This window comes from Brucella sp. MAB-22 (assembly GCF_025908475.1).
In the GTDB taxonomy this organism is placed as follows: domain Bacteria; phylum Pseudomonadota; class Alphaproteobacteria; order Rhizobiales; family Rhizobiaceae; genus Brucella; species Brucella anthropi.
In genome coordinates this window covers 2,112,320-2,162,500 of sequence record NZ_CP109782.1, presented here as the reverse complement: position 1 = coordinate 2,162,500, position 50,181 = coordinate 2,112,320, and the positions used below count along the sequence as shown (strand labels likewise).

Here is a 50,181-nt window from a genome sequence, read left to right as displayed (position 1 = left end):
ACATTCTTATTGGATTGAATGTGCAGCGAAGCGGTTCCAGGAAATAGCTCCTGCATATAGACCGTACCCTAAACCGACACTGGTGGACTGGTAGAGAATACCAAGGCGCTTGAGAGAACTGCGTTGAAGGAACTCGGCAAAATGCACGCGTAACTTCGGAAGAAGCGTGACCTCCATTTAGGCAACTAGGTGGGGGTGGCACAGACCAGGGGGTAGCGACTGTTTACCAAAAACACAGGGCTCTGCGAAGTCGCAAGACGACGTATAGGGTCTGACGCCTGCCCGGTGCTGGAAGGTTAAGAGGAGATGTGCAAGCATTGAATTGAAGCCCCAGTAAACGGCGGCCGTAACTATAACGGTCCTAAGGTAGCGAAATTCCTTGTCGGGTAAGTTCCGACCTGCACGAATGGCGTAACGACTTCCCCGCTGTCTCCAACGCAGACTCAGTGAAATTGAATTCCCCGTGAAGATGCGGGGTTCCTGCGGTTAGACGGAAAGACCCCGTGCACCTTTACTATAGCTTTACACTGGCATTCGTGTCGGCATGTGTAGGATAGGTGGTAGACTTTGAAGCAGTGGCGCCAGCCATTGTGGAGTCATCCTTGAAATACCACCCTTGCCTATATGGATGTCTAACTGCGGCCCGTTATCCGGGTCCAGGACCGTGTATGGTGGGTAGTTTGACTGGGGCGGTCGCCTCCTAAAGAGTAACGGAGGCGCGCGATGGTAGGCTCAGAACGGTCGGAAATCGTTCGTCGAGTGCAATGGCATAAGCCTGCCTGACTGCAAGACTGACAAGTCGAGCAGAGACGAAAGTCGGTCATAGTGATCCGGTGGTGGTCCCGCGTGGAAGGGCCATCGCTCAACGGATAAAAGGTACGCCGGGGATAACAGGCTGATGACCCCCAAGAGTCCATATCGACGGGGTTGTTTGGCACCTCGATGTCGACTCATCGCATCCTGGGGCTGGAGCAGGTCCCAAGGGTATGGCTGTTCGCCATTTAAAGCGGTACGTGAGTTGGGTTCAGAACGTCGTGAGACAGTTCGGTCCCTATCTGCCGTGGGTGTAGGAATATTGATAGGATCTGTCCCTAGTACGAGAGGACCGGGATGGACGTATCTCTGGTGGACCTGTTGTCGTGCCAACGGCATAGCAGGGTAGCTATATACGGACGGGATAACCGCTGAAGGCATCTAAGCGGGAAACCCACCTAAAAACGAGTATTCCCTATCAGAGCCGTGGAAGACTACCACGTTGATAGGCCGGGTGTGGAAGTGCGGCAACGCATGTAGCTTACCGGTACTAATAGCTCGATCGACTTGATCACTCCCATTTACTATCCATATCCATCAAGCGTAGCTTGATGAAAACTTTGCCCCTCACGCCTTATTCACTTCGTGAATGGCGTCCTAAGAGGGCGGCGCAAAGGCGCCGGCACACAGTCGTGTGCTTATTGTTTATCAGCGTTTATCGCTGATTTATCTGCACGAAAGACAACCAGCTTCTCATATTTGTGTTCTTCGCCGACCTGGTGGTTATGGCGGAGCGGCTGCACCCGATCCCATTCCGAACTCGGCCGTGAAACGCTCCAGCGCCAATGGTACTTTGTCTTAAGACACGGGAGAGTAGGTCGCTGCCAGGTCTGCCAAGCACACAAATAACATTCCATCTTCTCAAAACATACAAAACAGCTTTCGTAAGCGCGATGCGCAAAAACTACCCAACCGGTTCAAAATAAACACCCATAGCGCGGGGTGGAGCAGCCCGGTAGCTCGTCAGGCTCATAACCTGAAGGCCGCAGGTTCAAATCCTGCCCCCGCAACCAAATTAAAACCCCGTAGCTATGCTGCGGGGTTTTGGCGTTTAAGCAGCCGCACGATATTCCAAGCCACCAGAATAGCGACAAACCAACCCGTGTAAGCTATCAAACAGCCGCGTTATCAAAGGAAGACAATCGTGAACCTCGATCGCTCCGTGCTGGCTGATCTCAACATATTCGTGACTATCGTACGCCGCAAAAGCATGAAACTGGCCGCGATCGAGCTCGGCGTAACAACCTCAGCTATCAGTCATCGTATGAAAAAACTGGAGGCGGACTTGGGCGTGCGATTGCTCAACCGTACCAGCCGCTCCCTCACGCCGACTGAAGCCGGTGCGGCACTCGCGACACAACTTGAAAGCGGACTGCGGACGATAGGGGAGGCCTTGGAAGCTCTGACCAGTCAGCGGGACTTTCCATCGGGGCGCATAAGGCTTAACGCGCTGCGTGATGCCGCACGGCTGATCATCGCACCCATCTTACCGCGCTATACGCAAACCTATCCCGACATGCATCTCGACCTCACTATAGATGACCAGATGGTTGATATAGTCGCTGAGGGTTTCGATGCGGGGATCCGTTATGGCGACCGGGTGCCGCAGGATATGATTGGCGTTGCGCTAACCGGACCTTTGCAATGGATCGTGGTTGGTTCTCCGGTTTTGATATCGAGGGCAGGGCGCCCCGAAACGCCGGACGATCTGCTCCGCTTGCCGTGTATAGAGACGAGGCTCGGGGACAATTCCCGATATGCATGGGAATTGGGGAACGGTGCTTCCTTGCGCCGGGTCGATGTGAAAGGACCGATTTGCGCCAATGAAACCGAACAGGCTGTGGAAGCCGCTTTGGGCGGGATCGGCTTTGCCTATTGTCTGGAGCCATTGGTCAAGAACTACCTGGACGCAGGTGCGCTTGAAGCCGTGCTACCGGACTGGGCTTCGGAAGGTCCGCCCCTGACCATGTATTATCCGAGCAGACGACAGGTTCCATCTGGTTTGCGACGGCTCATCGATCTCATCCGCGAAGATCAGGGTCTCGCGAAATTGGTGGTCGCTGAGGAAGTCGGATCACGTTAAGAGCCGTTGTTGATTATTTGTCATTCTTTCGTTGAGTAACACTCAGCAGATTAGCATTGCCTCGGCTCCCCTTCGGGATCAAATATGCGTCACACCTGTTATGCATGGGATCGGCGCTGTCTTCCATGCGTGGTCAAACCATTTCACTCATGGAGATGCGTTATGCATTATTCTGCAGCGGCTGATCGCTATCAGTCAGATATGATCTATCGCCGCACCGGTCGGAGCGGCATCGACCTGCCAGCGATATCGCTTGGCCTCTGGCACAATTTCGGTGGCCGGGATGTCTACGAAAATGGTCGCGCGATTCTCCGTCGCGCCTTCGATCTGGGCGTGACCCATTTCGATCTAGCGAACAATTATGGCCCGCCTCCCGGATCTGCCGAAGAAAACCTCGGTCGCATCATGGCCAGCGATTTTCGACCTTATCGCGATGAGATGATTATCTCATCGAAAGCCGGTTGGGACATGTGGCCGGGGCCCTACGGTGGCATTGGCGGCAGCCGCAAATATCTGATTGCCAGTCTCGACCAGTCGCTGCAGCGGATGGGGCTCGACTATGTCGACATCTTCTATTCGCACCGTGTCGATGCCACGACGCCTCTGGAAGAGACGATGGGAGCGCTCGCGCATCTGCATCGCCAGGGCAAGGCGCTTTATGTCGGTATTTCGAGCTATTCGCCGGAACTGACGCTGAAGGCGGCGGCGATCCTGAAGGAAGAGCGCGTGCCGCTTTTCATTCACCAGCCGAATTATAACATGTTCAACCGCTGGATCGAGAATGGGCTTCTCGATACGCTGGATGAGCTGGGCGCCGGTTGCATCGTGTTTTCGCCGCTGGCTCAGGGTTTGCTGACATCGCGCTATCTGAACGGCGTTCCGGAAGGTGCGCGGGCGAATCAGGGCGGCTCCCTGAAAGCCAGCGCAGAGAACGAAGAACTGCTGGGGCGCATTCGGGCATTGAACGCTATTGCGGAACGTCGTGGACAGACTTTGGCCCAGATGGCGATTGCCTGGACGCTTCGCGATCCGCGCGTCACCTCTTCGCTCATCGGGGCAAGCTCGGTCGCGCAGCTTGAAAACTCTTTGGGTGCTTTGAAGGGACTGGAATTCAGTGCCGAGGAACTGGCTGAAATTGACCAGTATGCGCATGATGGCGGAACCGACTGGTGGAAGAGCTCGACTTCGCTTTGAAGCGTCAAGTTTAACGAACAAAATGATAAAAGGCCGTACGCTTTGCGTGCGGCCTTTTTGCTGGAGCGCATCCCGAAAAGTGTGAAACGGTTTTCGGGATGCGCTTCAAAACAAATATTGAGAGCGCCGATCTGATTCAATCAGATCGAAATGCGCTCTAGGAATAAGATGCGGCGAAAGCAATTCACGTGGCGAGATGAAATTGCTATAGGCGAGTGGGGTTCACGGCTGGCGCACGATCCCGCGCCAAGTCTGGCCTTCGGGGGAAGTATATTCGAGAAGATGTCGCTGCGGTCTATTAAGGGCAGTTTGAAATATCCGCTGATCCGTGCGGGGCTGGAGGCTATTGCCTTTTCCGGCGCGTCGGCGCTTTTCCCTTCTGCCGGTGGGCGCGGTGTCGTCTTCACGATGCATCACGTCAAACCGGAAGATGCGACAGATCGGTCAGACCCCAACGCCATTCTTTCGATTACGCCGCAAACGCTTGAAATGGCGATAGAAGCGGCATTGGAAGCGGGCCTTGTGCCGGTGCATTTGCATGACTTGCCGAGGCTGCTTTCCGAACAAGGCAGCACCCGGAAATATGTCGCCTTCACGCTGGACGATGGTTATCGGAACAATGCAGACTTCGCGGCCCCTGTGTTTGCCAGATACAGCATTCCCTACACGATTTTCATCACGACGGGTTTCGTGGAACGCAAGCGATCCATGTGGTGGCGGACCATTGCGGCTCTGGTGACGGAAGCCGACAGTTTCCATTTCGACTTTGGCGGCGGTGTTCTCGATGTGCGCGCAGCAACTCCGGCACAGAAATCAGCGGCCTTTGCCCAGCTTGTGCAGTTCATGCAGTGTTTCGATGAAGACGAGGCAGTAGCCCGCATAGACGCAGCTGCACAAACGGTCGGGATCGACGCAATTTCGCTTGTCGATGAATCGGTGATGAACCCATCGGAATTGCGCGCTCTTGCGCTGGACCCGCTTGTGCATCTTGGCGCCCACACAGTCACTCATGTCAATTTACGTCGTGTCGATGACGAAAGACTGGCCAAGGAAATCGCTGACTCAACCGAATCGGTGCAACACTACGCCGGTTACCGGCCGCGATCCTTCGCCTATCCATATGGATGGAAGGCGGCCGTTGGCGAACGCGAGATCAGGGCGGTTTCAGAAGGCGGGTTCGATGTGGGCGTGACCACCCAGCCCGGTGTGCTGCAGCAAACAGGTGTTATGCCAGCCGCAGCGATGCCGCGTATTTCACTCAACGGCTATTTTCAGAAGAAACGCTATATAAAGGTGCTTGTTTCAGGCCTGCCGTTCAAGCTGCTCTAGCAATAGTCTATTTCCAGAAATACTGCCCTGAAACACGAAAGGCCGCCTGTCGGCAGCCTTCGTAAAACCTGAACTAAAGAAAAACTGGAGCGGGCGAAGGGATTCGAACCCTCGACCCCAACCTTGGCAAGATTGACGAGACCCTACGCTACACTATCCGAATTCTCTCTATCATACTAAAATAATTATGTAATTTCATTTTTGCATCGCCGTCTGTATCCGTCAAATACGCTTCCATTTCTCTTTTTCCGCTGACAACTTGCTGACAAAGGCCAAGCAGTTATGCTATTGTCAGCAAAATCGTCAACCGCAGTCAGAGAGGAAGCAACATGGCCAAACTCACCAAGCGGGCACTCGAAGCCATGACCCCGCCCGAGAAGGGCAAGCAGGCATTCTTGTGGGACGGCGAACTCCGGGGTTTCGGAGTCCGCATGCTCCCCTCCGGTCTCCAGACGTTCGTGCTGAATTATCGAAACGCGGCCAACAAGGAACGGCGCATTAATCTCGGCCGTTTCGGAGTGATGACCGTTGAGCAGGCTCGCGAAAAGGCCAAGGTCAAGCTCGGCATGATCGCGGACGGAGACGATCCTGCCGATGCCGACAAGGACCCGCATCACCAGCAGACAGTCTCTGCCTTGTGTGACTGGTATCTCGCCGAGGCCGAGGCTGGCCGCATCCTCGGCCGCCGCAATCGGCCGATCAAGAAATCGACGCTCGCCATGGACAAGAGCCGCATCGAAACGCACATCAAGCCGCTCCTCGGCAGTCGCCTCGCGCATACGCTGAAGGTGGCCGATATCGAGGGGATGCAGTCGGATATCGTGGCCGGCAAGACGGCGAAGCCGCGAGGCGGAGGTCGAGGCGGCGTCACGACCGGCGGCCCCGGCGTTGCCTCCCGCGCCGTCGGAACGCTCCAGAGTATCCTTGGTCACGCCGCCCGCCTCGACAAAATCGAAAGCCATCCGAGCCGCGGCGCGCGAAAGCTCGCGGGCAAGAAGAAACAGCGGCGGTTGAGCGTGGCCGAGATCAAGAAACTCGGCGCCGCGATGCGGCACGCGGAACGCAACGGCGAAAGCCCTGTGGCCCTCGCCATCGTCCGCTTCCTGGCGCTCACAGGCTTCCGCATCTCAGAGGGACAAGGCGTGCAACGCCATTGGCTCAACGCCGGGGTCGGCTACGTGGCTTTCCCCGACACCAAGAGCGATGCGCAGATCCGTGCGATCGGCCCTTCCGCCGCGAAGATCGCTGCCAGCCAGCCGGCTCGCGGCAATAATCCGTATGTCTTCCCGTCCGATATTACCGACGGCCATTTCACGTCGGCCAAGGCCTGCCTCTTCAGGCTCTGCGCCAGCGTCGGTATTGAGGGTGTCACGCCGCACACGCTGCGCCACACCTTCGGCAGCGTCGCCGGCGATCTCGGCTTCTCCGAGCTGACGATCAGGGCACTGCTTGGCCATGCTGCTCAAAGCGTGACACAGGGCTATGTCCATATCGATGAGGCCCTGAAGCTCGCCGTCACCCGCACCTGCGAGGAAATCGCCTCCCTCCTGGATGAAGAGGACAAAGCCGTGTTTCCCGAACAGGTAGAAAGGCAGGCGGCGTGATGGCGCAGAGCACGGACCCGCACCTTGCCGGCGACGGCTCCCGTCGCCGGTCCCGCAAGGTGTGTTCGATTTCAGTTATTGCAGTTGATGACGTATATCCCTATATTGGCAGGCAAGGAGAACATGCCATGGCCAGCCAAGTCGTCCAGTTTGCCGGCCTTTCGGACCGGGATCGCAAGAATGTAACGCACCTGCCGAAACTCGGCGAGGGCGATCATGTCGAACTGCATGTCCGCCGCCGGGACGGTGCGGAGCAGACGGTTTCACTGCCGCCGGCCGCCGCCAATGCCATAGAAACCCTGCTTTCGCGGCTGCTCAGCGGCGAACGGGTGGCGGTCATTGCCGAGAATCAGGAACTGAGCCCGACCGAAGCCTCGACCATTCTCGGCATCTCTCGTCCGCTTGTCGTCCATCGCATGGACATCGGCGACCTGCCGTTCCGCTACGTCGGAAAGCATCGCCGCGCCTCGCTCAAGGACGTGCTGGCGCTGAAGGCGCAGCTCGACGTCCAGCGCAAGGCCATGCAGGATCTGGCGGCTGACGCCGAGGACCTCCATCTGCGCTATGGCATTTAGTCTCTCCGTCGCAGTCTGCGATGCCTGCATCCTCTATCCGTTCCATTTGAGAAATATCATCGTCCAGGCCAGCGTCGATCGCCTGTTCCATGCGCGCTGGACCGACACGATCCATGACGAATGGATGCGCAACCTCGTGGCCAAAACGCCGGGCCTCTCGATCGACCGGCTGGAAGCCACCAAGCGCCTCATGGACGTCGCCCTGCCGAGCGCGATGGTCGCCGGATACGAAAGGCATGTTCAGGCCGTCAGTCTCCCCGACCCGGATGATCGTCATGTCGCAGCGGCCGCCATCGAGGCCGGTGCATCGACAATCATCACCTGGAACCTGCGCGATTTTCCGGTCGGCGAGCTGCGCAAGCATGGCCTCATGCGTCAGTCGCCGGATGTTTTCCTTGCCGCTCTCTACGAGCACGTTCCGGAGCAGCTTGTCAGCTCGCTGGCGAATGCGCGGAGCAATCTCAGCCGGTCGCGTGTTTCGGCCACAGACTTCATCGGCATCCTGCGCGACCAGAAGCTCATCAGGCTGGCGGCGCAGATCGAGAAACACGTCGGCGATCTCTAGGGCGGTTTTCTCCGTTCCCTGAAACCCTGATCCACGGTTTTACGTGTTTCCGGCTTTACGCCGAAGACGTCATTCCCCGGCTCGTTGCAATATCCCGGTGCACAGCCAGTCCGATTTCAGAGTGATGGTTCCGCACATATGGCCAAGAAGCCGGTCGAACGACTTGATCCGACACAATCCACGATAAAGAAACTCTTCGCCTATAGCGGAAACCAATGCGCGATCCCCGATTGCCAGGAGCGGCTTGTCGATGCAAGCGGCGCCATGCTGGGCAAGATCGCCATATCTACGCCGCCGAAAAAGGCGGCCCGCGCTTCGATTCCAAGATGAGCAACGAAGACCGCCGCAGCTTCGACAGAGGTGTTCGACGTTACCGACTCGATGAAGAGGTCGAAGGGCTGGCTACCTTCATCGACCGACTGAAGGAGCTTCCCCTTGAAGAGCGCGCCTTCGCCATCAAGCTGACGGAGCGCATGAGGCACGAGACGTCGACAATCTGCCGGCTTAAGATGTGGCGGGCGCATTCAGCCTGGGTAAGACCAAGCTACGTCAGCGTATGAACCTGCTTGAGCATCATTTGCTTGGCGATATCACCGCGGGCCATGGTTACCAGCAATATATCGTGCGTCTGTGGGACCGCGATCCCGGCAGCAATCCCTGGATTGAAATGCTGGAATTCTGCGACAGGACCGGCATCGCCATCGACAGTCTCGTCTCCGATCTTAACTTCGCGCAATATGACGCATGACGGCATCGCCTCGATGCTATCGGCGGCATGGGCTTTGATTCGGAATTGCTGGTCGAGGTTCCAAGGCTGAATTCCGGACTGTCGTTTCCACGAGTTTCCGTATCTTGGGTGGGGGAAAGCTTTCCCCCTGGCCGGCACTGCGTTGCCGGCGCACCCTCTTCAGCGGGGAGACCCCGCAACGCCCCCTTAGAGTGAGAGTGCGGGCCGGGTTTTCCGCGACGGGTTGAGGGCTGGGAGAGAGGCTTCCGGCGCCCGTCGCGGAGAACCGCGATGTCCAGATATGACCGTACCGGATCGGATCGGGCAAACCTTTACGACGAAATCACCAACAAGATCATCGCCGAGCTGGAGGCCGGACGTATTCCCTGGGTGCAGCCCTGGGGCACGTCGGCAGCGAAAGCACCGCTCGGACTGCCGAGAAACGCCAGCACCGGCCGCAGCTACAGCGGCATCAATGTTCTCATCCTCTGGGGTGCCGTCATCGAGCACGGCTTTCCCGCTCAGGCCTGGCTCACTTTCCGCCAGGCCCTTTCCCTTGGCGGAAATGTCCGCAAGGGCGAACGCGGCACGACTGTCGTCTATGCCGACCGCTTCGTCCCCGACGACGAGAAAAAGCGTGCGCGCGACGCCGGCGAGGAAGCCCACGCTATCCCCTTCCTGAAACGCTTCACCGTGTTCAACACGGCGCAATGCGAAGGATTGCCCGAGGAGATCGAGACCATCGCGCCACCTCCGCCGCCCGGCATGATCGAGCCGCGCGTTGAGGCGCTCATCAAGGCGACAGGCATCGACTTCCACATCGGCGGCAATAAGGCTTTCTACATTCCGTCGCTCGATGTGGTGCACGTACCTCCGCCCGCCGCCTATTTCGAGCCGATCAACTGGCACAGAACTGCGCTCCACGAAGTCGGTCACGCGAGCGGCCATCACAGCCGGCTCAATCGGGATTTGTCCGGTTCCTTTGGCTCAAAGCCTTATTTTTTCGAGGAATGTGTGGCCGAAATTTCGAGCGCCTTTTGCTGCGCGGCGATGGGGATCGTCCCGACCGTGAGGCATAGCGACTACATTGGCGCGTGGATCGATACGATGCGCGCAGACAATCGCGTCATCGTCCGCGCAGCCTCGCAAGCCAGCAAGGCGGCCGACTGGATCTTGTCCTTCCTGCCGGAGGACGAGCGGCCCGTCGCCGAACCGGAAACCGCCATCGACAGGAGGGCCGCGTGATGCGCTTCCGTCGCTGGCACAGACCCGAACCCTATGGAGACACGTCGCGCAAACGCGCGGCGTTCCTGCGCAAGCAGCGCCTCGAACGCGAGGCCCTGCCGCTTTTCGCCGACGACATCGCTGCCGGTCAGCACAGCGTAGACGAGGAAATGGCCCGCCGCGCCGTCTGGTGGGACGAGGCCGAACGCGAGCGCCGCAGCCAGCGGGCGGCCTGGTGGCGCAAAGGCCGTGCCCGGCTGTTCGCGTTCCCCGATCCGTTGCGCCACCGCGTCCGCGAGATCTGGCGGACTTGCCCTTATCCGGCGGACCCGGCGAGCTTTACCGATTTTCTCCATCAGATCGCGGTCGGCAAGCTCGATCCCTACAGGCCACCGTGGGTCTTCCATCAGCAGCTCGCAGTGCGGATCACCCGCAACCCGGCAACCTTCGCCGACGCCTTCCGGCAGATCGGCAGGCGCAAGGCCGCTCTTGGGCAGAACGCGACCGAAGCCGACCAACTGCTGTTCTGCGGCAATCTCGGCTCCGGCATCCTTTTTCTCGCCTCACAAGCCCGTCCGATCGATCCGGACGAAAGCCTCCACATCCTCGACGGTCACAGCCTTGGCGGTTCCAATCTCGGCCGGGCCAGTCATTGGGTCGATATCGAGGTGCGCGGCAAATGCTCCGATGCGGATTTCGCGCTGATCGAGCGGCTCGCCCAGGCCAGCGACACGCGGCCCGTCGTCGTCCGGCGCATGGTTCGCGTCACGCCCGAGGGCAGGACGGGAGGCGCGGTATGACCGAACGCTCCCTTCCGTCCGGCCATAATGGCGGGCCTCCGCTCGATGGGCCTGATGCCCGGCAGGATGGCCGATGCAAAAACTGCATCCACTGGCACGCCCCGCCCGAACGCGAGCAGCGGGACTACGAAAATTTTCGGCTCGGCCTTTCGCGCCGGCGCGTCAAACGGCCTTCCGGAACGTGCGACCGCGTGTTGCTCGTCGGCCGGACTTCGACCGTCTTCTCCGCGACGACGGCGGATTTCTGTTGCCGGAATTTCGAGGCGAAGCCGCCGATGCCACGGCCTTCAGGTGGCGGTTTCGTCACGATCTGGAAGAACGGCCGGATCGTCTGGCAGGGACCGGAGGAGAAAATCCCGCCGCGCTTCCAGCAGCAGGATCTCGATCTTGACGATCCCGATGAAACTTCGGGGCAAGGCGGCGGCCATGATCGACCGTGAGCAGTTGCGCGCGGCCCTGGCGCGCATGGAAACCAGTCTTGCGGAAACCCGCCGCAACCTCGCCCTTGCCGAGCGTGCGCTCAGCGACCGGGCCGAAGCCGAGACGATCGGCCGGCGTCCGAAGGCGCGATACTATCATCGCCGGATGAGCCGGTGGACCGGCGCCGACGAGGTAGAATACCGGCGCGTTCTCGACGGCTTTCTGCTGGTGTCAGGTCCAGATATGGACCGGCTACGGCTCAGGATCGAGCGGCAGGAGGCGGCGATCGAGGCGCTACGCCGGAAATACGGTGTCAACGCGCAGCGGCCTGGGTGCTTCGACTGGTGACGCCGAGCCTGCCTCCCGCGCTGTAGAGGGAGAGAGAGGCTGGGGATTTCATGACGGGTTGGTAGGTCGAGAGAGAGTCTCTCGGCTGCCCGTCATGGAGTAACCCACCATGGCAAGAGCTGCCAAGAAAAAGTCCGCACCTGCAATCATTGTCTTCTCGCGGTCGCGCGACATTCCGTTCAATCGCATCCACCTCTCGGCCGACAACGTGCGGGAAGTCGACGTCGAAGCCGGCCTTGACGAACTCACCCAGGACATCGACCGCCGCGAGGACCTCGTGCAGGGTCTCAATGTCCGCGCCATCCTTGATGCTGACGGCAACGAAACCGGCGATTTCGAGACCCCGGCCGGCGGTCGCCGCTACAGGTCCGTCGCGCGGTTGGTCGAGACCGGGCGCTTCCCGGCCGATGGCCTCGTTCCCTGCATCGTCAAGAAGGCCGATGCGAAGACCAGCGCTGTCGACGACTCGCTCGCCGAGAACACCTTCCGGCGCGCGCTCCATCCGCTCGACCAGTTCAAGGCGTTCAAGCGCATGGTCGATGGCGGCATGACCAAGGCAGAAGTCGCCAGCGCCTACTTCACCACCGAGCGCTATGTCGACCAGCGCATGGCGCTCGCCAAGGTCTCGCCGGTGCTGCACGAAGCCTATGCCCAGAACAGCATGACGCTGGCGCAACTGGAGGCGTTCACCGCGAATCCGCATCACGAGCGCCAGGAGCAGGTCTGGGAGGCCCTCCAGCAGTCCCACTACCGCGAGCCCTGGCGCATCCGCAACATACTGACCGAAACCAGCGTTCCGGTTTCCGACAGGCGTGCGGCCTTCGTCGGCATCGACGCCTATATGGCAGCGGGTGGCCCGGTGCTGCCGCGCTACCTCTTCGACGATGAGGAAAACGGCTGGCTCGACGACGTGCCGCTTCTCGACCGGCTGGTTGCCGAGAAGCTGAAGACCATCGCTGACGAGATCTCGGCCGAGGGCTGGAAGTGGATCACGGTCGATATCAATCTTCCCTACGGCCACGATCACGGCCTGCGCTCGCTCGGCTTCACCTTCGCCGATCTCACCGAGGAGGAGCGGGCTGCCCGCCAGGCGCTTCGCGACGAATATGAACGGATCGAGGCCGAGCATGAAGGCGCTGACGAACTGCCCGCCGACATCGACCAGCGCCTCGGCGAGATCGAAAAGCAGCTCGAAGCTTTCGAGCGTCGTCCGGCGATCTACGATCCCGCCGACATCGCCATCGCCGGCGTTTTCGTCAGCATCGACGAGGATGGAACGCTTGCGGTCGATCGCGGCTGGGTCCGTCCGGAGGACGAGCCGGTCGAGAGCGCCGAAGGCGGAACGCCGGAGGCTGAAGCTGGCAGCGATACGGATGGTGCGGCGGCGCCTGATGTTCAGCGCGCCACCATCACCATCGATGGGCAGTCGGCCGAGCCCGAGGAAGAAGAGGACACGATCAAGCCTCTTCCCGAAAAGCTGGTGATCGAGTTGACGGCGCATCGCACCGTGGCACTGAGCGACGCCGTGGCCGCCAATCCGCATGTCGCCATGACGGCGCTGCTGCATCGGCTGGTGCGCGACCGCTTCAAGCAGTCTACCACCGGATCGACCGTGCGAGTCTCGGTCCAGGAAGTGTACTTCCGCGAGCAGGGCATCGACCTCAAGGACAGCCCCTATGCGAAGTCGGTCGCCGAGCGGCACGCGGGATGGAAGGCGGATCTTCCGACCGACGCCGATGCGCTGTGGGATTGGCTCCATGCGCTCGATGATACCAGCCGCATGGCGCTGCTGGCGCATTGCGTCTCGTTCGGCATCAACGCGCTCTATGAGCGGCCGAACCCCTTCAGCGGGACCGGCATAACGGAACAGGGTCTTCAGACCCGCATGGCGGAAGCCGACCGCCTTGCCCGCGTCACCGGCCTAGACATGGCGGAGGCAGGTTTCCGGCCGACGGCCGTCAACTATCTCGGCCGCGTCCCCAAAATCCGCATTCTCGAAGCGGTGCGCGAAGGTGCCGGTGATCGGATGGCCGACCTGATTGCCGACATGAAAAAGGCCAAAATGGTCGAGGAGGCCGAGCGCCTGCTGGCGGATACCGGCTGGCTGCCGGAGCCGCTGCGTCTTGCCGGTTCCGATGCCGATCAGGCCGTGGAACCATCGGCAGACGGCGATGGCGGCGACGAAGCGGCGCTGCCCGATTTCCTCGCAGGCGATGACGACGAGGATGCCGCGGACGACGGCGCCAGCAGTGAGGAACCCGAACATCTGGTGGCTGCCGAATAGGTCGCATCGGCGGGGTGACTCAGGTCGCCCCGCTGTCTTCCCTCCCTTGTTTCACAGCCCGGTCCCATGCCGGGCTTTTTTGTTTTGGAGAATAACGATGAAAATTCATGCCACTCTCGAATTCGACCTGGAGGACGAAAGCGGCGTCCTGATTGACGAGCGAAAGGAATATGTCTGGGCCGCAGAGGCCACCGACGATGCCATTCGTTCGCGGCTGATGGGCGCCGGATTCCTGTCCGACGACACGATGATCGGCAGCTATACGCTCGATGTCGTCGTCATCGACGGCTTCGTCGATGACGGCACGGAGGCCGGTCAGGAGGCGGTCCCGGATAGTGCCGCTCTCGCCTCCGAGGAATTCGACGGCCTGATCGACGATGCCACCCACGCGGTCAACAATCTCATCCCCGACCATGCGCTCTCCCGTCTGTCGGACGGCGAGCGCACGGCACTTCTGCACGCGATCAACGACGCGCTGACGCCGGTTCTCGGTCAGTACATTCCGATAAATCCATAAACCGCGCGGCGCTTTGAGCACATACCTTCCCGATCAACCCGGCCCGGCCATCGCGCCGGGCTTTTTCGTTTCTGGAGAAACCTCATGGCCATCCCCGACCATGCCCGCACGAACTTCAACACCCTGCTTCGCGCCGCCGGCGACGGCAATCTCGCACTCATGGAGTGCCTGGATGCCGTCACCCGCGAGCGTCGCTATGTCGTCTGCGCCGTAGGCCGCGCGGATGACGGCGATATCGTCATGACGCCGTTCGGCCATCTCGCCGACGGCAATCCTTACGATCTCTATCTGCCGCCCGATCCCGACGATCCGGCCGGTTTCATCGAGAACCCCGAAGACGGAGGTGCATCATGACGACGATCGACGAGATCTTCGCCGACGATCGCAGCAATCCTCCCGCGGAGCGTTCGCTTCCGTGGGAGGAGACGCATGGCACCGTCACCGTTGTCGTCGAGCCGAAGCCGCACTGGGCATCCGACATGAGGGCCTTCCGGCGCACGGAACAGACCTACTGCTATTATGCCGACTGGACCGAGAATGGTCGACGCGCGCGGTTCTATGGGCATATCGACACGTCCGGTGACGGACGTGATGATGAAGGCACGGACCATGCTCACGCGCGAGATCGCGGACGGACTTTGGGACTGAGAGGAAGAGTGCTGCGGGGCCGGGATGGGTTCGGACGGGCAAAGAGAGAGCGCCGTCCGGTCCTGTCCTTTTCCGCTCTCCGGAGAACCAGTTCCATGTCTACGCAAGTCGCTACTTCTCATTTTGCAACCCTCGTTCCGGATCATCGCCGCGGGAAGTTCCTGCCGACGCTGTTCGGGCATCGGCTCTTCATCGTCGCCGAGGCCGCGGTCTATACGATCATGGAGCGGCTCAGCCCCGACGACTATCGCGGCGGCTTCTGGAATTTCTACGAGCATCATGATCAGCCGCTGTTCCTCGCACCGACGTCTAGGCCACGTTACCGGATCGAAAGCGGCCTCACGGAGTTTCGTGGCGAGGTCTCGGCGGAGGCCGCCGGCATCATCGCCACGATGTTCACGCTTTCGCATCTCACCTTCCAATACGAATCCGACCTACTGGTGGAAAGCTTCCACCGCCTTCGCGACAATCTGGACGGCCATCCCGAGGCGTCCGAGATATTCCAGGCCATCGATTGAATCTCAAAAAGCGTCCTGCCGATCGGTGGGGCGCTTTTTTCATGCCGGCCACGGCCGCAATGCGAGAGCGATGAGAGGGAGAGTAGGGCCGGTTTGGCCGTGGCGGGATGAGGGTCGGGAGAGAGGCTTCCGCCGCCCGTCGCGGAGATATCGTGATGAACAGTTTCACCTTTGCGAATGCCGGCGTTCCAGTTTCGCGCGCCGTTGCCGCTCTGTTGGCCTCCCGGAAATTTCCCCTGCGCGTCACCTGCCTCGGAGAAATTGAGTATCCGGAAGACGATCCAATCTACGGTTCCTATTCCACGGTTACCACGATCGAACTGGCGCAATGCGGCTCGCTCGATGAGGCGATCGCCTTCGTCGAAGGGATTGCCCGACAGAGCCGTATCGTCACCGGCGACGACGATGCCATCGGTTTCCAGCCCCGGCTGTTTGTTGTCGTTGACGGTGAGCACCGGCAAGTGCTTGCCGGCGAGCCGTGGCAGCGCGGCATCCGATGGTGCGATCCCGTCGCCTCCGACGGCGAGGCCCGCCTTGTCGTGGCAAAGGCGAGCAAGCTGCGCGGCGAAGCCTCCCTGGAGGCCGGATGGGACAATCACAGCACCGCCCGCGTGCTTCGTTTCCGCGCCAGCGTCCTCGAAGGCCGCCTGGTTCATCCTGATTGGCGGCAGACCGTCCGGGCAGCGCTGTTCCAGGCTGCCTGACCCCGACGCCCCACCACATTCCCCGATCCAGCCCGGCCCCCGCGCCGGGCGCTTTCATTTGAGGAGTCCCCCATGCCGAAATTTGTTGTCACCGCACGCCATGATGCCCTGGTCTATTACGAAACCGTCGTCGAGGCTGCGACGCCGGAGCAGGCGCGAAGCCTCGCCAACAGCTTCATGTATGAAGGCGAATGGTTCGCTACCGGCTCTGTGTCGGAATATGACGACTTCGAAATCGACGCGGACGACGGCGTTCGCCTGCTCGAAGATGACGAGACCATCGAAGCGTTCCTGACCGTCGCGGTCACGGCCCAGGAGCGCGATGCCGTACTGGCCGGTCTCCGGCTTCTTCAGATCGCCCTTGCGCGGGGCGACATCGATCCGCCGCTCGGGAGCATCCTCACCAATGACGGCGCTCACGCCGGCCTTGATCTGACCCGGATCGACGCCCTGTGCGAACGCATCAACTGTAGGGGGCTCAAATGTACGCCACCTATCTGAGGCTCGACATCATGGTCTGGGACAGCAACCGGGCCGTCATCCGCGCCGCGCGCCGCGATCCGGCGAAGCGGGAAGCCCGCAAGCGCTTCTATCGCGAAATGCTCCGGCATCACGCCGACGCGCAGCGGCTCGTGGCCCACTTCCGCCTCTGACATAGCCGCAAGCATCCCCTCAACCTCGCCCGGCCATCGCGCCGGGCATTTGCGTTTCAGGAGCCTGACATGGCCAACTACTTCACTCATTTCTCCTGCCTGCTCGACGTCGGCACGCCCGACAATGCCGCCCGCGCGCTCGACCTTTACAACAAGCTCTCCGAGGAAGGCGCCTCGGAGGAACCGCCTTCCGAGGGCTTCCTTCTCTCGATCCAGCCCGAACATGGTGGCACTCAGCTCTGGATGCACGATGACGTCACCGGCGATCCCGAGCGTCTGATCCAGTTCGTGAAGATCTGCGCGGCCGAGTTCGGCCTGACAGGTCGTTGGGGTTTCCAGTACGCCAACACCTGCTCACGCCCGCGGATCGATGGTTTCGGCGGCGGGGCGCACGTCCTTGATCTCGCCACCGGCGAGACCGTCGCATGGACCTATACCGATGGTTGGCCCGCCCAGGTTCTCGATGAAGGTGATCCTGATGCCTGAGATCATCGAAACCCACGTCTATCGGCTGAGCGTCCCACCCAACGGTCGGGTGCTCTTGTCATGGCAGCCACGGCTATTTCCACCTCGTAGTCGGGCGTCTTTCCTCGGGACGGAGAGGGAGAGAGGGTTGCCGGGACGGGTTTGAGCCTGTGCGGTCGAGAGAGAGCGCTGCGCGGCTCAATCCTGTTCTGCTCTCCCGAGGTCGTTCCCATGAACATGATTTCCGCATCTGCGGCGGCTCCTGCTTCCGCGTCACTCCCGCTTGCTTCCGACACCGACACGGCCGCTTCCGTCTTCGCGGCCGCCGATCTTCTTCTTCCCCATCTCGAGCGCGGCCAGCGTGTCGATGCCGCTACGCTGCGCGCCGCAATGGAAACCGCTTTCGGAGCTTCCGATGCGGCCGGCGCCTGGGACTGGAAAACCGGCTATGACGCCTGCGAGGCCGCAACCGTCCTCTTCCTGCGCAAATACGGAAAGGCGCTTTTCCGTAAAGCCGGTTCTCCGGCTGCACGACTTTCCGCCCTGTCGAAAATCGCCAGCCTCCTGCCGACCCACACACGGCGATCCGAAGAGGCACAGACCTTCCAGCAATTCTCGACGCCGGTTCCGCTCGGCCTGGTGGCCGCGACGGCAGCGGCGATCACGCCCGCCGATCGTGTGCTGGAACCTTCGGCCGGCACCGGGCTGCTCGCCATTCTCGCCGAGATCGCCGGAGGCGCGCTTGTGCTCAACGAGCTGGCCGAGCTGCGCGCCGGCCTGCTTTCTTCCCTGTTTCCGGCCGTTTCCGTCACCCGCTTCGATGCTGCCCAGATCGACGATCATCTCGATCCCGGTCTGGTTCCTTCCATCGTGCTGATGAACCCACCATTTTCTGCCATGGCCAATGTTGAGGGTCGCATGGCCGACGCCGCCTATCGCCACGTCGCCTCGGCGCTGGCGCGTCTTGCACCCGGCGGACGACTGGTGACGATCACCGGCGCGAACTTCGCGCCTGACAATGTTGCCTGGACTCCTGCCTTTACCCGGCTGCAGGAGCGGGGTCGCGTCGTCTTCTCCGCCGCGATCGACGGCTCGGTCTATGCCAAGCACGGCACGACGATCCCGACACGGATCACCGTCATCGACAAGCTGCCCGCCGATGATCCGGCTCTCTTTCCGGCCGCTCCCGGTGTCGCGCCGGATGTTGCTACGCTGATGGGCTGGCTCGACACGCATCTGCCTGTGCGCCTGCCTGTCGATCCGTCCGTCGCGGTCCCTGTGGTCACCGCGCCCGCGCCCCGCACCGTGCGCGGCTATCTGAACCGTGCCGCTGCCGCAAGGCCGGCTCCTTCCGCGCCGCTGGCCGAGCCCGAAGCCGTGGCGCTCGAATACGAGACCGTCGACTGGCAGGCGGCCGAGGATGGCCGTATCTCCGACGCCATCTACGAGGAATACGGACTTCAGGTTATCCGTATTCCCGGCTCTACGGCGCATCCGACCAAGCTCGTGCAATCGGTGGCGATGGCGAGTGTTGCGCCGCCGAAGCCAAGCTACCGGCCACACTTACCGACCAACATTCACGGCCTGCTCTCCGACGCACAACTCGAAACCCTGATCTATGCCGGCGAGGCCCATTCCGACTATCTCGCCGGTTCGTGGACGGTGGACGAGACCTTCGATCTCGTCAGCGCGGCACCCGAAGACGCGAAGAATGCCGTGCGTTTCCGGCGTGGCTTCATGATCGGTGATGGCACTGGCGTCGGCAAGGGCCGTGAATCCGCGAGCATCATCCTCGACAACTGGATGCAGGGCCGCCGCAAGGCGGTGTGGATCTCCAAATCCGACAAGTTGATCGAAGACGCGCAAAGGGACTGGAGCGCGCTCGGTATGGAGCGCCTGCTGGTGACGCCGCTATCGCGCTTCCCGCAGGGCAAGCCGATCACGCTGCCGGAAGGCGTCCTATTTACGACCTATGCCACGCTACGCTCCGACGACCGTGGGACAAGGGTTTCGCGCGTCAAACAGATCGTCGAATGGTTGGGAAAGGACTTTGACGGAGCCATTATTTTCGACGAGGCGCACGAGATGCAAAACGCCGGTGGCGGCAAAGGAGAGCGCGGCGACGTTGCCGCATCGCAGCAGGGCCGCGCCGGCCTGCGTCTCCAGCATGCGCTTCCGAACGCCCGCGTCACCTACGTTTCCGCGACCGGCGCCACCACGGTCCACAATCTCGCCTACGCCCAGCGGCTCGGCCTCTGGGGCGGCGAGGATTTTCCCTTCGCCAACCGTGCCGAATTCGTCACCGCGATCGAAGACGGCGGTGTTGCGGCGATGGAGGTTCTCGCCCGCGACCTTCGTGCGCTCGGCCTCTACACCGCCCGCTCGCTCTCCTTCGACGGTGTGGAATACGAACTGGTCGAGCATGAACTGACGCAGGAGCAGCGGCGCATCTACGACGCCTATGCCGGCGCGTTCCAAATCATTCACAATAATCTGGACGCCGCGATGCAGGTCGCCAATATCACCGGCGACACGGGCACGTTGAACAAGCAGGCGAAATCCGCCGCCCGCAGCGCTTTCGAGTCGGCCAAGCAGAGGTTTTTCGGGCATTTGCTGACGTCGATGAAATCGCCGACGCTGATCCGTTCGATCACCAGCGATCTGGAGCAGGGCCATTCGGCCGTTGTCCAGATCGTCTCGACCGGTGAGGCGCTCATGGAGCGCAGGCTGGCAGACCTGCCGACCGAAGAATGGAACGACGTCCGCGTGGACATTACGCCGCGCGAGTATGTCCTTGATTACCTTTCACATTCCTTCCCGGTGCAGCTCTATGAGCCGTTCACCGACTCGGAAGGCAACCTGTCGTCACGGCCGGTCTATCGGGACGGCCAGCCGGTCGAGAGCCGCGAGGCGGTCGCCCGCCGCGATGCCCTGATCGAGAAGCTCGCCAGCCTGCCGCCGGTTCCCGGCGCCCTCGACCAGCTTGTCCAGCATTTCGGGACCGACATGGTGGCCGAGGTGACGGGCCGCTCCCGCCGCATCGTCAGGAAACGCAGTTCCGGTGGTATCGATCGTCTCGTGGTCGAAAGCCGAGCGGCTTCCGCGAACCTGTCGGAAACACAGGCGTTCATGGATGACGAGAAGCGCGCGCTCGTCTTCTCGGACGCCGGCGGCACGGGCCGATCGTATCACGCGGAGCTGTCGGCGAAGAACACGCGGCTGCGCGTCCACTACCTGCTCGAACCCGGCTGGAAGGCAGACAAGGCGATTCAGGGGCTCGGCCGCACCCATCGCACCAACCAGGCACAGCCGCCGCTCTTCCGGCCGATCGCCACCAACGTTAAGGCCGAGAAGCGGTTCCTCTCGACCATTGCTCGCCGTCTCGACACGCTGGGCGCGATCACGCGCGGCCAGCGCCAGACCGGCGGCCAGGGCCTGTTCCGCCCCGAGGACAATCTGGAGAGCGTTTATGCTCGCGACGCGCTGCGCCAGCTCTATCTCCTGCTGGTCCGCGGCAAGGTCGAGGGATGCAGCCTCGATCGTTTCGAAAGCGCCACCGGCCTGAAGCTGATGGATTCGACAGGCATCAAGGACGATCTGCCGCCGATCACGACCTTTCTCAATCGCCTGCTGGCGCTGACGATCGAGCTTCAGGGCATCCTCTTCACCGCGTTCGAGCAGCTTCTCGCGGCCAAGATCGAAGGGGCGGTCGCCAGCGGCACCTATGATGTCGGGCTGGAAACGCTGACGGCCGAGAGCTTCGTCGTCACCGACCGGAAGACCATCTATGTCCATCCGGGCACCGGTGCCGAAACCCGCCTTCTGACCATCACCGAGCGCAAGCGCAACCGGCCGGTCACGCTGACCGAAGCCCTTGGCCATCTGGACGATCCGCGCGCCATGCTGCTGATCAACGAGCGGTCGGGCCGCGCCGCGGTGCAGATCCCAACCACGAGCGTCATGCTCGACGATGGCGAGATCGAACGGCGTGTCCGCCTGATCCGGCCGATGGAAGGGCATAACATCCCGGTGAAGCTGATGGCCGAGACCTATTGGCTCGAAGCCGACCATGATGCCTTTGCCGCGGCCTGGGACGCCGAGCTGGCCGAGGTGCCGGAGTTCACCGACGGCACCATCCATGTCGTCGCCGGCCTGTTGCTACCGATCTGGAAGCGGCTGCCACAGGAATCCACCCGCGTCTATCGTCTTCAGACCGACGAAGGTGAGCGCATCATCGGTCGCCGTGTCTCGCCGGCCTGGGCCGCAACAGCGACCACGACCGGCACGACGTCGCTAACGCCCGACGAAGCCTTCACGGCGCTGATGGACGGACGCACCATCCTCGATCTCGCCGAGGGTCTCCAGCTTCGCCGTGTCCGTGTCATGGGCGCCAACCGCATCGAGCTTTCCTGCTTCGACGACACCATGCGCGAGCGCCTGACGGCCTACGGCTTGTTCCACGAGATTATCTCGTGGAAGCTCAGGATGTTCGTGCCTGTCGATGCCAACGGGCCGGTCGTTCTCGCCAAGCTCCTCGACCGCTGGCCGGTCGAGCGCATCGGCGAGCGGGAGGCTGCGTGATGGCCCGTCACGGTGCTTCCGATCTGGCAATCCGTCTCGGCAGGCAGGCCGAGGCGGTCTGCCGCGAATATCTGTCCTCCGGCCGTCGCTCCGGCAATTACTGGCTGGTCGGGGACGTCCAGAACAGCCCCGGCCGCTCCCTCTATGTCCGTCTGAAGGACACAGCCAAAGGCCCGGCCGGCAAATGGACCGACGGCGCGACGGGCGAGCATGGCGATCTCCTCGACGTCATCCGCGAGGCGCTCGGCCTCATCGACTTCAAGGACGTAGCCGAGGAAGCGCGCCGGTTCCTCTCGCTGCCCCATCCCGAACCTTCGAGGCCGAGAACGCCGACCGGAATGACTTCAAACATTGTCATCGGTTCGCCTGAAGCGTCCCGGCGGCTCTTCGCCATGTCGCAGCCGATCGGCGGCACCCTTGCGGAAATCTACCTCAGAAGCAGGGCGATCACGTCGCTCGTCGGTGGCTCCGCGCTGCGCTACCATCCGCGGTGCTATTACAGGCCCGATGAGCATTCGCCCACGGAGATCTGGCCGGCGATTGTCGCGTCCGTGACCGATCTCGACGGCAAGCAGACCGGCGCTCACCGCACCTGGCTTTCCCCGGACGGTTCGGGCAAGGCGCCTGTCGAGACACCGAGGCGGGCGATGGGTGACCTTCTCGGGCACGGCGCCCGCTTCGGCGTTGCCGGTGAGGTGCTCGCGGCCGGCGAGGGCATCGAAACCGTGCTGTCGCCCCGTCAGGTCTTGCCCCACATGCCGATGCTGGCGGCGCTTTCGGCGGCACATCTCGCTGCCATCCTGTTCCCGGCGACACTGCGCAGGCTCTATGTCCTCAGAGATCGCGATCCGGCAGGCGATAGCGCGAGAGACAGCCTGATCGACAGAGCAGCGAGCGTCGGCATCCAGGCGATCCCGGTGTCGCCGGTCGGCGAGGACTTCAACGACGATCTGCGCTGGCGCGGCGTCGACGCCCTTCGGGCGGCTCTGAAGGACCAGCTTCACCCCGAAGACGTTAGCCGATTCATGGAGGGATGAGGACATCGGCGGGGGATGAGGTGCGGAAGGGCATCTCCACCTGCCGCCTCCATTCATCATCGGAAGCATCCTTCTCGTGTCGGAGAGAGCGGCGCCCACGGCCTTCTGAGAGGACGATCGGCTCACAAGCTGGCCGGCCAGGCAATGGCCGTGTCCCGGCTATTTTCCGCCGGCGGCGATGCCGCCTTTGCAGCGCGAAACAAAATAGCCGGAACCCGGCCATCAAGGCCCTCGCGGGAGTGCGAGGGCTGCCAGTCCGTCCCGCCCGTGAGCTTCGACGCCTGCGAAGGCCGCGATGGGCGCGGTCTCCAGACAAAGGACGCTCCCGATGACGAACGAAGACGATGATGCAGGTTTCGAGCCGGTCCACGCCTCATCTCCCACCGATCATGTCCTCACGGAACTCCAGCTCTACGGCTGGCGTCCGTTTCAGGACGAACCCGATCCTCGACCGCTGCCGGAGGGCAATACCGTCGCCGCCGCGGTCGCAGACATCTTCGACGCCCTCATCGCCACACTCGGCGACACTCGCCTCGAACCCGATCTCGAAGAGCTGCTCTGGGGAACCGTCAATCTCTTCCATCGCGCCGCCAGCCGGGTCGAACGCGAGCTTGACGACAACGAGCAGGCACAGCGCCGCCTTCAGAGAGAACAGGATGGCAGCGAGGTGAAGTCGGTCGAACTCGAACGCCTGACGGCGGAGGGGCAGACCATGATCGAGCGGCGCAACAGCATGGAACTCTTCCGTGAAGTCGCCACAGAAGCCTTCGAGCACCACACCGGCAGCGCTTGGCGGCCGCGCACCGGCTCGAAAATCAGCCACCGCAACTTGACCGCCGCGATGATCGACAGCCGCGACTTCCTTGCTGCGAAGCGCCAAGCGGAGAAAGAGGTGCTGCTGCCCGCCGGACCGAAGGTTGCCGTCTCCGGCGGCACGAACTTCAACGACCATCACCTGATCTGGGCGAAGCTCGATCAGGTCCATGCAAAGCATGCTGATATGGTGCTCATCCACGGCGGCGCCAAGACAGGCGCCGAAAAGATCGCTTCCGACTGGGCAGGCATCCGCAAGGTGACGCAGATCGCCTTCGAACCGGACTTCAAGAAGTATTCGTCGAAACAGGCGCCCTTCAAGCGCAACGATACCATGCTCGAAGTCATTCCGGTCGGCGTTCTCATCTTCGGCGGTGGCGGCATCCAGGGCAATCTCGAGGACAAGGCCCGCAATCTCGGCATTCCCGTCATGAAGTTCGACGGCGGCGCGTAAAGCGCCGCCGCTCGGCGGCTGTTTCAGCCGCCAATACTTGACGAAATCCCATTGATCTGGCTCAAATGGAGCATCCTTGCAGCAACGGTGAACTGGCATAGTCGCAGGCGGAGCGTATCTCCTGGCAGCCTGACGTGATCCTCAACCGTTCATCTGGAGGCTGTCATGACCCTGATCCTGCTCGCCATCTCCCTGACGATCGCCATGTGCGTGATCGCCTATAACTTCGCCATCTATGCCTTGCCCTTCATGGTTGGGCTTTCCGCCTTCCAATATGTTCATGGAATGGAGGCCGGTTTCCTGATGTCGGGGCTTGCTGCCATTGGCGCGGCGCTGCTTTCCGTGGCGCTGGTCATCGCCGTTGTGGGCTTTGCGAAGAACCCGGCCTTGCGGCTGATCGCGCTTGCTGTCTTCGCGATCCCCGCGACCATCGCCGGCTACGCGCTCGTCCACGGGGTCACGAAGAACTTCATCGATTCCACGGTTGCGCTGAACCTGCTCGGCGGAGCCGGTGGCCTGTTCATTGGCGTTGCGGCGCTGCTCAATCTCAACGCCCTCGGTACGGCGATCCTCTCGCGCTGAAGCGGGCGCGACCTGCTGCTTCCATGGAAAAAACCGGCGGCTTGCGCCGCCGTTTCTTTGTCACCCGCCCAGATGAGAGATGGCAGATCAGCGCGGTGTTCGTCATCCTCATTCGCGGCCTGCTTCGCCCGGCAGGGGAAGGCGGTCACCGAACGACAATCCCGCGCGATGTTACGGTCAGCACCTTCCGCATCGGTCCGGTATCCGTATAGCGGGGGGCAACCGCGAACACCTTCATGTTTCCGTCTCTCAATACTACTGGATCGTTCCTTCAGCCGGCGAGCCGGGAACGGCGCCATGTGCCTGAAACCCGATAGCCGTTACGGCTACGTCCGGACTGCCGGCCTTCCGGCTGGCGGCATGAGGTCACGGGTGAAGAGGCTCTTGCAGGCGCACCGATCTGATAAGGGTTTCAGCACGGAGCCTGGCACCACGCTGTTACCGGCAAGGACGATGGTTTGCGCCGCATATCTCCGTTTGTGCTCTCAAAGGCACCAATCCCTCCGACTGACTGATCCCCTAAGACCGTTCGGTTTCTGACCGCAACCCGCGCGGCTCCGGACCGAGTTGGCGCAAGCGCCTGCCCGCCCCACTCCGGGCCTTACGGGTCAAGCTGCCGCTTGAAAGCGCCAGTGCAAGCATCTCCCGACGGCCTTGGCCGGGTCTCGTCGGAGGGATGGTCCCTCCGAGGCGCAACGGAGATACGAAAATGACAAACATCGCCATTCTTGCCGGCAACATCGGCCAGGACCCCGAAACCCGCACTACCCAGGGCGGCACCAGCATCACCCACTTCACGCTCGCAACCTCGCGCCCACGCTATTCGGAAGGCCGGGTTGTCCGAGACGAGAACGGCTACCGGGTCCAGGATACCGAATGGCATCGCGTCATCGCCTTCAACGGCGTTGGCAAGACGGTCCAGGAGCATTGCAGTAAGGGCATGAAGGTACTGGTGGAGGGCCGCATCCATTACACGAAATGGACCGACCAGCAGGGCAATGACCGCTACGGCACCGAGATCATCGCCGAGTCGGTCACGTTCCTGACGCGAGCGAAGCAGACCGAGAACGGTGAAGGACAGCGCGATTTCGACGATGACATCCCGTTCTGAGCGGGGTGCCAAAGGCCCGGCGGCGCAAGCCGCCGGGTTTTCCCATGTTCGCATCATATCGTGATCGCTGCTTGCTTGCCTTGGTGTTGCCGAGCCGAGGCCCCATCCGGCTCAGGCCAATGGGAACAGCTTGATCCGGCCCAGTCATATTCGGCGGCGGGCATCACGCAACTGTCGCCAATGGTGCAAGGATAATCGAGATCATCAGGGTGGCGCCATCGGCAAGCTCGGATATCCGGCAATGCAGGGATTTCCAGCTCATGTCAGCGCGCACCACCCCGCTCTTTGAGGCGCAACCTTGGTTTCAATCCCGGCCTTCCACGATCAACCCATGAAGGGTCGGACTATGCGAAGCATGCCGCCGCGCGAGGCTTCGCCTCGGCGGTGATCGCGGCCGGGACCAAAACACATCGGGCGCCTGTCGAGCGGGGAATGGTCCCCGCCTCCAAACAGGAGCCGGAAAATGTCCCTTGCAGATGCCCACGCCTTCGCCTTCAGCCTCGCCGCCACCCTGATGGTCACTATCGTCGTCTTCCGCGCCGGCGACGGCACACTCAGCGTGATGCCCGCCGCCGAATACGACGGAGAAGACGATACCGTCATCAAGGAGATAGACCCGTTCGCTTGAGCCGGACGGCGTCGGCCACCGCCTGCGGGCGGTGGCCCCGCATGCGCCACTAGGCCGGCGTTTACCGAAACCGAATCAGTTCGCGGCCGTTCGCCGGATTCGCTGAATCAAATAGGGTTTTTTCTGGATTTTCACGCCAAGAACGACTAAAATAGTCGTAGTTTTGGAATGTGCGTAGGTCCATGTGGGAGGTGATCATGCATGATCACCGCCCGACAATCTCGGGCCGCGCGCGCGTTGCTTGGTTGGACGCAGGAGACGCTCGCCGACAAGGCCCGTGTATCATTGACCGCCCTCAAACGCCTCGAATCCGAAAGCGGCTTCGAGGTATACGAGACCACACGCGATCAGGTTCGTCGGTCTTTCGAAGACAACGGCATCGTCTTCCTCAATTCCGATCGTGGTGTGGGAGTTATGCTTGTTCGCGAAATTCTCTAATCCTGTCCCGACTGTAGGGAGGCGTCGTATTCGCGGCTTCCACCTCTGTTTTGCCATCACAAATCCGTTAACAAGCACCAATACATTGGATAGGGTTCAGTAGTGGGGATCGTGTGATCAAAAACTTGCTCATGGACCATCCGCCGGCTGACGCGGAGCTCACCGCCTACGACCGGGCGCATCTAAAGCTGTATCTGCGTCTTCTCGATGCGGAGGCCGATGGCGCGGATTGGCAGGAGGTTGCCGAGTTGGTCTTGCGCCTTGATCCCAGGAAAGACGCAGAACGCGCCCATCGAATCTACGCCTCGCATCTGGCTCGGGCGAAGTGGATGGCCGAGCAGGGCTATTCCAGCCTGATGCGCGCCGCCCTTCACTGACCTTCGATCCAGGTGGTGCAGAACCCGCATCACGTTACGCCACCTTCGTTGTTCCCAAAACCAAAGCAACTTGAGATCGTAGCCCTTGCATTGCCCACAGTCGTAAAGCGTATGTGGAGGTCAGGGGATGCCTGAACAACATGACTGGCGGTCCGACGCCGACTATGACTTTATTGATCGATTGACGACGTCCGAGCTTGCTTGGGAATTCCTTCGGCGAAACGAGGATTACCGGAAAGCCTACGAGAGCCTCGCTGCGCGCGGGCAACTTGATAGCGATCAGGCTCGTGCCGTCGCCGAACAATGGGGGCTGTGCTTTCGCCGCCGATCCCCGGCACACAGCAATCGATCATCCTATCTTCTGGACCCCGAATGCCGACCCTGGGGCAATTCTACTCCACAGGATGTCCCTCGCTTCAGGCGATTCCGCCGCTGCTGAGGATTTCATCCGCGCGCACTCCTTTGACCGCATCGATGCTCTCCATCTGCGGATCGACGTTGCCGGTGAACGCCTCGAAGTCACCCGTATCGATGCCCCATCCGACGGCATCCTTGTCGCTGTTCTGATCCTCGATGCCGCCGCGTTGGATCGGCTTCATGCGCTGAGCCGCTTTTGCGCGATGCTGTTTCGCCGTCGTGTCCCCACAGACATGCGGCTGACGTCGCAGCGCCGGCGGCGTATCCGCCAGATGCTGCGCGCATTCGACGCGCGCCTGGACGGGGCGACTTACCGCGAAATCGCGATCGCCATCTATGGTGATGCGCGTATCGCCGCCGAACCATGGAAAACATCTTCTCTGCGCGATGCCGTCATAGGGCTCGTCGAAGGTAGTTTCGCCATGACCAGCGGCGGTTATCTCCAATTGCTGCGTCACCGCCATCGATCCTAACTGTTTTTGGCGAGCCGGGGGTGGGGATTTTCGTCCCCCTTAGTTCCCCATCCCCCCTGAAGGCTTCCCTCCGCCACCGTGGTCGCCGTCCGCCGCTAATCCGCAGCGGCCGCCTGCAACCCCACGGAGGCCCGCCCCATGCGACCCGATCCCGTCATTTTGCCGCCGCGCTTCCTTCGCACCAAGGAGGCCGCTGAATTCCTCAGCCTCTCCGCTCGAACCCTCGAAAAGCACCGGACCTACGGGACTGGTCCTTCGTATCGCAAGCTGGGTGGGCGTGTCGTCTACGCCGTGGACGATCTTGAAGCCTGGGCCGCACTCGGCGCTGTCACCTCGACCTCCGATCCGCGTGGCCAGGTGCTGCCGGCGAAGCGCCATGCGCTGCCCGCCGTTCCGCAGCCCAGCCGCTACGCACGCTGATCGCGGCCGGTTTTTCGAATGGCGGCGCGGCATCGGTCCCTCTCGGAGCGTGGGCAGCTCGATCTGTTCCGGGCGCTCCCCGGCGACTTCGCGCCACGAGACGCGCAGGATCTCATGGCCTATCCCTTCTTCTCCCTTTCCAAGACCCATCGCGTCGCGCCGATCGATTTCGTCGCCGGCAATGTGACGATCCGGGTCGAGGCCGTCCCCGATCACGGCATGGCGACCATTTGGGACGCCGATATCCTGATCTGGGCGGCAAGCCAGATCGTCGAAGCCCGCGATGCCGGGCTTCGCACTTCCCGGCTGATGGCTGCCACGCCATACGAAATCCTTTCCTATGTCGGGCGTGGCACCAGCGTGCGCGACTATCAGCGCCTGAAGGCAGCACTCGACCGGCTGCAATCGACCACGGTGTCCACCTCGATCCGCCAGCCGGCCGAGGGCCGTCGCCATCGTTTCTCGTGGATCAACGAATGGCAGGAGCGCACCGACCGCAACGGCCGTCCCGAGGGCATCGAGATGATCGTCCCGGACTGGTTCTACCAGGCCGTTATCGACGATGCCCTCGTGCTGACCATCGACCGCGCCTATTTCGATCTGACGGGCGGCCTCGACCGCTGGCTCTACCGCCTGGTGCGCAAGCACGGCGGCCGCCAGCGCGACGGCTGGCGTTTCGACTTCCGCCATCTCCATCAGAAATCCGGCAGCCTGTCGCCGTTCAAGCGCTTCGCCTTCGAACTGCGCGACATCATCCGGCGCCAGCCACTGCCGGGCTACAGGCTCTCCCTTGAGACCGAGATCGGCGGGCGCACGCTGCTCGCTTTCGAGCCCACTCCGACCTGTGGAAAACCTGTGGATAGCCTCGTGCTATCGGGAACCCGGACTATCGTGCTATCGGGAACCGGAGGCTCGTGCTATCAGGAACCCAAACAGGGGGTAACGCGCGGAAATCAAACACGAAATCGCGCCCTTAACTTAGAGTCTAACATACTGACTCTAACTTGTTGTTGTGGATCAACAAGCTGTGGAGACAACGCCTCTCCACTTCAGTCTGCCATCGGCGAACTGATCCGTAAAGCCGCTTTTACTGAAGACGACGGCGACGGGCGCTCGAAAGAGCGCGCGAACCCCATCGTCTGCCGTCGCTGCGGCCGTTCCCTTCCATCATCGTCACGCTGAGGTGCGGCTCATGTCTCTCCGAAGAGCACTCGCTAACATCCGTGGTCGGCATGGTGTCCGCCACATTCCGGGATCTGGAGACCAGGCGGTCAGGCTAACTAGCGCCGTGCGGTTGGTCCCGAAGGCCGCCGGCAATCAAAGTTTCGATCTCGCCCAAATCCCCGTCTCCCCGGGAGACGCCGCTCCGCCGTGGCGGAACCTGGTAACGCCGATGGTGGGGGCGGCCGGGTCGCTCAGGCCTCCATCAGGCGCGAGCGGTCCGGCCGCCCTTCAGGCCGACGCCGTAACGGAAGGTCGAACCGTCGACCCAGATCTTGTGCAGGAGCACGGCCAACGCCCGCGCCACGGCGGTCGCGGCCTTCTTCAGCCCCTTCTTCTTCACCAGCCGCAGCCCCCAGAGCCGCAGCTTGAAGTTCTTGGGGATGCGCGTGAGGATGGCGATCGCCGCCTCGTAGAGCATGGCGCGGGTCATCTCGTCGCCGCATTTGGAGATGCGTCCCGACCGGTTGGTCTCGCCGGACTGGTATCGTCGTGGCGTCAGACCGAAGTGGGCGCCGACGGTCGTCGATTTCCTGAACCGGCTGGGATCGTCGACGGTGGCGCGGAAGGTCAGCGCCACGATCGCACCGACGCCGGGCACCGTCATCAGCCGCCGCACCGCCTTGTCGTTGCGGGCGGCCGCCAGCGCCATGCGGTGCATCCGGGCGAACTGCAAACGCATCGCCGCGCGGGCGGCGAGCAGCGGCTCGACGATCTGTTCGAGTTCGGGGATGCCGGCGACCAGCTCGCGCACGCGTGCATCGAACCTGCCGGTCGACACCTGTCCGACCTTCAGCCCGAACGGCCGGATCAGGCCGCGGATCATGTTCTCCATGTCGATGACTTTTCCCAGCAGCGCCTTGCGGCCGGCCAGAAGCACGCGCAGCGCCTGCGCGGCCTGGGATTTCACATGCACGGGCCGGAACCAGCCGGTGCGCATCAGCTGCGCGATGCCGCGCGCGTCGTTGCGGTCGGTCTTGTTCAGCATGGCGTTCAGCGCCGCCTTGGTGTGGCGCGTCTCGATGCACACGACCGGCAGGCCCTTGTCGTCGAGGGCCGTATGCAGCCAGGCGCTGAACGAAAAAGCTTCCAGCCCGACACGTTTCAGGTGGATGCCCCATTCGGAAAGAAACAGCTCGATCGCATCCGGGTCGGACGGCAGCTTTGCCTCCCGGACGACCTTGCCCTCGCCATTCACCACGCACACGCTTGTCGCCTCCAGCGATACGTCCAGTCCCGCGTAATAGTCCATTTCCAGCCTCCGTCGCCGATCCCGACGGAGCACCGCGCGCCGCCTTCCATGATCGTTTCACGAAGGCATCATCGCCACAGCCGCAGCGCTGGCCAGCGGGCACAACACAGTACCCCGGCTAACCAAGAATCTAACCTTAAAGAGCGCGCGCGCGATGTGGAAAACCTCATCCGCGACGCCGCCAGAAGCCTCAGCACAGCCGCGAAGACGAGCATTCCGGTCACGCCATCCGCGCGCCCAGCGGCTCCCGATCACGCTGACACGGCTGCATCCGTCGATCCCGAAACACCTGGACTTCCTCTCGATCCGCCGGGAGGAAGCCGATGATCGTCGCGCTCCTCAATCAGAAGGGCGGCGTCGGCAAGACAACGCTGGCGCTGAACCTCGCCGGGGAATGGGCGGCACGCGGCAAGCGCGTCACCCTGATCGACGCCGATCCGCAGGGTTCGGCGCTCGACTGGTCGCAGCAGCGCAGCCGTGAGGGCCTTCCGCGCCTGTTCGGCGTCGTCGGCCTGGCGCGCGATACGCTGCATCGCGAGGCGCCTGAACTTGCCCGCGACGTCGATCATATCGTCATCGACGGGCCACCGAGGGTCGCCGGCCTCATGCGCTCGGCGCTGCTCGCCGCCGACCTCGTGCTGATCCCCGTACAGCCGTCGCCGCTCGACGGCTGGGCCTCGGCCGAGATGCTGGCGCTGCTCTCCGAGGCGCTCATCTACCGGCCGGAACTGGCCGCACGTTTCGTGCTGAACCGCTGCGGCGCCCGCACCGTGCTCGCACGCGAGACAGCCGAGACACTCGCCGATCACGATCCGCCGGTGCTGACCACCACTATCGGCCAGCGCATCGCTTTTGCCGTTGCCGCGCAATCCGGTCGCCTCGCATCCGAACTTGACGACGACACGCCGGCCACGCGCGAGATCGCGGCGCTGGCCGCCGAGATCGAGCATCTCGAAATCGGGAGGGCCGCATCATGACAGTCCTCACCGAAACCGTGCTAACCGCCGATTGCCGCGATCTCATGCCGGCACGCGGCCCGTTCGACTTGATCCTGGCCGATCCCCCTTACGGCGACACATCGCTTGCCTGGGATCGTCGCGTCGCCGACTGGATCACGCTCGCTCGCGTGGCGCTCACACCCACCGGCTCGCTCTGGGTATTCGGCTCGCTGCGCCATTTCATGGCGACCGCCGACCAGTTCGCCGATGCCGGTTTGCAGATCGCCCAGGAGATCGTCTGGGAGAAGCAGAACGGATCGTCGTTCCACGCGGACCGCTTCAAGCGCGTGCATGAACTGGCCGTCCAGTTCTACCCGGCCGAGACCGCCTGGCGCGACATCTACAACGACGTCCAGACCACGCCGGATGCGACGGCGCGCACCGTGCGGCGCAAGATGCGCCCGCCGCACACCGGCCATATCGATGCCGGTCACTATGTCAGCCATGACGGCGGGCCGCGCCTCATGCGCTCGGTTATCTACCTGCGAAACTGCCACGGCCGTGCCATCCATCCGACCGAGAAACCCTCGGCGCTCATGGAAATCCTGATCCGAACAAGCTGCCCGGAGGGCGGGCTTGTCGGCGACTGGTTCGCCGGATCGGGCGCGGCCGGTGAAGCCTGCCGGCTTACCGGCCGACGCTATCTCGGCTGCAAGATCAGACCCGACATGGCGGAGAAGGCGCGCGCCCGGATCGCATCGGTGCTGCCGTTCGACGGGAGGGCCGCGCCATGAGCGAGCGTCCCGCCCGCAAAGGCTTCGCCTCCCGGCCTGCCGATCCCGACCAGTGGATCAGGGCTGCCGACGCGCCGCCCCGCAATGGTGACGCCGGCGGTTTCACCGCCCGGCTGACCATCGACGTGACGCCCGAGCTGCGCGGCAGGATCAAGATCGCTGCCTTCCGGCGCGGCGTCACCGTCGCCGACATGCTGCGCGATCTCTTCGCTCGTGAATTCCCGCCAACCCAAGGAGACCCCTCATGACCGGCAATGCGGCTCCCCGCTTGCGCGGCGGCCCTTTGCCGTCCGCAGGCTCTACCGACGATATGACCCATGTCGAGCTGACATGGATCGAGAAGAAGGTCGAATACTGGATCAGGTTCGGCCGGGAATCCGGCGAACTGATCCTCGATCGCCGCCGTCGCGTCATTTCTTTCCGCCCAAACAGCATCTTCGCCTTCGCCCGCTGGGCCGGCAACGATTTCGGCACGATCATATCACGCATCGACATCGTGCGCGCCGTCGAGCCGGGCGAAACCTATCAGACGCTGCCCTTCGTGCGTCCCGGTGGCGAGATTCTGCTCAAGATCGAGGGCTGGCCCAAGGTCGAGGACGTGCTGCGCCACATCGATGCGATCGAGCGTGTCGGCATCGACGCCTGCGACGTCGCCCCCGATCACTGGCGCCACATCGCTCACCGAATGCAGTCCGGCGAGACTCCACGCTCCTACACGATGGAGCGTCATCAGGCGTGGCTCAAGCGGCGGGAGATCGGCCGATGACCCGCTTCGGCTACGTCATGGTGACGTATTTCGCGGCGATGGGCGTCGCCATCGCTGCGTTCATCCCGACATCCACCAAGCTGATCTGGAACGCCACCGAAAGCGCGCCGATCGGCTTCTACACCATCGCGCCAGCCGATCGGCTGGAGGTGCCCGAACTGGTCGCCGTCATGCCGCCCGAACCGCTCGCCGACTTCATGGTGGAGCGCGGCTATGTCGGCCGCGGCGTGCCGCTGCTGAAGCGCGTCCTTGGCTTGCCCGGTCAGCGCGTGTGCCGCAGCCGCGACCTGATCACGGTCGATGGGATCGAGATGGGCGAAGCGCTCGACCGCGATCGCCTCGGCCGCGCGCTGCCCATCTGGCAGGGCTGCCGCGTCGTCGCGGATGACGAGCTTTTCCTGATGAACTGGGAAGTCCGCGACAGTCTCGACGGCCGCTATTTCGGGCCGCTTCCGGCCTCCGCCGTGATCGGCCGGGCAATCCCCCTCTACACCGACGACGACGGCGAAGGCCGCTTCGTCTGGCGCGCGCCGACGCGGTGACGGCGCAAGTTTCGCAACCTTGCCGCACAACACAGGAGACCATGAGCATGGCTCAGATTGGACATTTCACCCGCACGCAATCCGGCTTCGAAGGGCGTTTCAGGGCGCTCGGCATCGACGAGGAAATCACCTTCGTTCCGGCCGAGCCTTCGGAAGCAAAGAATGCCCCTGCTTACCGCGTTCTGCTCGGCGACGAGGAAGGTCTCGATATCGGCGCTGGCTGGTCGCATGTCGGCGACCGCGCCGGCGAATTCGTCTCCATCGAGATCTACAGCCCGCTGTTCGGCGGCACGCTTCGCGCAAACCTCTTCCGTGCCGGTGACGACGGCTCCGCCTGGGGCCTGCACACCAACCCGCCGTCGAAGAAGCGGAAGGAGGACTGAACGGTGGCAATCCGGCAACGTGCCTGCGTCGGACGTTCTGCTACCGTCCGACGCTCGGCACTCTCCCTTCTTCTTTCCGGCCTGACCTTTGCCGCCTCCGCGGCGTGTCCGGCTGTTGCGCAATCGCTGCCGCCGACCCGCGCCGCGATCGCCGATCCCCATGCCGCGCACATCGCCGAGGCGTCGCAGCGCTTCGCTATCCCGCAGGCATGGATCGTCGCGGTGAAGCACACCGAAAGCCGTGACGACGTGCGTGCGGTATCGCCCGCCGGTGCGCTTGGCCTCATGCAGATCATGCCCGATACGTGGGCCGAACTGCGCGCCCGTTACCGGCTCGGTCGTGATCCGTTCGATCCTCGCGACAACATCATCGCCGGCACCGCCTATCTGCGCGAGATGCTTGATCGCTACGGCACGGTCCCGGCGATGCTTGCTGCCTATAATGCTGGCCCGGCGCGCTACGACCAGCATCTCGCCACCGGCCGCGCTCTGCCGGCAGAGACGCGCGCCTATGTCGCTTTGCTCGCGCCCGCGCTTGGTGCCGCCGCGCCGTCGGACGGAACGCGCATCGTGCTCCAGCCGCCGGCCGATTGGCGCGAAGCACCGCTCTTCGTGGCGCGTGGAGGCGACCGCCCGCGTGACGATGATCGCGCTGCCGACCGTCCGCCGAGTGGGCTTCATCCTTCCGTTCCGGTGCAGGACGATAGCGCCGCCGGACCACAGGAAGACTCCATTTTCCTCGTTCGGCGCGAGGGGGACGGTCCGCGATGACCCTCGATCGGCTTTTGGGCATCTTGTCGTGCTCTGGCGCATCATGGTGGGTGCCGGGGGTGGAGGCAGAAGCAGCAACCGAGGGATGGCAGGATAAAAGGGCGCACATTGCGCGCCGATCGGGCGGTTGTTTTTGTTTGGATTTCTTCGCTGTGCAGCACATTGCCCGTCTTTGCCGCAATGTTCGTCAACGATCCAACCCTCTGTCTCTACGCGATTTTTTGAACATTGCAGGGCTGCGCCATGGCCGATGAACGCGAGTTCCGAATTCGTCCGGGGCGTATCCGGTCCAGTCGGGCACAATCGGCGCGGCCCTTCATTTCGCAGGCGCTCGCCGCTGCCAAAAAGGCGGGCGGCGGCGTGTCTCGCTCCGGCCGCGTCGTCTCCGGCAACCGCTCGCGCTTCGGTCACGGCCAGCGCGCCAGCATTCAGGCCAATCGCCTGATCTCGTCCCGTTCGCGCGGCGCCGTCGTAAAGGCGCGTACCGTGCGCCATTCCGTCCGGACCGCGCCGCTCGGCACCCATCTCAATTATCTGCGTCGCGAGGGTGTGACCCGCGACGGGGAAAAGGCTCGCCTGTTCGGGCCGGGCACCGAGAATGCCGATGCAGGCGCCTTCGCCGAACGCTGCGAGGATGACCGGCATCATTTCCGGTTCATCGTATCGCCGGACGACGCCGTGGAAATGGCCGACCTCAAATCCTTCACCCGCGATCTCGTCGGGCAGATGGAGAAGGATCTCGGTACTCGGCTCGACTGGGTGGCGGTGGATCACTGGAACACCGAGCATCCCCACGTCCACCTGATCGTGCGCGGCGTCCGCGACGACGGCCGGGATCTTGTGATCTCGCGTGACTACATCAAGGAAGGGATGCGTGACCGGGCGCGCGATCTCATCACCCAGGAATTGGGGCCGCGCACCGACCTCGACATCCGCCGCACTTTGGAGCGCCAGATTGAATCGGAGCGCTGGACCCAGCTCGACCGCCAGCTTGTCCGGGATGCACGAGAAACCGGCATCGTCGATCTCGCGCCGCGAGCCGATCGGCAGCCCGACGAGTTTCATGCCCTGAAGGTCGGACGGCTGCGCAAGCTGGAAGTCCTTGGGCTGGCCGGACAGGTCGGCCATTCTCAATGGTTCATCAAGCCCGAGGCCGAGGCGGTGCTGCGCGAACTCGGCGAACGCGGCGACATCATCAAACGGATGCACAAGGCGCTGACGGACCGCGGCATCGAGCGCGGCTCCGCCAACTATGTGTTGGCAGGCGAAAGCCTCGATGAGCCGATCATCGGTCGCTTGGTCGATCGCGGTCTCGACGACGAGCTGAGAGGCTCGGCCTATGCCGTCGTCGACAGCGTGGATGGACGCACCCATCACATCAAGCTGCCCGACCTCGATGCTGCCGGCGACAGCGTTCCCGGCTCGATCGTCGAGCTGCGCAAATTCGATGATGCGCGCGGTGAGCGCCGCGTCGCACTCGCCGTTCGCTCCGATCTCGACATCGAGCGACAGATCTCGGCGTCGGGCGCGACCTGGCTCGACCGACAGGCAGTCGCGAAGGAGCCGCTCTCCTTATCCGATGGTGGCTTCGGCGCCGAGGTGCAGCAGGCCATGGAGCGGCGTGCTGACCATCTTGTCGAAGAGGGGTTGGCCGAGCGGCAGGGACTCAGCGTGGTGTTCGCCCGCAGGCTGGTCGACACCTTGCGCCGCCGCGAGCTCGATGCGCTTGGCGAGAAGCTCGCCACCGAGACGGGCCAGCCATTCAACCGCGCTGGCAGTGGCGAATATGTCGCTGGCACCTATCGTCAACGCTTCGCGCTTGCCTCCGGCCGCTACGCGATGATCGACGACGGCCTCGGCTTCCAGCTCGTTCCCTGGAGCCCGTCCCTCGAAAAGCAGCTTGGCCGGCACGTCTCCGGCATCGCCCGTAACGACGGCGGCATCGACTGGAGCTTTGGCCGCAAGAGAGGGCTCGGCCTTTAACCTTCAACATCGGAGAAAGGACCAACGCCATGTCCGCGACGAAAATCCTCTGGGGCCAGATCCTCACCGTTCTTCTGATCGTGCTAATGACGACCTGGGGAGCGACACAGTGGACGGCCTGGCAACTCGGCTTCCAGCCCCAGCTCGGCCATCCCTGGTTCGTGATTGCCGGTTGGCCGGTCTATTACCCGCCAGCCTTCTTCTGGTGGTGGTATTTCTACGACGCCTATGCGCCACCGATCTTCGTCGAAGGTGCTTATATCGCCGCATCTGGCGGTTTCATCGCCATAGCGGTTGCCATCGGCATGTCGGTCTGGCGGGCACGCGAAGCCAAGAATGTCGCGACCTACGGATCGGCGCGCTGGGCCGAGCCTGAGGAAGTGAAGGCCGCCGGTCTGCTCGACCAGGACGGCGTTGTTATCGGCAGGCTCGATCGGGCCTATCTGCGGCATGACGGTCCGGAGCATGTCCTGTGTTTCGCGCCGACCAGATCGGGCAAGGGCGTCGGCCTGGTCGTGCCTTCGTTGCTCACTTGGCCCGGTTCGGCCATCGTCCACGACATCAAGGGCGAAAACTGGACACTCACCGCCGGCTTCCGATCCCAGCACGGTCGCGTGCTGCTATTCGATCCGACCAATGCAAAGTCCGCCGCCTACAATCCGCTGCTCGAGGTGCGGCGGGGTGAATGGGAGGTCCGCGACGTCCAGAACATCGCCGACATCCTGGTCGATCCCGAAGGCTCGCTCGACAAGCGGAACCATTGGGAGAAGACGTCGCATGCGCTTCTCGTCGGCGCCATCCTGCACGTTCTTTATGCTGAGAAAGACAAGACGCTGGCCGGCGTCGCGGCATTCCTGTCCGATCCGAAGCGGCCGATCGAGTCGACTCTCGCCGCGATGATGAAGACGGCGCATCTGGGTGAAGCCGGTCCGCATCCGGTCATTGCCAGTGCTGCACGCGAACTGCTGAACAAGAGCGACAACGAGAGATCCGGCGTGTTGTCGACCGCCATGTCGTTTCTGGGCTTGTACCGCGATCCTGTCGTTGCAGAGGTGACGCGCCGTTGCGACTGGCGCATTACCGACATCGTCGGCCGCAAGAGGCCGACGACGCTCTACCTCGTCGTACCGCCGTCAGACATCAATCGGACGAAGCCGCTCATTCGCCTGATCCTCAACCAGATTGGCCGGCGCCTGACCGAGGATCTGCAGGCGAAGGCGGGACGACAAAGATTGCTGCTCATGCTGGATGAGTTTCCGGCTCTGGGAAGGTTGGATTTCTTCGAGTCGGCTTTGGCCTTCATGGCGGGCTACGGTCTCAAATCATTCCTGATCGCGCAGTCGCTGAACCAGATCGAAAAAGCTTACGGCGCCAACAATTCGATCCTCGACAACTGCCATGTGAGGGTGTCCTTCGCCACGAATGACGAGAGAACCGCGAAGAGGGTGAGCGACGCGCTCGGCACGGCCACCGAGATGAAGGCGATGAAGAACTATGCCGGGCATCGGCTGTCGCCCTGGCTCGGGCATTTGATGGTCTCGCGCTCGGAAACCGCGCGGCCGCTGCTCACCCCTGGCGAGATCATGCAGCTTCCTCCGGCCGACGAGATCGTCATGGTCGCTGGAACGCCGCCGATCCGGGCGAAGAAGGCGCGGTATTTCGAGGATGCGCGGTTTCAGGAGCGGATATTACCGCCGCCGAAACTGGTCCGTGCCGGCGAACCGCATCCGGATGACTGGAGCCGCCTGCCGATCCCGACCCGCCCTCCGTTCGATGACGTCGTGGCGGGCGCCACCGAAGAGGATGAGGACCCGACCGAATCCGAACGCCGGCGTCAGCCGGAGCTGAGCCGGGTGAAACCCGTCGAGAAAAAGGAGCCGATCGAGAACGAGTTCGAGATCGATCCCCCCGATGAGATGGAGGAGGAAGCCACCCGGAACCGTCGTATGACCCGGCTCATGCAGGGTGTGGCGCGGCAGGTGTCGCTTGATCCGAATGACGGGATGGAGCTGTGAACGCATGACCGGCAGGAAAAAGAAGACGCAGATCTCCGTTTATCTCGAACCCGACGTCATGACGATGCTCTCGGACTATTCGGCGCGCCGGGAGCAGCCGATGTCCTTGATCGTGGAGGCGGCCGTCGCCTCCTTCCTGTCGCCGGACGACGCCGAACGGCGCGAGGCGTTGATCACCAAGCGTCTCGACCAGATCGATCGCCGCATGACGCGGCTGGAACGTGATGTCGGCATTTCGGTCGAGACGCTTGCCGTGTTCGTTCGCTTCTGGCTCACCACCACGCCAGCACTGCCCGAACCGGCCGTACAGGCGGCGCGAGCCAAGGCCGGCGAGCGCTATGAGGCATTCGTCGCGGCACTCGGCCGCCGGCTCGCTCAGGGGCCAAAACTGCGGCAGGAAATCTCCGAGGATGTCGCCGACTCATCTGACAGTCAGGGCTCCCCGCGCATGGGCGCACATGGCGAGTAGTGACGGCTTTCGCGAGATCAAGCAGATCGCGGCACCGCCGTTTCCCTGTATTTGCACGCTACGCTACTACGACGCCAATTCCTTGTTGAATCAGCATAATTTCTGGCTCCTTTAATCATCCCCATCCGGGGACCGTCTGATTTTCCTCGGCGAGAAACGGGGATCGGATGGCAGTCTCGCATCGAAATTCAGAAGGCTTTGCGCGTGGCGCCCGGATGCTGCGCACTGCGCTAGGTGCATCCATCGCCCGCTTTCTGGAAGATCCCGGTGTCGTCGAGGTAATGCTCAATCCGGATGGGCGATTGTGGATCGACCGGCTCTCCGAAGGCATGTCCGACACCGGCGAGCGCATCTTGCCCGCGGATGGCGAACGCATCATCCGCCTGGTTGCTCACCACGTCGGCGCAGAAGTTCATGCCGGCGCTCCACGTGTTTCGGCCGAACTGCCCGACAGCGGCGAACGCTTCGAAGGTCTCCTGCCTCCGATCGTCACCGGTCCGGCCTTCGCCATCCGCAAGCCGGCGATCTCGGTGTTCACACTCGACGACTATGTTGCGGCAGGAACGATGACCGCCAATCAGGCGGCATTGCTGCGCGAGGCCGTCGCATCGCACGCCAATGTCCTCGTCGCCGGCGGCACGGGCACCGGCAAGACGACACTCACCAATGCTCTGCTGGCCGAAGTGGCGAAGGGGCAGGATCGGCTTCTCATCATCGAGGATACCCGCGAGCTTCAAAGCCAGTCCGAGAACAAGGTGCCGATGCGCACCAAGGATTTCATCGCCAATCTGACCGATCTCGCACGCTCGGCCATGCGTTTCCGGCCGGATCGCATCATCGTCGGCGAGGTGCGCGGTCCCGAAGCCCTCGATCTCCTGAAACTTTGGGGTACGGGGCACCCCGGCGGCATCGGCACGATCCATGCCGGCACCGGCCTCGGCGCGCTTCGCCGTCTCGAGCAGCTCATCCAGGAAGCTGTCGTCACCGTCCCCAAGGCACTCATTGCCGAGACCATCGACATCGTGGCGGTTCTCTCTGGCCGCGGTTCCGCGCGCCGTCTCTCCGAACTCGCCCGCGTCGAAGGGCTCGACCCCGACGGCGATTACCGGGTCGCTTCCGCTCACCTTTCCCCTGATCGCCAACCGCTCTTGAAAGGAGAACAGTCATGACCTCCCATGTTCCGCCCATCCTGCCCACGGCGCCGGATCAGGCGTGCGCACCGTCCGTTCTGCGCGGCATCCGTCGGCACCTCATGGGACCGACCACGCTCGCCGTCGTTATGATGATGGCATCCGTGCCGGCTCATGCTTCCGGATCCTCCATGCCGTGGGAGGCGCCGCTTCAGTCGATCCTCGAATCCATCGAGGGGCCGGTGGCCAAGATCGTCGCCGTCATCATCATTATCGCCACCGGCCTGGCGCTGGCCTTCGGCGACACAAGCGGCGGTTTTCGCAGGCTGATCCAGATCGTTTTCGGCCTGTCGATTGCATTCGCCGCCAGCTCCTTCTTCCTGAGCTTCTTCTCCTTCGGCGGCGGGGTACTGGTCTGATGGCCGGGGCGCTCTTACGGATCGACGATGTGCCGGGGCTCAATGTCCCGGTTCACCGGGCGCTGACCGAGCACATCCTGCTCGGCGGCGCTCCGCGCGCCATCGCCATCATGAACGGGACATTGGCCGGAGCGGTCGGCCTCGGCCTGCGCCTCTGGTTGGTCGGTCTCGCCATATGGGCAATCGGGCATTTCGCCGCCGTCTGGGCGGCGAAACGCGATCCACTGTTCGTGGAAGTCGGTCGCCGTCATCTGCGTATCCCCGGTCATCTTGCGGTCTGAGGAGCACGACCATGCTGAACCTTGCCGAATATCGCCGCACCGCCAGCCGCCTCGCCGACTTCCTGCCCTGGGCGGCACTCGTCGGGGAGGGCGTCGTTCTGAACAAGGACGGCTCGCTGCAACGGACCGCCCGATTTCGCGGTCCCGACCTCGAATCCGCCGTCGCTGCCGAACTGGTCGCCGTCGCCGCCCGGTTGAACAATGCCTTCCGGCGTCTTGGCTCCGGCTGGGCGATTTTCGTGGAAGCACAGCGCCAGGAGGCTGCGACCTATCCCGACGACCGCTTTCCAGATCCGGCCTCGGCGCTGCTCGATGCCGAGCGCAAGGCCGATTTCGAGGAACAGGGCAGCCATTTCATTTCCGGCTACTTCCTCACCTTCACCTATCTCACACATGCCGAGGATGCAGCCCGCGCCGAGACCTGGCTCTATGAGGGCCGCGAACGCTCCGGCGTCGATCCGAACGAGATCTTGCGCGGCTTCATCGATCGCACCGATCGCGTGCTGGCGCTGCTCGACGGCTTCATGCCGGAATGCGACTGGCTCGACGACAGCGAGACGCTGACCTACCTGCATTCCACTGTCTCGACCAACCGGCATCGCGTCCGGGTTCCCGAGACGCCGATGTATCTGGACGCGTTGCTGGCCGATCAGCCCCTGACCGGCGGGCTGGAACCGCGCCTTGGCAACACCCATCTGCGCATCCTCACCATCGTCGGCTTTCCGACCGCGACCACGCCCGGCATCCTCGACGAGCTGAACAGGCTCGCCTTTCCCTATCGCTGGTCGACACGCGCGATCCTGCTCGACAAGACCGACGCCATCCGGCTCCTCACCCGCATCCGCCGCCAATGGTTTGCGAAGCGCAAGTCGATCGCCGCGATCCTGAAAGAAGTCATGAGCAACGAGGCGTCGGTTCTCGTGGACACCGACGCTGCTAACAAGGCGGCCGATGCGGACATCGCGCTTCAGGAACTCGGCGCCGACTATGCCGGCATGGCCTATGTCACGGCGACCATCGCTGTATGGGACACCGATCCTCGCCTGGCCGACGAAAAGCTCCGTCTTGTCGAGAAGGTCGCGCTGGGCCGCGATTTCACCGCGATGCCCGAAACCATCAATGCCGTCGATGCCTGGCTCGGCTCGCTGCCGGGGCATGTCTATGCCAACGTCCGCCAGCCGCCTATCTCGACGCTCAATCTCGCCCATATGATCCCCCTCTCCGCCGTATGGGCGGGACCGGAACGGGATGACTATCTCGGTAGCGCCCCCTTGCTCTTCGGCAAGACCGAGGGAAGCACCCCGTTTCGGCTTTCCATTCATGTTGGCGACGTCGGGCACACGCTGGTCGTCGGGCCGACCGGCTCCGGCAAGAGCGTGCTGCTCGCCTGCATGGCGCTCCAGTTCCGGCGCTATGCCCACTCCCAGGTGTTCGCGTTCGATTTCGGCGGCTCGATCCGGGCTGCGGCCCTTGCCATGGACGGGGACTGGCATGATCTCGGCGGCGATCTCACCGAAGGCGATGCATTTTCCGTCTCGCTCCAGCCACTCGCCCGCATTCACGACGTGCCGGAACGCGCCTGGGCGGCCGACTGGATCGTCGCCATCCTGACGCGCGAGAGCGTTGCGATTACGCCGGATGTCAAGGAGCACATCTGGGCGGCGCTGACCTCTCTCGCCTCGGCGCCGGTCGAGGAACGCACCATCACCGGCCTGACGGTGCTGCTGCAGTCGAACGATCTGAAGCAGGCGCTCAGGCCCTATTGCATTGGCGGTCCCTACGGTCGGCTGCTCGATGCCGAAACCGAGCACCTCGGCAGCGCGTCGGTGCAGGCCTTCGAGATCGAGGGGCTGGTCGGCACAGGTGCTGCCCCGGCGGTGCTGTCCTATCTGTTCCACCGCATCGGCGACCGACTCGATGGCTCGCCCACCATGCTCATCATCGATGAAGGCTGGCTGGCGCTCGATGACGAAGCCTTTTCCGGACAGTTGCGGGAATGGCTGAAGACCCTCAGAAAAAAAAACGCTTCGGTCATCTTCGCCACGCAGTCGCTCTCCGACATCGACAATTCGGCGATCGCACCGGCGATCATCGAAAGTTGCCCGACGCGTCTTCTTCTCCCGAACGAGCGCGCCGCCGAACCGCAGATCGCCGCCATCTATCAACGATTTGGCTTGAACGCGCGCCAGATCGAGATCCTCGCACGGGCCACGCCGAAGAAAGACTACTACTGCCAGAGCCGCAGGGGGAACCGCCTGTTCGACCTGGGCCTGTCCGAAGTGGGTCTGGCGCTGACGGCCGCCTCCTCGAAATCCGATCAGTCCGCCATCGCTCGCATCTTCGCCGAGCACGGCCGGGACGGCTTCCTTGCCGCCTGGCTGCGTCTGCGCGGCGTCGACTGGGCCGCGGACCTCATTCCCGACCTTGCAAATCTCATCCTCCAGCCGGACAAGGAGTCTTCCTCATGAACACCCGTTATTCCCGCACGGCGCTGCTTGCCGCATCCTTTCTTGCCGTCTCAGGCCCGGCTTCGCTGGTTCTGGCGCCGCCAGCTTCCGCCGCCTGGATCGTCTATGACCCGACGAACTACTCGCAGAACCTGCTGTCCGCCGCCCGCGCCCTGGAGCAGATCAACAATCAGATCACCAGCCTGCAAAACGAAGCGCAGATGCTGATCAACCAGGCCCGCAATCTGGCGAGCCTGCCGTATTCGTCGCTCCAGCAGATCCAGCAGTCGGTGAGCCGCACGCAGCAGCTTCTGTCCCAGGCGCAGAACATCGCCTTCGACGTCGGCCAGATCGACCAGGCGTTCCAGTCGAAATACGCCAATGTCTCGCTCTCGGCCACCGATGCGCAGCTCGTCTCCGATGCCAAAGAGCGCTGGCGCAACAGCGTCGGCGGCCTTCAGGACGCCATGCGCGTGCAGGCCACCGTGGTCGGCAATATCGATACCAACCGCACCGAGATGTCACAACTGGTTGGCCGGAGCCAGAGCGCGACCGGCGCGCTTCAGGCTGCACAGGCAGGCAATCAGCTTCTCGCCCTCCAGTCGCAGCAGCTCTCCGACCTCACGGCATTGCTTGCCGCCAATGGCCGGTCCACCGCGCTCACCGAGGCAGAACGCGCCGCCGCGGCCGAACAGGGTCGCGTGCAGCGCGAGCGCTTCCTGACGCCGGGCTCCGGCTATCAGGCCGGCAGCGCCAAGATGTTCAACTGAGGGCGTGGGCCATGGACGGCAAGATGCTGGCCCGCTTGGGCGCCGTCGTCTTTGTCGCCGTCGCGATCACCGCGACGGCGACCGAAATGCTCAGAAGGAGAGAGGCGCCCGCACCATGGACACGCCCCACGGCCGCCGTCGGATCGCCGGCAGATCCACTTCGCGTTGGACAGCGCCGGTGCCAGCAGCTCGGGCAGGCCGCAACGAACGACGCCGAATGCCTGCGCATCTGGTCGCAAACGCGAGACCGCTTCCTCGGCAGGACGTCCGTACCGGCCGCCCCACAGACCATCGAAGGACAGTGATCCATGGGCGGCAGCGGCGTCATCGACAATTTCCTCGGGGTCTTCACCTCTTATATCGACAGCGGGTTCGGTCTTCTCGGCGGCGAGGTCGCCTTCATCGCCACCACGCTGATCGTCATCGACGTGACGCTCGCCGCCCTGTTCTGGAGCTGGGGCGCCGACGACGACATCATCGCTCGACTGGTGAAGAAGACCCTGTTCGTCGGGGCTTTCGCCTACATCATCGACAATTGGAACAATCTGGCGAGGATCATCTTCGAGAGCTTCGCCGGCCTCGGCCTCAAAGGCTCCGGCACCGGCTTTTCGACGGCGGACCTCCTTCGTCCCGGCCGGGTGGCGCAAGTCGGTCTCGACGCGGCCCGGCCGCTCCTGGAATCCATTTCCGACCTCATGGGATGGGTCGCCTTCTTTGAGAATTTCATCCAGATCGCATGCCTGCTGTTCGCCTGGGCGCTCGTCCTCTTGGCTTTCTTTATTTTGGCGATCCAGTTGTTCGTCACGCTGATCGAATTCAAGCTGACCGTTCTCGCCGGATTTGTCCTCATCCCGTTCGGATTGTTCGGGAAGACGGCCTTCATGGCCGAAAGGGTCCTCGGCAGTGTCGTCTCTTCCGGCATCAAGGTGCTGGTGCTCGCTGTCATCATCGGCATCGGCTCGACGCTGTTCAGCGAGTTCACCTCCGGCTTCGGCGGGGTCACGCCGACGATCGACGACGCGATGGCGATCGTGCTCGCAGCACTTTCCCTGCTCGGCCTCGGCATCTTCGGACCGGGCATTGCCAACGGTCTGGTTTCCGGAGGCCCGCAACTTGGTGCTGGTGCTGCCGTTGGCACCGGCCTCGCCGTCGGAGGTGCTGCACTTGCCGCAGGCGGTGCGGCTGGCCTGGCCTTGCGCGGTGGGGCTGCGGCACTGTCCGGCGGCGCTGCTGCCGTTCGTGGTGGCGCAGCGGCGGCAGGTGCCGCCTCGACCGCCTACAATCTCGGATCGATGGGGCAGACCGGCGCTGCCGGTGTGGCGTCCGGTCTCGGCGGTGTCGCGCGAGGAGCAGGCTCCGCCACCGTCTCGCCTCTGAAGCGCGCGATCGGTCGTGCGTCCGAAAGCGTTAAATCGGATTTCTCCGGAGGCGTGAAAGGCGGCTTCAGCGCCACCGGCGGCTTTTCCACCCTCGGCACGGTCGGCGGTGCCGAAGCCGCCAATGATGATTCCTTTGCCGCCACCCCCGCAGCTTCGGGCAATGGCGCCCCCGATTGGGCCAGGCGCATGAAACGCAGCCAGCACTTCAGCCACGGCGTTTCCGCGGCCGCCCATGCCGTTCGTTCCGGCGACAGTCATGGCGGCGGCTCTTCTGTTAATCTCTCCGAAAGTGACCGCTCATGAGCTTGTTCAAACGACCGGCAACCCACTACGGCAAGACGCCGCAACCCGAGACACCCTATCAGAAGGCCGCACAGGTCTGGGATGAGCGCATCGGCTCGGCCCGCGTGCAGGCGAAGAACTGGAGGTTCATGGCCTTTGGAAGCCTGATCCTGTCGGCAGGCTTTGCCGCAGCACTCGTCTGGCAGTCCACGCGAGGGACCGTCGTGCCCTGGGTCGTGCAGGTCGACAAGCTCGGTCAGGCACAGACCGTCGCCGCCGCCACGGCCGACTATCGTCCAACAGATCCGCAGGTCGCGTGGCATCTGGCGCGTTTCATCGAACAGGTCAGGAGCATTCCCGCCGATCCCATCATCGTGCGCCAGAACTGGCTCCGCGCCTATGACTGGACGACGGATCGGGGCGCGACGGCGCTGAACGACTATGCGCGCAGCAATGACCCGTTCACCAAGGTCGGCAAGCAGCAGGTTGCCGTCGAGGTTTCCAGCGTCATTCGCGCATCTCCCGACAGCTTCCGCGTCGCCTGGATCGAGCGCCGATACGAGAACGGACAGCTTTCCACCACCGAGCGCTGGACCGCGATCCTGACCATAGTGATCCAGACGCCCCGCGATGCTGATCGACTCAAGGCCAATCCCCTCGGCATCTATGTCAATGCAATATCGTGGTCGCGGGAGATGGGCGAATGAAGAAGTCGCCGATCCGTACAACCGGAACCCCTTCTTTCCGCAAACCCGCCATTGTCGCCGTGCTCCTTTCCACCGCTGCGCTGGCCGGATGCGCCACGCCGCAGAAGCCGCCGCAGATCCGCTACGATTCCGATGTGCCGGCATTGCCGGTCGTTCCCACCGTGCTGAGGGATGAGCGCCCGAAGCCGCTGCACATTCCGCCGGGCTGGACGCCGGCGCGTGGGGGTGCCACCGCAACCACGCCGACCGGCCGGGTTCAGAATGCCAATGCGGCGGCCCGCGTCGAGCCACGCCGGGATGGTTACTACAATGCAATCCAGATCTATCCCTGGAGCGAAGGCGCCCTCTATCAGGTCTATGCCGCACCCGGCCAGATCACCGACATCACGCTTGAACCCGGCGAAAGCCTGACCGGAGCCGGGCCGATCGCTGCCGGCGACACCACACGCTGGATTATCGGCGACACCGAGAGCGGCAGCGGCACCACCCGGCGCGTCCATGTCCTTCTGAAACCCTCGCGCCCCGACATCACCACCAATCTGGTGATTTCCACCGATCGACGCACCTACATGCTCGAACTGCGATCCGGCGAAACGCCCTACATGCCGTCGATCGCCTGGTCTTACCCGCAGGTGCCGGGCTCGCAGCAGTCCATTCCGGACACGCCGGCTATTCCGGCTGTCGTGGCACGAAACTACCGCTACGGTCTCACCGGAGACACGCCGCCGTGGCGGCCCGTCTCCGTCTATGACGATGGCCGCAAGGTCTATGTCGAATTCCCGCGCGGCATAGTGCAAGGGGAGTTTCCGCCCCTGTTCGTCATCGGCCCAGAGGGTGAAGCGCAAATCGCCAATACCCGTATCTATCGGAACATCCTGATCGTGGACCGTCTCTTCGGTGCGGCCGAGCTGCGCCTTGGCAGCGGCAAGCATCTGCAGACCGTGAGGATCGTCCGGACAAACGGCGTAGTACAGGCGCCGGTTGTCCGAGACAAAGAAGGAGGACGGTCGTCATGAGCGAGGCCGGCAACAGTCAAGAAGCAACTCCGGCGCTCAATCCTGTCACACCCATGCGCTTGCGGGCAGAACCACCACGCGTCACCAGGCTGTCGCGCAGGGTGCTCCTCGGCCTTGGCCTGGTCGCATCGCTCGGCATCGGTGGCGCGTTGATCTATGCTCTTCAGACCCGAGATCGTGGCAATGGTGGCGAAGAACTCTATTCCACCGAGAACCGGACCACGGCCGACGGTCTGGCAGGCCTGCCGCGGGACTATACCGGCCCGATCCTGGGGCCGGCTTTGCCCGGCGATCTCGGCCGTCCGATCCTCAGTGCGCAGGATCGTGGCCAGCCTGTTGTTGTGCCGACAGCGCCGGGTGTCGATCCGGCCGAACAACGCCGCCTCGCCGAAGCGGAATCCGCCCGAACCAGCCGCGTGTTCTTCCAGACGGAAACACGCACGACGGCAAGCGCAATAGCGCCTGACGCGAATACGACCACAAATCTTGCCGGTCTCGATCAGGCTGGCACTCCTACTGCGCAGGACCGACAGGTCGCCTTCCTCAACGCCGCCGTCGACCGACGCACTGTGGCGGCGGATCGCGTGATGCCGCCGGTGTCGCCCTATGTGCTGCAGGCCGGTTCGGTAATCTCCGGAGCGCTGATCACCGGCATTCGCTCCGATCTCCCCGGCCAGATTACCGCCCAGGTCACCGAGAACATCTACGACAGCCCGACCGGCCGCATCCTGCTCGTACCGCAAGGAACCCGCATCATCGGCCAATACGACAACAATGTCGGTTTCGGGCAGAGGCGTGTCCTGCTGGTCTGGAACCGGCTGATATTCCCGAATGGCCGATCCATCGTCCTCGAACGACAGCCCGGCGCCGACACGCAGGGCTATGCCGGTCTCGAGGACGGCGTCGACTACCACTGGTGGGATCTGGCGAAAGCTGCTGGCCTCTCGACGTTGCTCGCGGTCGGCGCAGAGCTTGCCATGGATGACGAAGACCGGCTGGTTCAGGCTATCCGCAATGGTGCGCAAGATACCATCAACGATGCTGGTCAGCAGATCATCCGCCGCCAGTTGCAGATCGCGCCCACGCTCACCATCAGGCCAGGTTTCCCGGTGCGGATCATCGTCACCCGAGACCTTGTGATGGAGCCCTATAGAGGTTAGCCCGATGACAAAATTGAAACTCGAGCCGCTCGTCGACGACAAGCCCGTCAAGGTGAGTATTGAACTTCCCGGACCGCTATATCGGGATCTTGTTGCCTATGCGGAGCTGCTCCACCGTCAGCAACAAGGCCAATCGTCGGCCGATCCCGCCAAGCTGATCGTGCCTATGCTTCAGCGATTCATTACGACCGATCGCGGCTTCGCAAAGCAAAAGCGCGCTGTTCTGGGTTTTTCCGGCGCATCGTCTCAACCACCAAAGATTGACTAATCGCGCTAAAGTACCGGAGCAGCCGGCATTGCTCACCGAGCGCTGTCGGTCAGATTGACAATTGCCTTCCACCGGGCTTTTCCAGTAGCAAGGTCCAGAAAGTGCTTCAGTGCAGGATTATGATTCTTTGCCGACCAGACAGCACTAAAGCGAATGTCTTCCAGGCCATCCGAGATGGGAACGAACACGACTTCCTTGTGTGCACCGCCGGACGTTGACGACAATATGAGCGAAATGCCGAACCCTTCTCCGACCATGTTCAAAAGATTGTCTCGTCCGACTCCCTGAATGGATATTCTCGGTTCGGAATCGGATTTGGAAAGCTGCCGCAGTAGATATTGATCCAATTCCGCACCAGCGATGCCGGCCGGGATCAGGAATGTCTC

Annotated in this window: 56 protein-coding genes, 1 tRNA gene and 2 rRNA genes (2 of these 59 only partly in view); 56 read left to right on the top strand and 3 right to left on the bottom strand. The window is 62.8% G+C overall.

The window, feature by feature from the left end:
- The 9 genes from OHI65_RS20010 to OHI65_RS19970 all read left to right on the top strand — a co-directional run.
- Positions 1 to 1,328: ribosomal RNA gene (locus OHI65_RS20010) — 23S ribosomal RNA — on the top strand (it extends 1,583 nt beyond the left edge of the window).
- A 200-nt stretch (positions 1,329 to 1,528) separates the two neighbouring features.
- A 5S ribosomal RNA gene (rrf, locus tag OHI65_RS20005) occupies positions 1,529 to 1,643 on the top strand.
- Between the two features lie 106 nt (positions 1,644 to 1,749).
- A tRNA-Met gene (locus OHI65_RS20000) sits at positions 1,750 to 1,826 on the top strand.
- Positions 1,827 to 1,957: 131 nt separating this feature from the next.
- Positions 1,958 to 2,896, top strand: coding sequence for a LysR family transcriptional regulator (locus tag OHI65_RS19995; RefSeq protein WP_264358778.1), 939 nt, complete (start codon positions 1,958 to 1,960; stop codon positions 2,894 to 2,896).
- A gap of 162 nt (positions 2,897 to 3,058) precedes the next feature.
- A complete protein-coding gene (gene mgrA, locus OHI65_RS19990) occupies positions 3,059 to 4,090 on the top strand; it encodes an L-glyceraldehyde 3-phosphate reductase (protein WP_125299952.1) in 1,032 nt (343 codons plus the stop codon).
- Between the two features lie 282 nt (positions 4,091 to 4,372).
- The gene (locus tag OHI65_RS19985; protein ID WP_125300372.1) at positions 4,373 to 5,419 is read left to right on the top strand and encodes a polysaccharide deacetylase family protein; all 1,047 of its coding nucleotides are present in this window, start codon (positions 4,373 to 4,375) and stop codon (positions 5,417 to 5,419) included.
- A 329-nt stretch (positions 5,420 to 5,748) separates the two neighbouring features.
- The gene (locus OHI65_RS19980) at positions 5,749 to 7,023 is read left to right on the top strand and encodes an integrase family protein (protein WP_097143145.1); all 1,275 of its coding nucleotides are present in this window, start codon (positions 5,749 to 5,751) and stop codon (positions 7,021 to 7,023) included.
- The gene (locus OHI65_RS19975; RefSeq protein ID WP_235824443.1) at positions 7,023 to 7,598 is read left to right on the top strand and encodes a DNA-binding protein; all 576 of its coding nucleotides are present in this window, start codon (positions 7,023 to 7,025) and stop codon (positions 7,596 to 7,598) included. Before OHI65_RS19980 ends, OHI65_RS19975 begins: the two co-directional genes overlap by 1 nt.
- Positions 7,588 to 8,163, top strand: a complete 576-nt coding sequence (locus OHI65_RS19970; protein ID WP_097143147.1) for a PIN domain-containing protein — start codon at positions 7,588 to 7,590, stop codon at positions 8,161 to 8,163. The genes OHI65_RS19975 and OHI65_RS19970 overlap by 11 nt, the downstream gene beginning before the upstream one ends.
- A 200-nt stretch (positions 8,164 to 8,363) precedes the next feature.
- Here OHI65_RS19970 and OHI65_RS19965 read toward each other — a convergent pair whose 3' ends face one another.
- Positions 8,364 to 8,645, bottom strand: a complete 282-nt coding sequence (locus tag OHI65_RS19965) for a hypothetical protein (protein WP_125301545.1) — start codon at positions 8,643 to 8,645, stop codon at positions 8,364 to 8,366.
- 29 nt (positions 8,646 to 8,674) lie between these two features.
- On the opposite strand from OHI65_RS19965, the gene OHI65_RS19960 reads away from it, so the two are divergent.
- From OHI65_RS19960 to OHI65_RS19830, 26 genes are all read left to right on the top strand, one after another.
- A complete protein-coding gene (locus OHI65_RS19960) occupies positions 8,675 to 8,911 on the top strand; it encodes a hypothetical protein (protein ID WP_256886282.1) in 237 nt (78 codons plus the stop codon).
- A gap of 270 nt (positions 8,912 to 9,181) precedes the next feature.
- Positions 9,182 to 10,135, top strand: a complete 954-nt coding sequence (locus OHI65_RS19955) for an ArdC family protein (protein ID WP_125301543.1) — start codon at positions 9,182 to 9,184, stop codon at positions 10,133 to 10,135.
- Positions 10,135 to 10,914 carry a hypothetical protein gene (locus OHI65_RS19950; protein ID WP_125301585.1) on the top strand — a complete coding sequence of 260 codons (780 nt, stop codon included), beginning with the start codon at positions 10,135 to 10,137 and terminating at the stop codon, positions 10,912 to 10,914. The genes OHI65_RS19955 and OHI65_RS19950 overlap by 1 nt, the downstream gene beginning before the upstream one ends.
- The gene (locus OHI65_RS19945; protein WP_097143182.1) at positions 10,911 to 11,354 is read left to right on the top strand and encodes a hypothetical protein; all 444 of its coding nucleotides are present in this window, start codon (positions 10,911 to 10,913) and stop codon (positions 11,352 to 11,354) included. The genes OHI65_RS19950 and OHI65_RS19945 overlap by 4 nt, the downstream gene beginning before the upstream one ends.
- Positions 11,341 to 11,682, top strand: a complete 342-nt coding sequence (locus OHI65_RS19940; RefSeq protein ID WP_097143181.1) for a hypothetical protein — start codon at positions 11,341 to 11,343, stop codon at positions 11,680 to 11,682. Before OHI65_RS19945 ends, OHI65_RS19940 begins: the two co-directional genes overlap by 14 nt.
- A 109-nt stretch (positions 11,683 to 11,791) precedes the next feature.
- Positions 11,792 to 13,966 carry a ParB/RepB/Spo0J family partition protein gene (locus tag OHI65_RS19935; RefSeq protein ID WP_097143180.1) on the top strand — a complete coding sequence of 725 codons (2,175 nt, stop codon included), beginning with the start codon at positions 11,792 to 11,794 and terminating at the stop codon, positions 13,964 to 13,966.
- A gap of 97 nt (positions 13,967 to 14,063) precedes the next feature.
- Complete coding sequence (locus tag OHI65_RS19930; protein ID WP_097143179.1) at positions 14,064 to 14,483, top strand: hypothetical protein; 420 nt, start codon at positions 14,064 to 14,066, stop codon at positions 14,481 to 14,483.
- Between the two features lie 84 nt (positions 14,484 to 14,567).
- On the top strand, positions 14,568 to 14,837 hold the full coding sequence (locus OHI65_RS19925) for a DUF6117 family protein (protein WP_097143178.1): 270 nt from the start codon (positions 14,568 to 14,570) through the stop codon (positions 14,835 to 14,837).
- 389 nt (positions 14,838 to 15,226) lie between these two features.
- Complete coding sequence (locus OHI65_RS19915) at positions 15,227 to 15,649, top strand: antirestriction protein (protein WP_097143177.1); 423 nt, start codon at positions 15,227 to 15,229, stop codon at positions 15,647 to 15,649.
- 152 nt (positions 15,650 to 15,801) lie between these two features.
- Positions 15,802 to 16,353, top strand: coding sequence for a hypothetical protein (locus OHI65_RS19910; protein ID WP_264358777.1), 552 nt, complete (start codon positions 15,802 to 15,804; stop codon positions 16,351 to 16,353).
- 72 nt (positions 16,354 to 16,425) lie between these two features.
- Complete coding sequence (locus tag OHI65_RS19905) at positions 16,426 to 16,854, top strand: hypothetical protein (protein WP_097143175.1); 429 nt, start codon at positions 16,426 to 16,428, stop codon at positions 16,852 to 16,854.
- On the top strand, positions 16,836 to 17,006 hold the full coding sequence (locus OHI65_RS19900; RefSeq protein WP_185758012.1) for a hypothetical protein: 171 nt from the start codon (positions 16,836 to 16,838) through the stop codon (positions 17,004 to 17,006). The genes OHI65_RS19905 and OHI65_RS19900 overlap by 19 nt, the downstream gene beginning before the upstream one ends.
- A 69-nt stretch (positions 17,007 to 17,075) precedes the next feature.
- Positions 17,076 to 17,492, top strand: a complete 417-nt coding sequence (locus OHI65_RS19895) for a hypothetical protein (protein ID WP_125301541.1) — start codon at positions 17,076 to 17,078, stop codon at positions 17,490 to 17,492.
- A gap of 210 nt (positions 17,493 to 17,702) precedes the next feature.
- Positions 17,703 to 22,052 carry a bifunctional class I SAM-dependent methyltransferase/DEAD/DEAH box helicase gene (locus tag OHI65_RS19890; RefSeq protein WP_125301539.1) on the top strand — a complete coding sequence of 1,450 codons (4,350 nt, stop codon included), beginning with the start codon at positions 17,703 to 17,705 and terminating at the stop codon, positions 22,050 to 22,052.
- On the top strand, positions 22,052 to 23,089 hold the full coding sequence (locus tag OHI65_RS19885) for a toprim domain-containing protein (RefSeq protein ID WP_125301537.1): 1,038 nt from the start codon (positions 22,052 to 22,054) through the stop codon (positions 23,087 to 23,089). Before OHI65_RS19890 ends, OHI65_RS19885 begins: the two co-directional genes overlap by 1 nt.
- Positions 23,090 to 23,417: 328 nt before the next feature.
- A complete protein-coding gene (locus OHI65_RS19880) occupies positions 23,418 to 24,356 on the top strand; it encodes a DUF2493 domain-containing protein (RefSeq protein WP_125301535.1) in 939 nt (312 codons plus the stop codon).
- Between the two features lie 165 nt (positions 24,357 to 24,521).
- Positions 24,522 to 24,938 carry a hypothetical protein gene (locus OHI65_RS19875; RefSeq protein ID WP_125301533.1) on the top strand — a complete coding sequence of 139 codons (417 nt, stop codon included), beginning with the start codon at positions 24,522 to 24,524 and terminating at the stop codon, positions 24,936 to 24,938.
- Between the two features lie 23 nt (positions 24,939 to 24,961).
- Complete coding sequence (locus OHI65_RS19870; protein ID WP_125301531.1) at positions 24,962 to 25,150, top strand: hypothetical protein; 189 nt, start codon at positions 24,962 to 24,964, stop codon at positions 25,148 to 25,150.
- A 497-nt stretch (positions 25,151 to 25,647) separates the two neighbouring features.
- The gene (locus OHI65_RS19865) at positions 25,648 to 26,049 is read left to right on the top strand and encodes a single-stranded DNA-binding protein (RefSeq protein ID WP_125301529.1); all 402 of its coding nucleotides are present in this window, start codon (positions 25,648 to 25,650) and stop codon (positions 26,047 to 26,049) included.
- A 463-nt stretch (positions 26,050 to 26,512) separates the two neighbouring features.
- Positions 26,513 to 26,677 carry a hypothetical protein gene (locus tag OHI65_RS19860; protein WP_185758011.1) on the top strand — a complete coding sequence of 55 codons (165 nt, stop codon included), beginning with the start codon at positions 26,513 to 26,515 and terminating at the stop codon, positions 26,675 to 26,677.
- Positions 26,678 to 26,878: 201 nt separating this feature from the next.
- On the top strand, positions 26,879 to 27,115 hold the full coding sequence (locus OHI65_RS19855) for a helix-turn-helix domain-containing protein (protein ID WP_097143166.1): 237 nt from the start codon (positions 26,879 to 26,881) through the stop codon (positions 27,113 to 27,115).
- Between the two features lie 131 nt (positions 27,116 to 27,246).
- The gene (locus OHI65_RS19850; RefSeq protein ID WP_097143165.1) at positions 27,247 to 27,492 is read left to right on the top strand and encodes a DNA -binding domain-containing protein; all 246 of its coding nucleotides are present in this window, start codon (positions 27,247 to 27,249) and stop codon (positions 27,490 to 27,492) included.
- A gap of 127 nt (positions 27,493 to 27,619) precedes the next feature.
- Positions 27,620 to 27,931 carry a transcriptional regulator domain-containing protein gene (locus OHI65_RS19845; protein ID WP_235824442.1) on the top strand — a complete coding sequence of 104 codons (312 nt, stop codon included), beginning with the start codon at positions 27,620 to 27,622 and terminating at the stop codon, positions 27,929 to 27,931.
- On the top strand, positions 27,897 to 28,382 hold the full coding sequence (locus tag OHI65_RS22970) for a DUF2285 domain-containing protein (protein ID WP_312620006.1): 486 nt from the start codon (positions 27,897 to 27,899) through the stop codon (positions 28,380 to 28,382). The genes OHI65_RS19845 and OHI65_RS22970 overlap by 35 nt, the downstream gene beginning before the upstream one ends.
- A 138-nt stretch (positions 28,383 to 28,520) precedes the next feature.
- Positions 28,521 to 28,802 (top strand): helix-turn-helix transcriptional regulator, encoded by a 282-nt coding sequence (locus tag OHI65_RS19835; protein ID WP_125301527.1) that lies wholly within the window; start codon positions 28,521 to 28,523, stop codon positions 28,800 to 28,802.
- A gap of 18 nt (positions 28,803 to 28,820) precedes the next feature.
- The gene (locus OHI65_RS19830; protein WP_125301525.1) at positions 28,821 to 29,984 is read left to right on the top strand and encodes a replication initiator protein A; all 1,164 of its coding nucleotides are present in this window, start codon (positions 28,821 to 28,823) and stop codon (positions 29,982 to 29,984) included.
- Positions 29,985 to 30,228: 244 nt separating this feature from the next.
- Here OHI65_RS19830 and OHI65_RS19825 read toward each other — a convergent pair whose 3' ends face one another.
- Entirely contained in the window at positions 30,229 to 31,275 is a 1,047-nt protein-coding gene (locus OHI65_RS19825) for an IS110 family transposase (protein ID WP_125301523.1), read from the bottom strand.
- Positions 31,276 to 31,598: 323 nt separating this feature from the next.
- On the opposite strand from OHI65_RS19825, the gene parA reads away from it, so the two are divergent.
- From parA to OHI65_RS19720, 21 genes are all read left to right on the top strand, one after another.
- A complete protein-coding gene (gene parA / locus OHI65_RS19820) occupies positions 31,599 to 32,252 on the top strand; it encodes a ParA family partition ATPase (RefSeq protein WP_125301521.1) in 654 nt (217 codons plus the stop codon).
- Positions 32,249 to 33,007 carry a DNA-methyltransferase gene (locus OHI65_RS19815; protein WP_125301519.1) on the top strand — a complete coding sequence of 253 codons (759 nt, stop codon included), beginning with the start codon at positions 32,249 to 32,251 and terminating at the stop codon, positions 33,005 to 33,007. The genes parA and OHI65_RS19815 overlap by 4 nt, the downstream gene beginning before the upstream one ends.
- Positions 33,004 to 33,255 carry a hypothetical protein gene (locus OHI65_RS19810; RefSeq protein ID WP_125301517.1) on the top strand — a complete coding sequence of 84 codons (252 nt, stop codon included), beginning with the start codon at positions 33,004 to 33,006 and terminating at the stop codon, positions 33,253 to 33,255. Before OHI65_RS19815 ends, OHI65_RS19810 begins: the two co-directional genes overlap by 4 nt.
- Positions 33,252 to 33,773 carry a DUF2840 domain-containing protein gene (locus OHI65_RS19805; protein WP_097143158.1) on the top strand — a complete coding sequence of 174 codons (522 nt, stop codon included), beginning with the start codon at positions 33,252 to 33,254 and terminating at the stop codon, positions 33,771 to 33,773. Before OHI65_RS19810 ends, OHI65_RS19805 begins: the two co-directional genes overlap by 4 nt.
- Positions 33,770 to 34,315 carry a S26 family signal peptidase gene (locus OHI65_RS19800; protein ID WP_125301515.1) on the top strand — a complete coding sequence of 182 codons (546 nt, stop codon included), beginning with the start codon at positions 33,770 to 33,772 and terminating at the stop codon, positions 34,313 to 34,315. The genes OHI65_RS19805 and OHI65_RS19800 overlap by 4 nt, the downstream gene beginning before the upstream one ends.
- A gap of 47 nt (positions 34,316 to 34,362) precedes the next feature.
- The gene (locus OHI65_RS19795; RefSeq protein ID WP_125301513.1) at positions 34,363 to 34,698 is read left to right on the top strand and encodes a DUF736 domain-containing protein; all 336 of its coding nucleotides are present in this window, start codon (positions 34,363 to 34,365) and stop codon (positions 34,696 to 34,698) included.
- 222 nt (positions 34,699 to 34,920) lie between these two features.
- Positions 34,921 to 35,469 carry a lytic transglycosylase domain-containing protein gene (locus OHI65_RS19790; RefSeq protein ID WP_413541922.1) on the top strand — a complete coding sequence of 183 codons (549 nt, stop codon included), beginning with the start codon at positions 34,921 to 34,923 and terminating at the stop codon, positions 35,467 to 35,469.
- A gap of 243 nt (positions 35,470 to 35,712) precedes the next feature.
- The gene (locus OHI65_RS19785) at positions 35,713 to 37,452 is read left to right on the top strand and encodes a relaxase/mobilization nuclease domain-containing protein (RefSeq protein WP_125301511.1); all 1,740 of its coding nucleotides are present in this window, start codon (positions 35,713 to 35,715) and stop codon (positions 37,450 to 37,452) included.
- Between the two features lie 29 nt (positions 37,453 to 37,481).
- Positions 37,482 to 39,467 (top strand): conjugal transfer protein TraG, encoded by a 1,986-nt coding sequence (locus tag OHI65_RS19780; RefSeq protein ID WP_125301509.1) that lies wholly within the window; start codon positions 37,482 to 37,484, stop codon positions 39,465 to 39,467.
- A gap of 4 nt (positions 39,468 to 39,471) precedes the next feature.
- Complete coding sequence (locus OHI65_RS19775; RefSeq protein ID WP_125301507.1) at positions 39,472 to 39,936, top strand: CopG family transcriptional regulator; 465 nt, start codon at positions 39,472 to 39,474, stop codon at positions 39,934 to 39,936.
- A gap of 167 nt (positions 39,937 to 40,103) precedes the next feature.
- Positions 40,104 to 41,105, top strand: a complete 1,002-nt coding sequence (gene trbB, locus OHI65_RS19770) for a P-type conjugative transfer ATPase TrbB (protein WP_125301505.1) — start codon at positions 40,104 to 40,106, stop codon at positions 41,103 to 41,105.
- 83 nt (positions 41,106 to 41,188) lie between these two features.
- Positions 41,189 to 41,485, top strand: a complete 297-nt coding sequence (locus OHI65_RS19765; protein ID WP_125301579.1) for a TrbC/VirB2 family protein — start codon at positions 41,189 to 41,191, stop codon at positions 41,483 to 41,485.
- Positions 41,485 to 41,766: a VirB3 family type IV secretion system protein gene (locus tag OHI65_RS19760; RefSeq protein ID WP_125301503.1), complete on the top strand. Its 282-nt coding sequence runs from the start codon at positions 41,485 to 41,487 to the stop codon at positions 41,764 to 41,766. Before OHI65_RS19765 ends, OHI65_RS19760 begins: the two co-directional genes overlap by 1 nt.
- A gap of 11 nt (positions 41,767 to 41,777) precedes the next feature.
- Positions 41,778 to 44,234 carry a conjugal transfer protein TrbE gene (gene trbE / locus OHI65_RS19755; protein WP_125301501.1) on the top strand — a complete coding sequence of 819 codons (2,457 nt, stop codon included), beginning with the start codon at positions 41,778 to 41,780 and terminating at the stop codon, positions 44,232 to 44,234.
- Positions 44,231 to 44,983: a P-type conjugative transfer protein TrbJ gene (gene trbJ, locus OHI65_RS19750; protein WP_125301499.1), complete on the top strand. Its 753-nt coding sequence runs from the start codon at positions 44,231 to 44,233 to the stop codon at positions 44,981 to 44,983. The genes trbE and trbJ overlap by 4 nt, the downstream gene beginning before the upstream one ends.
- A gap of 11 nt (positions 44,984 to 44,994) precedes the next feature.
- Positions 44,995 to 45,288 carry a putative entry exclusion protein TrbK-alt gene (gene trbK-alt / locus OHI65_RS19745; RefSeq protein WP_097143289.1) on the top strand — a complete coding sequence of 98 codons (294 nt, stop codon included), beginning with the start codon at positions 44,995 to 44,997 and terminating at the stop codon, positions 45,286 to 45,288.
- A 3-nt stretch (positions 45,289 to 45,291) separates the two neighbouring features.
- Positions 45,292 to 46,665, top strand: coding sequence for a P-type conjugative transfer protein TrbL (gene trbL, locus OHI65_RS19740; protein ID WP_097143288.1), 1,374 nt, complete (start codon positions 45,292 to 45,294; stop codon positions 46,663 to 46,665).
- Entirely contained in the window at positions 46,662 to 47,351 is a 690-nt protein-coding gene (gene trbF, locus OHI65_RS19735; protein ID WP_125301497.1) for a conjugal transfer protein TrbF, read from the top strand. Before trbL ends, trbF begins: the two co-directional genes overlap by 4 nt.
- Complete coding sequence (gene trbG, locus OHI65_RS19730) at positions 47,348 to 48,367, top strand: P-type conjugative transfer protein TrbG (RefSeq protein WP_125301486.1); 1,020 nt, start codon at positions 47,348 to 47,350, stop codon at positions 48,365 to 48,367. The genes trbF and trbG overlap by 4 nt, the downstream gene beginning before the upstream one ends.
- Positions 48,364 to 49,527 (top strand): TrbI/VirB10 family protein, encoded by a 1,164-nt coding sequence (locus OHI65_RS19725; RefSeq protein WP_210202046.1) that lies wholly within the window; start codon positions 48,364 to 48,366, stop codon positions 49,525 to 49,527. Before trbG ends, OHI65_RS19725 begins: the two co-directional genes overlap by 4 nt.
- A 4-nt stretch (positions 49,528 to 49,531) precedes the next feature.
- Positions 49,532 to 49,795: a DUF2274 domain-containing protein gene (locus OHI65_RS19720; RefSeq protein WP_125301484.1), complete on the top strand. Its 264-nt coding sequence runs from the start codon at positions 49,532 to 49,534 to the stop codon at positions 49,793 to 49,795.
- A gap of 32 nt (positions 49,796 to 49,827) precedes the next feature.
- Here OHI65_RS19720 and OHI65_RS19715 read toward each other — a convergent pair whose 3' ends face one another.
- A protein-coding gene (locus OHI65_RS19715; RefSeq protein ID WP_125301482.1) for a LysR family transcriptional regulator crosses the window boundary here: on the bottom strand, positions 49,828 to 50,181 show its 3' portion. Its footprint extends 579 nt past the window's final position; the window shows 354 of its 933 coding nt (coding positions 580-933); its start codon lies off the right edge, out of view; the stop codon is at positions 49,828 to 49,830.

Bases quoted from the DNA above. Each gene is read 5' to 3' on its own strand.
- OHI65_RS19835 (WP_125301527.1), top strand. From the start codon at position 28,521: ATGCGACCCGATCCCGTCATTTTGCCGCCGCGCTTCCTTCGCACCAAG.
- OHI65_RS19805 (WP_097143158.1), top strand. From the start codon at position 33,252: ATGACCGGCAATGCGGCTCCCCGCTTGCGCGGCGGCCCTTTGCCGTCC.
- OHI65_RS19980 (WP_097143145.1), top strand. From the start codon at position 5,749: ATGGCCAAACTCACCAAGCGGGCACTCGAAGCCATGACCCCGCCCGAG.
- OHI65_RS19885 (WP_125301537.1), top strand. From the start codon at position 22,052: ATGGCCCGTCACGGTGCTTCCGATCTGGCAATCCGTCTCGGCAGGCAG.
- OHI65_RS19830 (WP_125301525.1), top strand. From the start codon at position 28,821: ATGGCGGCGCGGCATCGGTCCCTCTCGGAGCGTGGGCAGCTCGATCTG.
- trbF (WP_125301497.1), top strand. From the start codon at position 46,662: ATGAGCTTGTTCAAACGACCGGCAACCCACTACGGCAAGACGCCGCAA.
- OHI65_RS19930 (WP_097143179.1), top strand. From the start codon at position 14,064: ATGAAAATTCATGCCACTCTCGAATTCGACCTGGAGGACGAAAGCGGC.
- OHI65_RS19985 (WP_125300372.1), top strand. From the start codon at position 4,373: ATGTCGCTGCGGTCTATTAAGGGCAGTTTGAAATATCCGCTGATCCGT.
- OHI65_RS19765 (WP_125301579.1), top strand. From the start codon at position 41,189: ATGGGACCGACCACGCTCGCCGTCGTTATGATGATGGCATCCGTGCCG.
- trbJ (WP_125301499.1), top strand. From the start codon at position 44,231: ATGAACACCCGTTATTCCCGCACGGCGCTGCTTGCCGCATCCTTTCTT.
- OHI65_RS19925 (WP_097143178.1), top strand. From the start codon at position 14,568: ATGGCCATCCCCGACCATGCCCGCACGAACTTCAACACCCTGCTTCGC.
- OHI65_RS19935 (WP_097143180.1), top strand. From the start codon at position 11,792: ATGGCAAGAGCTGCCAAGAAAAAGTCCGCACCTGCAATCATTGTCTTC.
- OHI65_RS19785 (WP_125301511.1), top strand. From the start codon at position 35,713: ATGGCCGATGAACGCGAGTTCCGAATTCGTCCGGGGCGTATCCGGTCC.
- OHI65_RS19975 (WP_235824443.1), top strand. From the start codon at position 7,023: ATGGCGCAGAGCACGGACCCGCACCTTGCCGGCGACGGCTCCCGTCGC.
- trbE (WP_125301501.1), top strand. From the start codon at position 41,778: ATGCTGAACCTTGCCGAATATCGCCGCACCGCCAGCCGCCTCGCCGAC.
- OHI65_RS19875 (WP_125301533.1), top strand. From the start codon at position 24,522: ATGACCCTGATCCTGCTCGCCATCTCCCTGACGATCGCCATGTGCGTG.
- OHI65_RS19940 (WP_097143181.1), top strand. From the start codon at position 11,341: ATGATCGACCGTGAGCAGTTGCGCGCGGCCCTGGCGCGCATGGAAACC.
- OHI65_RS19725 (WP_210202046.1), top strand. From the start codon at position 48,364: ATGAGCGAGGCCGGCAACAGTCAAGAAGCAACTCCGGCGCTCAATCCT.
- OHI65_RS19855 (WP_097143166.1), top strand. From the start codon at position 26,879: ATGATCACCGCCCGACAATCTCGGGCCGCGCGCGCGTTGCTTGGTTGG.
- mgrA (WP_125299952.1), top strand. From the start codon at position 3,059: ATGCATTATTCTGCAGCGGCTGATCGCTATCAGTCAGATATGATCTAT.
- OHI65_RS19915 (WP_097143177.1), top strand. From the start codon at position 15,227: ATGTCTACGCAAGTCGCTACTTCTCATTTTGCAACCCTCGTTCCGGAT.
- OHI65_RS19845 (WP_235824442.1), top strand. From the start codon at position 27,620: ATGCCTGAACAACATGACTGGCGGTCCGACGCCGACTATGACTTTATT.
- OHI65_RS19720 (WP_125301484.1), top strand. From the start codon at position 49,532: ATGACAAAATTGAAACTCGAGCCGCTCGTCGACGACAAGCCCGTCAAG.
- OHI65_RS19795 (WP_125301513.1), top strand. From the start codon at position 34,363: ATGGCTCAGATTGGACATTTCACCCGCACGCAATCCGGCTTCGAAGGG.
- OHI65_RS19950 (WP_125301585.1), top strand. From the start codon at position 10,135: ATGCGCTTCCGTCGCTGGCACAGACCCGAACCCTATGGAGACACGTCG.
- parA (WP_125301521.1), top strand. From the start codon at position 31,599: ATGATCGTCGCGCTCCTCAATCAGAAGGGCGGCGTCGGCAAGACAACG.
- OHI65_RS19895 (WP_125301541.1), top strand. From the start codon at position 17,076: ATGGCCAACTACTTCACTCATTTCTCCTGCCTGCTCGACGTCGGCACG.
- OHI65_RS19945 (WP_097143182.1), top strand. From the start codon at position 10,911: ATGACCGAACGCTCCCTTCCGTCCGGCCATAATGGCGGGCCTCCGCTC.
- OHI65_RS19760 (WP_125301503.1), top strand. From the start codon at position 41,485: ATGGCCGGGGCGCTCTTACGGATCGACGATGTGCCGGGGCTCAATGTC.
- OHI65_RS19860 (WP_185758011.1), top strand. From the start codon at position 26,513: ATGTCCCTTGCAGATGCCCACGCCTTCGCCTTCAGCCTCGCCGCCACC.
- OHI65_RS22970 (WP_312620006.1), top strand. From the start codon at position 27,897: ATGTCCCTCGCTTCAGGCGATTCCGCCGCTGCTGAGGATTTCATCCGC.
- OHI65_RS19870 (WP_125301531.1), top strand. From the start codon at position 24,962: ATGGAAAAAACCGGCGGCTTGCGCCGCCGTTTCTTTGTCACCCGCCCA.
- OHI65_RS19780 (WP_125301509.1), top strand. From the start codon at position 37,482: ATGTCCGCGACGAAAATCCTCTGGGGCCAGATCCTCACCGTTCTTCTG.
- trbG (WP_125301486.1), top strand. From the start codon at position 47,348: ATGAAGAAGTCGCCGATCCGTACAACCGGAACCCCTTCTTTCCGCAAA.
- OHI65_RS19890 (WP_125301539.1), top strand. From the start codon at position 17,703: ATGAACATGATTTCCGCATCTGCGGCGGCTCCTGCTTCCGCGTCACTC.
- trbL (WP_097143288.1), top strand. From the start codon at position 45,292: ATGGGCGGCAGCGGCGTCATCGACAATTTCCTCGGGGTCTTCACCTCT.
- OHI65_RS19810 (WP_125301517.1), top strand. From the start codon at position 33,004: ATGAGCGAGCGTCCCGCCCGCAAAGGCTTCGCCTCCCGGCCTGCCGAT.
- OHI65_RS19970 (WP_097143147.1), top strand. From the start codon at position 7,588: ATGGCATTTAGTCTCTCCGTCGCAGTCTGCGATGCCTGCATCCTCTAT.
- OHI65_RS19865 (WP_125301529.1), top strand. From the start codon at position 25,648: ATGACAAACATCGCCATTCTTGCCGGCAACATCGGCCAGGACCCCGAA.
- trbK-alt (WP_097143289.1), top strand. From the start codon at position 44,995: ATGGACGGCAAGATGCTGGCCCGCTTGGGCGCCGTCGTCTTTGTCGCC.
- OHI65_RS19880 (WP_125301535.1), top strand. From the start codon at position 23,418: ATGACGAACGAAGACGATGATGCAGGTTTCGAGCCGGTCCACGCCTCA.
- trbB (WP_125301505.1), top strand. From the start codon at position 40,104: ATGGCAGTCTCGCATCGAAATTCAGAAGGCTTTGCGCGTGGCGCCCGG.
- OHI65_RS19775 (WP_125301507.1), top strand. From the start codon at position 39,472: ATGACCGGCAGGAAAAAGAAGACGCAGATCTCCGTTTATCTCGAACCC.
- OHI65_RS19900 (WP_185758012.1), top strand. From the start codon at position 16,836: ATGTACGCCACCTATCTGAGGCTCGACATCATGGTCTGGGACAGCAAC.
- OHI65_RS19825 (WP_125301523.1), bottom strand. From the start codon at position 31,275: ATGGACTATTACGCGGGACTGGACGTATCGCTGGAGGCGACAAGCGTG.
- OHI65_RS19850 (WP_097143165.1), top strand. From the start codon at position 27,247: ATGGACCATCCGCCGGCTGACGCGGAGCTCACCGCCTACGACCGGGCG.
- OHI65_RS19800 (WP_125301515.1), top strand. From the start codon at position 33,770: ATGACCCGCTTCGGCTACGTCATGGTGACGTATTTCGCGGCGATGGGC.
- OHI65_RS19815 (WP_125301519.1), top strand. From the start codon at position 32,249: ATGACAGTCCTCACCGAAACCGTGCTAACCGCCGATTGCCGCGATCTC.
- OHI65_RS19905 (WP_097143175.1), top strand. From the start codon at position 16,426: ATGCCGAAATTTGTTGTCACCGCACGCCATGATGCCCTGGTCTATTAC.
- OHI65_RS19955 (WP_125301543.1), top strand. From the start codon at position 9,182: ATGTCCAGATATGACCGTACCGGATCGGATCGGGCAAACCTTTACGAC.